Here is a 56,279-nt window from a genome sequence, read left to right on the forward strand (position 1 = left end):
TCAGCTGGGTGTACAGCTGATCCAGAGCCTGCTGGCCTTCTGGCTTCAGGGTGTTTTTGTTGAAGTTGAACAGCACGTCAGACTTCAGAGTGAAACGCTTGGTTTCAACAACTGGAGCTGGAGCTGGTGCTGGAGCAACAACTGGAGCAGCTGCTTCATCCTGACCGAAGCGGTAAGAAACGCCAACGCTCAGCATGGAGTTATCAGGACGCGCACCAACGGTACCTGCGTCACCGATGTTGTTAACCCACTGGTAGTCCAGACGGGTTGCCCAGTTTTTGGTCACTGCGTATTCAACACCAACCGCGGCCAGTGGAGAAACACCGGTGTCGTGGTCGCTGATGCGATCGCCGCCAACAACCTGCTGAGTGGAGTCAGCACGCCATACCATGCCACCCAGACGGGTGTACACGTCCAGATCGTCCATTACTGGGTAGCTTAATTTAGCTGCCAGCTGAACGCCCTGTGCTTTGAATGCGCCGTTAACCCGGTCGCCTTTGTTAGGCATACGGCCTAACCAGTCATAACCCAGCTCGAAGCCCAGGTATGGGTTCGCCTGATAACCCATGAATGCACCAGCACCAAGCTGGCTTTCATGAGATGGGCCGTCGTTATCTTGGTAACCGTTACCGTAGTAACCTTTGTCATGGTACTGAGACCAGCCCAGTTTAGCACCGGTGTACCAGGTGTCATCTTTAGGGGCGGCCTGCGCTACGGTAGCGAAGCCAGCCAGTGCCACTGCAATTGCGATAGCTGTCTTTTTCATTTTTGCGCCTCGTTATCATCCAAATAGGCAATGAGCTTTAAGTTAGCTCTTTGGTTTAATCCTTCGCCGGGTTGTGTAGCTCGATTATGACTCTTCCAAAAAAAGGAGGTTATTGAGCACCCTGGCGAGCTAAAGTCTACAACGTACCAGCAAACTTACAAGTATGATGTGACGGTGCTCAGCAAAAAAACAGGGTTTCATACACATTTTTTAACATTTGAGGGTGAATTCTTTGCTGAAAAAAGGGTCTGTGAACGCAGCTAAACCATTGTCTAGCCGCGTCATAACATAATCAGCGGGTTAAAGCGGGGCAGGGAAAGAAAAAACCTGAGAAAAATCTCAATTTTACTTAATGATACAAACTAGAGTGAATTTTTATTCCATTTAACGGTCTGGATGGAAGATAAGAGGTCTCTTCCGGGCGCATAATCAGTCCGAGAGCTTGTCCAGAATCCGCTGCCTGCTGCAAACGTAGACGATCCGTTTCTGATACTTCCTCTTCCAGCCATCCCAAAACCACGCTGTAATTTCCCGTGCTCAACGCTTTGATCATCGCTTCAACGGTGGTGATGGTGGTGGAGTGAGGGGACTGCATCACTTTATCCAGCGGTAACCCGGAGCGCTGAAGCCAGTCGCGGCTCAGTTTTTGCTGCGGCGTGAGCCACAGCTGCCAGCGCGACTGCGTACCTAACTGTTGCAACAACGGCAGCAGCAGTCGCTGAGTCATACCAGGTTGATTCTCACTGTAAGTCAGTTCGCTGATCAGACCATTACCGCAGGCAGCTGCGGATGAAGGAACGTGCAGGGCACGAGTAACAGATTGAGATTTCAGGGAATGAGTACGCATGGTGTCTTCGCTCACAGGTGACTGTATGGATATACAGTATATCCACAGTGAGCAAAGATCAACCTTAATCTTGCTTGTGCAACAGCGCTTGTCATGATGGAAGCAGCCATCACCCGCATGGGCAAACGCCGTAACCCGCACGAACTGTTTACCCGCGCCAATCCCGCAGAGAGAAGATCTTCCCCGCCCGCCTCACTCTGCGCCTGAACATACACAGGCTGCAGAATACTACTGCGCTAATTTATCTGCTGACATGTTATTAAATTCATCTGCAAGCTGCGGGGTTTAATAAAGCGCAATTATTATTCTGCCTGTTAACGCCTGGCTTGGCCGGTTAGGTAAAAATAAATTTTATTGACACTCTATTCCTGGATATCAAACGTTAGGGGGATTGAGTTAATTGATAATAATTCAATGTTATTGTGCTGCGATCAATAACTGACATGGTGATTTTTATGGAAAGGCTCCTCGCGGCGTTCATCCGGCATCTCCGCCGTGTCTGCTATAGAAACATGGGTATTCAGCAGCTTGTGATGCATAACATCGGCACTGGCCGTTTTGAAATCCCCTCCCTGTGCGATGGCAGTAGCGGAAACCAGCAGGAAAAAACCGGCTACTAAAGGCGCGCTTATTTTCATCTGTTATTCTCCAAAATTTCTCGGAACTTATTCTGGCGCTACTTTGCCTGCTCTTTTGTCATGATTTGTCATAGTAGATTAAATCTTATCCCTGAGCTGTGTGGAATCTATTCGGCTGTCACGGGTGCAGGGCGGCGCAGGCGTGTTTCTACTGCAATACTCCACAACGGGAAACAGCAGGAAATAGTTATGCGAAAATTAAGAGGGTAATTTCTGCTGCCACGCCTTGATCCGGTTTTTTTCACCATCGGCTAATCCCTAAAGCCGGGGGCGATTCTGAAAGCGCGTCGCCCAGCACGGCCATCCCTGGCCGCGTGCCGAGGCCCGCAGGGAGCGTCTTTTGCCGTTCCGGCGTGCTCAGGCCGAGCTCAGACCGGTTTGCGGACGTTTAGCGATGGAAGTCATTTGTGGGGGTACCTCAGGGATTGCCTCCCCGCAGCAAATCGACCTCTCCTGGTTTTTTTATTTTTTCGTTATGTCTCGCAAATCCTTTAGGTAAAACGTGGGAACTGAATTTATTCATTGAACACCTAATTGAGATTGAATACTTTCTAATGCGTTGATTTAAGGACGATAGTTAGAAAAATCTTAAATGTACAGGGAGAGATCATGACTAGCTCAAAACGTAAAATTGAAGAGGCAAAACAGCGTCTGCAGCTGCTGGGGGAAGTTGAATCGCGCACTCAGTTTGGCGGATATTGCCTGACGGTGGAGAAAACCGTTTTTGCGGTCGTCGCTGACGGCGAGCTTTATCTGCGCGCCTGTGAGCAAGTGCGGCCCTATATTGTCGAACGCAAAATGGAGCCGCTAAACCTGAAAAAGCGCGGCGTGCCGGTGGCCCTTCACTATTATCGCGTTGACAGTGATTTATGGTCAGACAGCGATCAGCTGGTGGCGCTTTCCCGCCTTTGCCTGCTGGGGGCCAGGACGCAGCAGTTAGAAAAACAGAAAAAGCGGCGGCTTAAGGACCTGCCCAATTTGGGGGTTCGAATGGAGATGCTGCTACACCAGGTGGGAATTAACAACATCGAGACGCTAAAACAGAAGGGCGCGAAGCGGAGCTGGCTGCTGCTACGCACCTGCAACAGCAACCTCGGTTTAACCGTGCTCTACGCGCTGCAGGGGGCGATTGTTGGTCGCCATTACGAAGCTCTGCCGCAGGAGATGAAAGAAGAGCTGCGCATGTGGTTCCATCGCAATGCGCAGCGGGAAGCGAAAAGAGCGCGCGAACGCAACCAGGGGTTACGCTAGCCGCGCTGCGCGATCTGTTTTTTCAGCCGGGCAATTTCTGGTAAAAGAGCCACCAGCAGGCCAACCTGCTGAAGAACCAGTGGCTCTTTCGTTGTCGTATCGGCTTCACTATGCTGAATACGCTGCGCCAGACTATCCATCATCCGCTGAGCCTTATCCTCTTCCACAACCTCAATGTGCAGCACATCATCGACGTAACAGACGGCGTCATCCATCAGCTGCAGCATCTCGTCACTCTCCAGCTTTTCACGGTGCGCACCGAGCGCTGATATATAGCTGAGGAAAGAGTGATTCAGGCAGAGCAGGCGAAAAGCCGCTTCACGCAGCGTGCGGTCGGCTTTGTTTTCTACCGAAAGATTAGACACCACCGAAGCCAGCTCCGCATCACCATTGTGGGCATCACGACGGGCAACGCGATACTCCAGCCGATTGTCCTTGCCCTGATGGTACTGCACGAGAATCGCATCCAGATATCGGCAGTTGGCATTCAGGGTGCGCTCTGCCACGGCAGGAAGCCGCCGGAAGCGCCAGTCAGGCCAGATAAATGCCACGGCCAGCCAGGCAATGCCACAGCCAATCAGGGTATCGACAATACGCGGGATCGCCACTTCAAACCCTTCACCCAGCAGATTGAAACAGAGCAGAACCAGCAGGGTGATAAACATCGTGGCGTGGGCGTACTGAACGTTGCGGAAGGCAAAGAACAGCACGCCGGTGACCACCATCAGAATCAGCTGCCCCTCAACTGACGGTACCAGCCACAGCAGCGGCAGCCCCAGAACAATGCCCGCAAGGGTGCCGATGATGCGCAGTGCGAGGCGGCGGCGGGTGGCGTTGTAATTGGGCTGGCAGACAAACAGGCTGGTCAGCAAAATCCAGTAGCCGTGTTGTAATCCGGTCAGCTGGATAAAGGCATACCCGGTACACAGCAGCAGGGACAGGCGCACCGCGTGACGAAAAAGCGGAGACTCCGGGCTCATATGGCGGCTAAGCCGCAGGCGGATATCGCTCCAGCCGGTCAGCCCCTCACTGGAGAGCGTCTGGTCATGCTGTGGCCCGCTCTCTGCCAGCGCCTGTTCCGATTCAATGGTCGCCAGCTGCGCATCAATTGCCTTCAGATTGTTCAGCAGATAGTGCATTGCTTTCACCTCTGCGCTGGCGGGCTGCTGTATCTCCAGGCGCTGCAGCGCGCTGTTGAGATTGGTAAACACTCGCTCGAAATGAGCAGCGTGCAGATACTTTTCCCGCAGCAGAATCGCACTGGAAAGTGTCTGACAGGCCTGCGCCTGCAGCGTCAGCAGGCGCTGGAAGCGAAACAGAATATCGCTGGAGCCCCAGGCTTTGCGCAGAGCGTGATACTGCACGTGTGACGAACTGGCCCGCTCGTGAATATCCTGAGCGACAAAATAGTAGTGCAGGGTGCGCCGGGTGCCGCGCTGGCCACGGTCGCCGCGCAGACGTGACTGTATAGAGGCTTTTGCCTGATTCAGCAGCGTCACCAGCTGGCTGTTGGCCATGGCAACGCCGACCAGCGTCTGGCGATCGTCGTCTTCAATATCCGGGTCGAACAGGTTCGCTTTGGCTTCAAGATAGCGCGCCAGCTGGGCATAGCAGCGCGATATACTCTCCTGCAGCGGGCGGATGGGGAACAGCAGATGCCCGGCCAGCGTCAGCAGGTTATACCAAACAGCCCCCAGCAGCAGCAGGGCAGGCTGCAGATACCACTGGGCAAACAGGTTGATCCCCAGCATGGTATAGATGGCGATCAGCAGTGCACCGAAGGCGATGGTGGCATAGCGTGGCCCCAGCGCGCCCAGCAGGATAAAGCCCCAGCTAGATACTGCCAGCCCGACGATAAACAGCCATGGATGAGGAAACAGCAGCTCAACGGAAACCGAGGCGATACAGAAACAGACCAGCGTGATCAGCAGGTTGCGCAGGCGACCGCTCAGGCGATCGTCGAGGTCAGCGAGTGCGGCGGCGACCACGCCCAGCGTAAGCGGAATCGTCCAGGCGATCTGATGCAGCCACCAGGGAACGGCCGCCGTTCCCGCCAGTGCCAGCGTGATGCGGATATTGTAGAGCCAGCTGCTGTTAAAAGCCTGACGCCGCAGGCTGCTGAACAGGGATCTCTTCATCGAAACGGTTATTGAAAGCGTGCGCGCGCATTGGCTTCACGCGCGGCCTGAGCGACTTCCACTGAGACCACCCGGCGCCCGACCGGCCACAGGGAAATGGCGGCAATTTTGAAGTTGGCAATACCGACCGGAATGCCGATCAGCGTAATACACTGGGCGATACCGATGCAGATATGTGAGATACACAGCCACCAGCCGAAAAAGACCAACCAGACCACGTTCAGCAGCGTTCCACCGGTATTCAGTAGCGCATTCTTACCGCCCGGGTTTAACTCATCAACGTGCATCGCCTCATTGCCAAAAGGCACCAGCGACAGTTTGGTGATCTCCCAACATGAGCGGGTCAACGGCAGCGTGAAGATGAAAATAATGCTGACCAGCGTCGCGACCAGCCAGGCGAGGGTAGTAAAGAAACCTCCCAGCACAAAATTCAGGATATTTAATACGGTGCGCATAAACGGGTTTCCCTCTTGCGATAGCAATCATCAACGGACAATTCCTTGATTGTAACGCGTTTTAGCGCTGGAGCGGTACAGCACGGACAGTTAAACTGTCAGATGTAGAAAATAACCGCAGCCAGGGTCACCGGAATGGAACTGAAAGCAACATCGCTGGGCAAACATCTGGCACAACATCCTTATAATCGCGTGCGGCTGCTGAGCGCAGGCGTTGAGGTCAGCGGTGAAAAGCATGAATACCTGATCCCGTTTAACCAGCTACTGTCGATCAAATGCAAACGCGGCCTGGTATGGGGCGAGCTGGAATTCGCGCTGCCGGATAACAAAGTGGTGCGCCTGCACGGCACGGAATGGAGTGAAACCCAGCGCTTTTATCACTATCTCAATCAGGCCTGGCAGCAGTGGAGCAGCGAGATGAGCGAGGTCTGCGCCGAGGTGCTTAGCGCGCAGGAACAGCAGATCCGTCAGGCAGAACAGCAGGATAAATGGCTGAAGCGCAGCGATATCGCCGCGTGGCAGCAGGCGATTCACAAAGCTTTTGCGGCGGTGCCTCTGCCCGTTGAGCGGCTTGACGAGTTTGATAACTGCCGGGAAGCGTATCGCTACTGTCGCCAGTGGCTGAGCGATAACGATGGGCAGCGCGTGCAGCGTAATAATCAGTGGACCGAGCGTATGCTGGTGCAGCATGCTGATTTTTTCAACCAGGTGGAAACCTCTCCGCTCAACCCTTCGCAGGCCCGCTCCGTGGTCAATGGCGAAGATGCAGTGCTGGTACTGGCGGGGGCCGGCAGCGGTAAAACCTCCGTGCTGGTGGCTCGGGCCGGCTGGCTGATGATGCGTAAGCAGGCCAGCGCGGGTCAAATCCTGCTGCTGGCGTTTGGCCGCAAGGCCGCCGAGGAGATGAACGACCGCATTCGCGCACGTCTGCACAGCGAAGAGATTCAGGCGCGCACCTTCCACTCGCTGGCGCTGAATATTATCCAGCAGGGCAGCAACAAAGCGCCGACCATCAGCAAACTGGAAACCGATAATGCCACGCGGCAGTCGCTGTTAATTGACGTCTGGCGTCAGCAGTGCAGCGAAAAAAAAGCCCATGCCAACGGCTGGCGGCAGTGGCTGACCGAAGAGCTGGAGTGGGAGCTGGAAGAGGGCAGTTTCTGGCAGGATGACCGCCTGGCGAAACGGCTGGCAAGCCGCCTTGAACGCTGGCTGGGGCTGATGCGCATGCACGGCGGGGCGCAGGCGGCGATGATCGACAGTGCCCCGGAAGAGGTGCGGGAACTGTTCAGCAAGCGGGTGAAATTAATGGCGCCGCTGATGAAGGCGTGGAAAAGCGCGTTAAAAGAGGAAGGGGCGGTCGATTTCGCCGGGCTGATCCATCAGGCGGTCAATATTCTCGATAAAGGGCGTTTTATCAGCCCGTGGAAGCATATTCTGGTCGACGAATTCCAGGATATCTCCCCCCAGCGGGCGGCACTGCTGGCAGCCCTGCGTCGGCAGAATAAGCAGACCACGCTATTTGCCGTCGGGGATGACTGGCAGGCAATTTATCGTTTCAGCGGGGCGGAGATGACCCTGACCACCGCCTTCCACCACCACTTCGGCGAAGGCGACCGCTGCGTGCTGGATACCACCTACCGCTTTAATGAGCGCATCGGTGAAATCGCCAATGGCTTTATCCAGAGCAACCCGCATCAGCTGAAGAAACCGCTCAACAGCCTGAGCAAAGGCAATAAAAAAGCCGTCTCGCTGCTGCCGCAAACGCAGCTGGAAGCGCTGCTGAACAAAATGAGCGGCTATGCCAAAGCGGATGAGCGCATTCTGGTGCTGGCGCGTTATCACTATTTGCGCCCGGAAGAGCTGGAAAAAGCGCGCACCCGCTGGCCGAAACTCAACATCGATTTTATGACTATTCACGCCAGCAAAGGTCAGCAGGCAGATTATGTCATTCTGCTGGGGCTGGAAGAAGGTAAAGAGGGCTTCCCGGCCGCGGCCAGAGAATCAGTCATGGAAGACGCGCTGCTGCCCGCTGAGGAAGACTTTCCCGATGCGGAGGAGCGCAGGCTGGCCTATGTGGCGATGACGCGGGCAAAACAGCAGGTCTGGCTGCTGTACGATCGGGAAAATCCGTCGGTGTTTGTGGCTGAGCTGAGCCGTCAGGGCGTGCCGTTACTGCGCAAGCCCTGACCAAATAGCCGCGCCGGAGCTATTTCAGGCGCTGCTGCAGGTAACGTTCGTAATCCGGGATCAGGATCTCCACCGGCTGGGCGAAAAGCGGCGAGTGGATAATAAAATCAGCAGTAGCACGGTTAGTGGCGACCGGGATATTCCACACGGTTGCCAGGCGCAGCAGCGCTTTCACATCAGGATCGTGCGGCACCGCATTGAGCGGGTCCCAGAAGAAGATCAATACATCAATCTTCCCTTCAGAAATCAGCGCCCCGACCTGCTGGTCGCCGCCCATCGGGCCGCTCAGCATCGCCGTGACCGGCAGGCCGGTCGCGCGCTGCACCAGATTGCCGGTCGTTCCGGTGGCATACAGCGTGTGGTGCTGCAGCTGCTCTTTGTGGGTATCCACCCACTGCATCAGGGCATTTTTACAGTGGTCATGAGCCACCAGCGCAATATGTTTTTGCGGCTGGAGAGTACGGGTTGTCTGATCCATTCAGGTATCCTGGTCGGGTGGGACGGGCAAAATCGGGTCAACAGAGGGCTGAGTGTAGCGCTGAGATTAATCTGCGATCAACTGGTATGCAGGGCTTTCATCAGCAGCACAAAGCGCTGGCGGGTGGCGGAGTCAACCTGCTGATACCACAGGCGTAGCATGCGCTCGGCCGGATGATGGCTGAAGGCGATATCCGGCATTTGCCCGGTTGCCATGGCAGTCCGGCGCAGCGGCTGGGCAAAGCGCGGAACCGAGGCAATTTTGTCATCGAGGTTATACAGCACCATCGCCTGTTCTAAATCACCCTGCGCCTCACTCTGCAGGCGATCGCGCTTGCTCGCGACCTCGGCGCCATGCTCATCGAGCAGGACAAAGCGCGGGCTTTTATCAAAGTGCCTGCCGTCGCGCAGCGTCTGCAGGGCGGGAAGGGTGATAGTGACCGACTGCGCCTGAGTGGTGAAAGTGACGATCTGAGGAGCAGAAACCCAGTGGGTTGCCATAGGCGTTTGATTTTCCAGCGTGCGCTCAATGCGGAACAGCAACTGATGTTCCCCGCGCTCCAGTTCCAGGCCATCCGCGCCCTTCAGCAGCGAGCCGGAAATCTTATGTCCATCCAGTACCAGCAGATCAATATCCGGCGATAACTTCAGCGTGGTCGCCTGCACATGGGCAGCGAACAGCACTGTTATCAGTCCGATGATGACCCCGCGTAGCTTCATTGTTTCTCCGGCATGGTGAGTGATGGCTGATCGATGAATGTATCAAAGTCTTTCAGTATGACAGTATAGTAACATTTTAACATACTTATTCGTGCTATAACTCATGAAACGCAGCAGACGCTATTTTCCATGCGCTGACCAGGCCACAATTAGCGGCAGGCAGGTTAACCAGGTTAAGGGAGGCAACAATGAGTGATGAGACGATTGCACAAGTGCTGAAAACCACCAAAACTATTGCGCTGGTCGGGGCCAGTGACGATCCCTCGCGCCCCAGCTATGGCGTGATGGGCTATTTACTGGCGCAAGGTTATCAGGTTACGCCGGTCAGCCCGAAGCTGGCAGGGCAGACGCTGCAGGGGCAGAAGGTGTATGCCACGCTGGCAGATATTCCGCATCCGGTGGATATGGTCGATGTGTTTCGCAATGCACAGGCAGCATGGGGCGTGGCGCAGGAGGCGATAGCCATCGGTGCGAAGTCACTGTGGTTGCAGATTGGCGTTATCAACGAGCAGGCGGCCGTGCTGGCGAAAGAGGCGGGTTTGCAGGTGGTAATGGATCGCTGCCCGAAAATAGAGATCCCGCGCCTCGGCCTGACAAAGCAGGCATAAAAAACCCCGCGGCAGCGGGGTTTTATCAGTTTCTCAGGCGGGGAGCGGTCAACTGCTGGCGGATGGATGCCGCAAGCTCGTCCAGCGAGGAGTTATCCGGGTGTTCGCCGGGCAGTTCCCACGACAGCTGCGCTTCAGCCAGATAGGTTTGCACCGTCTGGCCATCATCATCTTCCATCACCACGTGATACCAGGGGGCTGAACGCATAGCATCGCTATCCACGACGTCATCAATGGCGGGTTCTTCCAGTGAATATTCCGGGTCGACATCCACCACTACACCGAGAAAACCGAGCAGCTGATGGCGTACCTGTTGTCCGATACCAAATTTGCTGGCAATCATTATTACCTCCTGAGAAATATTGCTCTTACCTGAAATGGGGGCACGAGCAACGTTTTCAAGTCACAATACGCGGCAGGCAAAACCTTTCAAATACATTCCTTCAGGATAGCTGGTAATCACCGGGTGATCGGCGGCCTGGCGGAATTGCTCAATAAACTGCACGTCACGCCCCGCATCCACGGCAGCATCCGCGATAAGCTTCTGGAACAGATCGGTGGACATCAGGCCGGAGCAGGAGAAGGTCATCAGCATCCCGTTAGGGTTAAGCAGCTGCATGGCCAGCATATTGATATCTTTGTAGCCACGGCACGCGCCCATCAGCTGATTTTTATTCTCAACGAATTTTGGCGGGTCCATGATGATCAGATCAAACTTCTCGCCTTCATCACGGTAGCGACGCAGCAGCTTGAACACGTCATCGCGCAGGAACTGGGCCTTAGAGAGGTCCAGGCCGTTCAGCTCAACGTTCTGACGCGCCACGTCCAGCGCCGCCTGCGACGTATCTACGCTGATCGCTTCAGCGCAGTTACCCATCAGTGCGGACACGGCAAAGCCCCCGGTATATGAGAAGCAGTTCAGCACGCGGCGGCCTTCGGCATAGCGGCGCGTGGCCAGGCGGCTGTCGCGCTGGTCAAGGTAGTAACCGGTTTTGTGCCCGGTCTGGATATCGACCAGCAGCTTCATGCCGTGTTCAGTAATCGGCAGCAGTTCCGGTGGCATCTCCCCCAGCACTAAGCCCTGGGTCAGCTCCAGACCCTCTTTCTTGCGCACGCTGACGTCGGAGCGGTCATAAATGGCGCAGCCCGGGTAGCAGGTCTGCAGCGCAGCGATCAGCGCGGCACGCTGATACTCTGCACCGGCGGACAGTAGCTGCAGCACGAGGAAGTTGCCGAAGCGGTCGATGGTCACCCCTGGCAGTCCATCAGACTCACCGGCGATAATACGGTAGCTGTCGAGATTATCACGCTGTGCCAGCCAGTCGCGCAGCTGCTGAGCGGCTTTCAGGCGGCGCACGAAGAAGTCGATATCAATCGATTCATCCTGCTGCCAGCTCCAGACGCGGGCGCGGATCTGTGATTCAGGCGACCAGGCGGCGCGCGCCAGCCATTTACCGCTGCTGTCGCAGACATCAATCGTTTCACCGGAGGAGGCTTTGCCCTCCATCCGGGCAACCGCGCCAGAGAAAACCCATGGATGGCGGCGAAGTAAGGACTTTTCACGTCCCTTGGCAAGAATTAATCGTACGGTCATGTTTTGCTATGCTTACTTTCAGAGAATCAGGCGATATTGTCCGGTGCCGACCGTCAAAAAGCAATCGGTGATAGGCAGAGGAGGAGAAATGGCAACGATCTGTGTGCGCGTATGGGTTCATGGCAGGGTGCAGGGGGTAGGATTTCGCTACAGCACCCAGCGCGAAGCGAAGCAGCACGGGCTGAGCGGCTATGCTAAAAACCTGAATGACGGCAGTGTAGAGGTGCTGGCGTGCGGTGAACAGTCTGGAGTGGAAGCCCTGTTGGCCTGGTTGAAAGCCGGAGGACCACGCAGCGCCAGGGTGGATAAGGTGCTGACTGAACCTCACCACCCCACGCATTTTCCGCAGGGTTTCAGCACCGCTTAGCTTTACAGACACTTAGCCGGTTTGGGTAAACCGGCAATTTTGGTGGCCTGCTTTGCCGGACCTTTCGGGAACAGGCGGAAGAGATAACGGCTGTTGCCTTTCTCCTCGCCGTACTTCTGCGCCATCGCTTTTACCAGCATGCGCACCGCCGGGGAGGTATTAAACTCCAGATAAAATGCCCGCACGAAGCGCACCACTTCCCAGTGGGCCTCGCTCAGTTCGATGGACTCTTCTGCCGCCAGCGCCAGCGCCAGCGTCTCATTCCAGTCCGCAACTGATTTCAGATAGCCCTGCGCATCGCGCTCAATCTCTTTACCTTCAAACTGCACTCTCTTGCCCCACGCTATTTAACCGGCGCCCAGTTTAGCAAACTTTTAGCGGCAAAAAAAAAGCCCCGCGCTGCGGGGCTTGATGCCAACCGGTCGCGGCTTAGTTATTACGCGACATGCCGAGCAGGCTCAGCAGGCTGACGAAGATGTTATACAGCGACACATACAGGCTCACGGTGGCGCGAATATAGTTGGTTTCGCCGCCGTGAATGATGTTGCTGGTCTCCCACAGGATCGCACCGGCAGAGAACAGAACAAACAGCACGCTGATCGCCAGGTGCAGAGCAGGGATGTTGAGGAACAGGTTGGCGACAACAGCCACCAGCAGCACCACAAAGCCGGCCATCATCATGCCGGAAAGGAATGACATATCCTTGCGCGTGGTCAGCACATAGGCAGAACAGCAGAAGAACACCAGCGCGGTGCCGCCCAGTGCCAGGCCGATCACATCGCCCATGCCGGCAGACAGGAAGCTGTTTAGAATCGGGCCAAGGCTATAACCGAGGAAGCCAGTGAAGGCAAACGCCGCCAGGATGCCGGCCGGGCTGTTAGCCAGACGGTAGGTCAGGAACATCAGGCCGTAAAAACCGACCAGCATCAGGATCAGTCCCGGTGCCGGTAGGGCATATACGGTGCTCAGCGTGGCGGTGAGCGCGGAAAATGCCAGCGTCAGGCCGAGCAGGAAATAGGTGTTGCGCAGAACTTTGTGCGTGCTGAGCAGCGAGCTTTCACGTGTGCTTGAAACGATGCGATCCATAAAACACCTCTTCTGGGTCACTAAAAAATGGCGATGGTAATATAGCAGCGAGAATAAGGAGCACAGCGCAGCGGGGAAAGGCGTTTTACCCTTCTTTACGCGCTAAAACGCTGATTCCGTGAGCAGGCTGGTGATAATCTCAACAAACAGCTGTCGATTGACGTTTTTTCACGCGATTGAAACAAAAGCCACTTTACAAGCTCTACGGGGATGTTTATAGTGCGCCCCATTGTGGAAGCGTGGCCGAGTGGCTGAAGGCACCGGTCTTGAAAACCGGCGACGGGAAACCGTTCTAGAGTTCGAATCTCTACGCTTCCACCACCAAATTCAAACGGGTTAGCGAAAGCTAGCCCGTTTTGCTATGCGCGCAATAAACAGACCGACCCACGCCTCTCTCTGCTGCTTTCTTATCCATTTTGCTACGCGTTGCTGGTTTTTCCGGCAAACGAACACAAATGCTCACAAAATCAACAAAGTAGATAAAAATAGTCTTGGCAAATGCGCAAACACCCCCTATACTGCGCCCCATCAGTTAGCGAGACACGTCTCAACAGCTGGTACGTGTGGAAGCGTGGCCGAGTGGCTGAAGGCACCGGTCTTGAAAACCGGCGACGGGAAACCGTTCTAGAGTTCGAATCTCTACGCTTCCACCATCAAATTCAGAACCCCGGGCTTAACAGTCCGGGGTTTTTTGTTTAGCGCATTCCAGCCAGTCCGTGCTCCACGGTGGCCAGATAGATGCAGAAGTAATCTTTAACCATCTCGATAAACGTTGGTGACAACGTCAGGTCATTGGCACCTTCTTCGATCTTCAGCAAGCCAATCTCTTCAGCGGCCTGCAGGCAGCGCCGGATATGCGAGCGGGAAACGCCGCAGCAGAATGCCGATTTCAAAATATTGAATTTGATGGTCAGGCTCTGCTGCTTAATGGTTTCCAGATAAAGATTAAACATCATCATATGCCCGCCGTCGCGGCTGAGAAACTCAGCGCTGCCGGGCACCATATCGTGGATAAACAGACGGTTAAGCGTGATCTCCGCATAAGTACGGAAAAATTCAGGCACGAAATTTTTGTGCTGCTGATAAAATTCAAGGTCAAAAGAGTCGGTCAGCATCGCGCAGGGGATAATCATGGTGTTGATCATACGCTGCGTTTCTGCCAGCGCCTTCGGCGTTGGCTTATAATTCAGTTTGCGCTTATCTTCACTGTCGCGATAAACCTCCAGTCTTCCTCCAACCCGCAGAAAAAGCAGGAATGAATCCAGAGAGTTACTGCTGAAAAGATCGTTACTGATACAAAAGCGTTTTACATCTTTAAAGGTACTGCTTTTACGAATGTAGTAGATGCCGAGTATTGCCGATCCGACAATAAATCGATTCGCTTTAAATAGCGTTTTGAAGTAAAGCGGATTAGTTAAGTACAGCTTAAGTAAAAGCTCATAATGACACTGGATCGCGTCATTGAGTTCCTCTCGTGCTTTGTACTCTTCAGCTTTGCATTTTAGCTTTTTTTCTAATTCTGGCTTCTTTTTGCTTATAAAAGGCATATATCACTTCCTTAGTTATATTATCTTCCGTGGTGTAAGAATTATCTTATTTTGCTATTTCGACTCTGTCAACCGAAGCGGGGTTTTTTTACTTATTTTAACATGACTAAGTGTTAATAGTAGCCGTAAAACATTTGTATTACATGCACTTAAGTTGCGTAAGATCTTTCTTAATTGCCAATATTTCTGGCTGGGTAATCTTAGGCCTTCGTAACATATTGTTTTTGATCTGATTTAAATTAACAACAAAAATGGACAGTGACTTGGGTAGTGGACTGATTAGTATTGCCTCGCTTTTAAAGGAATACCGGGGATGAGGTGGTCGATTATTGTAATTAATAACCGACGGCACTTTCATGACGAGGCTCATTCTTTCAGTTAAATATCAGTCAAGGACAATTAAATGGAAATCAAAAAAATCACCGCTGTTGCACTGTTCGCTATGGCCACTACTGGCGTCGCTCATGCAGCCGATCAGGGCAACGGTAAAGTCACCTTTTACGGTTCAATCGTCAATGCTCCCTGCTCAATCGCACCAGGTGTGGACGATCAAAAAATTCCATTGGGTCAGGTCTCTAATTCGGACCTGGCGAACGGTGGCGAGCAGAAAGCCGTCGACTTCACCATCGATCTGCAGAACTGTGACGATGCAACCAAGCACACGGTAACCGCGACCTTCACCGGTATGGCGGGCGTTGATGGCCGTCTCGGTATCACCGGGGAAGCGAAAGGCGCCAGTATTTTACTGCGCGACGGCAGCGGTAAGAAAATCGAGCTGGGCACGCCAACCACCGCACAGACGTTAAACGGTAACGCGAACACGCTGCAGTTTACCGCCGCCCTGAAGGGTGATGGCACCAAAGATGCGCCAGTTGAGATTGGCACCGGTGCATTTACGGCAGTGACTAACTTTACACTGGCCTATCAGTAATTCACCTCCGCCAGATAAATAACAGAGCGCCTGCAATAGCAGGCGCTATTTATCGCCCGTTGAGCATCAACCAGTGACGATTTGTGGGACCATGGGAAAAATGACCTTTACAATCAAATCGCCAGCATTCCTGGTTATTTCCATTTTTCTGGCGCTAAGTTCAACTTTGAATAGGGTTCATGCTGAAGATATTCAGTTTAACACCGATCTTTTAGACGTCGACGATCGTAATAATATTGACGTCACTAATTTTGCGCGCAAAGGCTACATTATGCCTGGCCGCTATACCCTTAATGTCCGGCTGAACGGTGACGCACTGGGCGACCGCAGCGTGGATTTTTACACCCCAAAAGAGCATCCCGATGAGAGCCTTCCCTGCCTGACCCCGCAGCTGGTGGATGAACTGGGTCTGAAATCGGCGGCGACCGATGCCCTTAAATGGTGGCACGGCGGCGAATGTCTGGCAACCAGCAGCCTGGCAGGAACGCTGGTGCGCGGCGAGCTGGCTAACTCGACGCTGTCGATCAGTATGCCGCAGGAGTTTTTGCAGTATCAGTCCGCCAACTGGGACCCGCCCTCGCGCTGGGATAACGGCATTCCCGGGCTGCTGTTTGACTACAACCTCAATACCCAGGCGCGCTTTAACGCCCACTCCGGCGACCAGCGCAGCCTGAGCGGCTCCGGTGTCGCGGGTGCCAATGCCGGCCCCTGGCGTTTGCGTGCTGACTGGCAGGGGCGGCGCGACAGCCAGCGTGGTGAAACGCGCAGCAGCTTTGACTGGACGCGCTATTACGCCTACCGCGCGCTGCCGCAGCTGGGGGCCAAGCTGACGCTGGGCGAGGATTATCTGGTCTCCGATATTTTTGACAGCTTTCGCTTTGCTGGCGCCAGCGTGGTAACCGACAGCAATATGCTGCCGCCCAACCTGCGCGGTTATGCACCGGAAGTGACGGGCGTCGCCCGTACCAATGCCCGCGTGGTGGTGATGCATCAGGGCCGCGTGCTCTATCAGTCCCAGGTCGCTGCCGGGCCATTTCGCATTCAGGATATTGATGATTCAGTGATTGGCGAACTGGATGTGCGGGTGGAGGAAGAAGACGGCACGGTGCAGACCTTCACGCTCAATACCGCGACGGTGCCTTATCTGACGCGCCCGGGACAGGTACGCTACAAAATGGCGCTGGGCCGACCGGTAAACTGGCAGCACGCGGCCAACGGACCGGAATTTGCCAGCGCGGAGTTCTCGTGGGGAGTCAACAACGGCTGGTCGCTGTACGGCGGCGCAATTGGCAGCGATAAATACCAGGCGCTGGCCGGCGGTATCGGTCGCGATCTGCTGGCATTTGGCGCGATGTCGTTTGACGTCACACACTCAATGGCGCAGCTGGCGACGGGGGAGTCGCGCGCGGGAAATTCCTATCGCCTGAGCTACTCAAAGCGTTTTGATGATTACGGCAGCCAGGTGACCTTTGCCGGTTATCGCTTCTCTGAAAGCCAGTTCATGACCATGGACGAGTTCCTGGATGCGCAATCGCAGCGGGACCGCACCAGCAACAGCCGCGAGATGTATATGGTAACGCTGGCACAGGATATTCGCCCGCTGGCCGCCAGCGTGCAGCTGAGCTATAACCGGCAAACCTGGTGGGACAAGCCCGATACGGAACGTTTTAGCCTGGCCATGTCACGCTATTTTGATCTGATGGAGTGGCGCAATCTCAGCCTTTCGCTCTCCGCCTGGCGCAACCGGGATAATCAGAGCAGTGACAAAGGGCTCTATTTATCGCTCTCGCTACCTTTTGGCGACAATAAGACCATCAGCTACAGCGGTTCAACCGGGCGTGATAACAACACTCAGCAGGTCAATTATTATCAGCGGCTGAATAATAGCGACAGCTATAGCCTGAGCGCCGGCAGCAGTAATAACAGTGCTGCGATGGCGGGATATTACATTCATGAAGGTAATGCCGGCCAGATGACCGCCAGTGCCAATATTCAGCCGGATAATTATCAGGCGTTTGGCGCCACGATGAAAGGGGGCATAAGTGCCACAACTGAGGGCATGGCGCTACACCGTCAGAATAGTCCTGGCGGCACGCGCTTATTACTGGATACCGACGGCGTGGCGGATATTCCGGTGAAATCAACTTCAGGCACGGCCCGCAGTAATCGCTTTGGCAAAATGGTTATTTCCGACGTCAGCAGCTATTACCGCAACCAGGTAGGCATTGATATTAACCGATTACCTGAAAATGCCGAAGTCACCTCCTCAATGGTGCGGGTAACCCTGACCGAGGGGGCCATCGGCTACCGGCACTTTTCCGTGCTGGCAGGGCAGAAGGCTATGGCGGTTATCCGCCTGGCTGATGGGAGCTTCCCGCCTTTTGGTGCGCAGGTATTTAACGCGCGCCAGCAGGAAGTGGGGCTGGTCGCTGATGGTGGCAGTGTGTACCTCAGCGGGCTGCAGTCCGGGCAACAGATGTCAGTGCACTGGGATGGAAAAACGCAGTGCACGCTGACGCTACCGCAGCTGGATTCAGCATCGCTGGCGAACCTGCTGCTGCCTTGCTTCAAAGCCGTAGCTAAAAACACCGAACTTTCGCAGGCTGCAAAATAAAGGAACAGTAAATGAAATCATTAATCAAGCCGGCTGCGCTAAAAACCATCGCGGCCACCACTCTGTTTATCTCCTCATTCTCATGGGGCGCTATCGCACTGGACCGCACGCGCATTATTATGGATGCCGATAATCCCTCCGTCAGCCTGACTGTCACCAATGAGAGTCAGCGTTTACCCTATCTGGCGCAGGGGTGGCTGGAAAACGAGCATGGAGAGAAAATAACCACGCCCTTAACTGTCTTACCACCGGTTCAGCGCATTGAGCCGGGCGAAAAAAGCCAGGTTAAAATCCAGTCGCTTCCCAGCGCTAATTTACTGGCGCAGGATAAAGAGACACTTTTTTATTTCAATCTGCGCGAGATCCCACCGCGCGCCGATAAGCCGAATACTTTGCAAGTGGCGCTGCAAACCAAAATAAAGCTGTTTTACCGCCCGGCATCGCTGCAGCTGTCACCAGGTGCCTATGCCAATCCGGTACAGCTGCAGGTCAGACTGACGCGCGTTGGCGATGATTACCGTATTGAAAACCCGACGGGATACTACATCACCTTCGTCGGAGCCAGCCGCCATGAGGGGGAAGAGTCGGTCCGCGGGTTTGCGCCGCTGATGGTCGGCCCGCGGCAGAATGTGATGCTGGGCGGCAGCGCGGCAGCGCTGGGAGATGCCCCGGTGCTGCAGTACGTTAATGATTTTGGCGGACGCGTCGCGCTGCACTTCCGTTGTCAGGCGGGCAGCTGCAGGGCGGTGGCTAAATCATGAGGCGGGCACTGGTTCTGCTGCTGGTGCTGCTGCTGCCGCTGCACGCGCTGGCATTTGAGTGTATCGACAAGCGCGATGGCAAACCGTTTGATGCGGTGGGGCAGCGCAACATTGACGTCACCGTCAATCTGTCACCAGAGATTATTATTGGCGACGTGGTGGTGTTTGACCTCTCGGACACTTTCACCTGCCGCAATACTAACCCCAGAGTCTATGTCGACTATATGCGCCTTAACTCGGGGACCTATCAAACTTCGCTGGATCAGTCATTCAGCAGCGGACTGGAGGTTAACGGCACCCGCTATCTTAATCCGATCAACTCGGCGATTACCATATTCGAGCTGCGCGACGGCAACTGGCACGATCTGCAGGTAAAAGCCTTTTACCAGTTAAAGAACAGCCCGGGGCGCGGCGTGTTTATCAAGGCCGGGACGGTGGTCGCCAGCATGCAGATGTACAAATGGAGTACGCCAGCGGGCGGGGTGTTTACCGCCAACTGGCGCATTCTTGCCGCCAACGATGCCTATTACACCGCCGGCACCTGCGAGATCAACAACAGCCAGGACATTAATATCGATTTTGGCTTTGTCGCCCGCAATCAGCTGACGCAAAGCGCCAGTCTCAGTCCGTTCAGGCAGCAGGTGAATATTCCCTATCGGTGTAAAGACACCAGTGACTGGGCGGTGAAGCTGACGCTGTCGGCGGATGCCAGCAGCTTCTCCTCGCAGGCAATCAAAACCACCAACCCCGATTTGGGGGTAGAGCTGTACCACGACGGCCAGCTGATCAAGCCTTTCGACAGCATCAACAGCCGTATCGTAAACGGTATCGGCAGCGACGATTTCACCTTTGCTCTGGTGAGGTCGGGCAATGCTCAGGTGGCGACCGGCGAGTTTAACGCCACCGCGATATTAGTGATGAGCCTGCAGTAGGGGCCGGAACGCTGGAACAAGGATGCACTATGACCGACCGTGCTTATATTACCGTCATGATGTTGGACAGTGACCGCTATTTTCAGGAGGGCGTAGTGCAGGTGCTGAAGAATCAGCTGCCGCACACGGTGGTCAGGCACAGCGCACAACTTCAGGGCAACGTCGATCTGCTGATCGCCGGGTGTGACGCGGTTTCGCTCTGTGCCGCGCAGCATTTCGCCGCAAGCATGTCGCCGCACGGCCAGCTGATCACCATCACCGATACCGCGCAACAGCGCTGGCAGTCGTTACCGCCGCTGCTGCAGGCCTGCCCGCAGTGGCTGTTGCATCGTCGCCAGTCGGAGGCCCAGCTGGCAGCGCTTTTGCGCCGGGTTATGCCGCCCGATACCCGGCTTATCATGATAGTCGACCCGCGTGCGCACAGTGAAGAGAAGCTGACGCCGCGGGAAAAAACGCTGATCGAACTGCTGCGCGTTAATGCGACACCGCACCAGATAGCGAGGTGTATGGCGCTGCATCCGAAAACGGTCAGCACCTATAAACGGTCGGTAATGCACAAGCTGGGGATGCAGAAGAATCTGGAGCTGTATCACTGGTTACTTTATTCATAAGGATGCAAATCATGAGCGGATACAGGCAGTGGCTGTGGGCTATCATGCTGGCGGCGAGCGGCGCCGTGGCGGCGGATAACAGTAATGGGTTCGGTAAAATTAATATGCGCGGGGTGGTGATCGATGCGCCCTGTTCGCTTGCACCGGAGTCGGCCAGCCTGGAAGTGGACTTCGGCCAGCTAAGCAGCGCCGCGTTGCGTAACGGGCGCGAATCTCAATCCGAAGAGTTCGTGCTCATTTTGCAACGCTGTTCCAGCATGCTGAAAAATCAGGTGCGCGTCACTTTTCAGGGGACCGCCTATTCAGACGGCCTGTTTGCAGTCGGCAGCGGCAACGAATCGATCGGACTGGTCCTGCGCGACCGTAATGGGCAATCGGTATTAAATAACCAGCCGGTTGCCTGGCAGCGCATTAATGATGGCGATAATAAGCTGGTTTTTTCTGCGGCAGTGAAAGGGCGCGCGGCCACCATCGATACGGGGACTTTTCAGGCCCAGGTATTATTCCTGATTGAGTACAACTGAAGCTGAATAAAAGCGCTTATCACCGTGCTTAACGTCTTCTGTTTTGCCCGACATCCTGCTATTTTCATGCGAGGTGGTGATGATTAGAGCATTCCTAAAAACATCCTGTTTCTTTTCAATCCCCTGAAGCCACTAAACCGCCGGGGTCAGAGTCTGCTATATTCTCAATATCAATGACTAAACCCAGTCTCTGGCCTTATCTTGAGAGCGGTGGTGGTGAGTCAGCGCAGCGCGCTGCTCTTCTTTCTGCGCTGCAGGTTTTTGCCGGCCGGTAAGTTCACCCTTTGAATCAATGGAATAAATAGATGATCAACAAGTTCAGTCTCTGCGCGTTAGCGGTTTACTCCGCACTCTCCGGTGCTTCTGCCTGGGCTGCCGACGGCGATTATCAGCTGGAACAGGTGCTAATGATGAGCCGCCATAACCTGCGCGCCCCGCTGGCAGATAACGGCAGCGTACTGGCGCAGGCCACTAAAAAAGCCTGGCCGAAATGGGAAGTTCCGGGCGGCCAGCTGACCACCAAGGGTGGGGTGCTCGAAGTTTACATGGGGCGTTATACCCGCGAATGGCTGGCGCAGCAGGGGCTGGTGAAAGAGGGCGAATGCCCATCTTCTGACGACATTTACGCCTATGCCAACAGCCTGCAGCGCACCGTTGCCACCGCGCAGTTCTTTATTACCGGCGCTTTCCCGGGCTGTGATATTCCGGTTTCGCATCAGGATGAGATGGGCAGCATGGACCCGGTATTTAATCCGGTGATCACCAACGACAGTGAAGAGTTCAACAAGCAGGCGCTGGCGGCAATCAATGCCGAAGGCGAAAAGCTGGCCCTGAAGCCGGCCTTCCAGCGTCTGGAAAAAATCATCGATTATAAAAACTCCGCGGCTTGCAACGGTAAGAAGCAGTGCGACCTTTCCAGCACCAATCAGAACCAGTTCAGCGCTGATAATGGCAAAGAGCCAAATGTTTCCGGCCCGCTGAAGGTGGGTAACTCGCTGGTGGATGCCTTCACGCTGCAGTATTACGAAGGTTTCCCAATGGAGCAGGTGGCCTGGGGGCAGATCAAAACGCCTGAGCAGTGGCAGGAGCTGGCCGCGATTAAAAATGGTTATCAGGATGCGCTGTTCACCTCCCCGGCCGTCGCGCACGAAGTCGCCGCGCCGCTGGTGGACTACATTCGCAGCATGCTGGTCGACCAGGATAAAGCCAGCGCGCCTAAAGTGACGCTGATGGTGGGGCACGACTCCAACATTGCTTCACTGCTGACCGCTTTGGATTTCAAACCGTATGACCTGCCGGGCCAGAATGAGCAGACGCCAATCGGTGGCATGGTGCAGTTCCAGCGCTGGCACGACAAGAAAAATGACAAGGAGCTAGTCAAAGTGGAGTACGTCTACCAGACATCCGGCCAGCTGCGTGATGCAGAGCCGCTGTCGCTGGACAATCCACCGAAGCGCGTCACGCTGCAGATGGCCGGTTGCCCGACCGATGCCAACGGCTTCTGCTCGTGGGATAAGTTTACCGAAGTGCTGAACACGGCACTGCAGGGCACGCCGCTGCAGGTTGCTACCCCGGCTGCTGCTGCGCCTGCTGCCGATGCCAAACCGGCCGACGAGAAAGCCGTAGTAAACAAAGCCCTGGCCGATAAAGCGGCCGCGGATAAGGCCGCAGCGGAAAAGGCAGCGCAGGCGAAAGCATCAGCTGAAAAAGCAGCGGCAGACAAAGCCGCTGCGGAAAAGGCCGCGAAAGAGAAGGCCGCAGCCGACAAAGCTGCCGCAGACGCCGGCAAAGCCACTGCCGACAAAGCTGCTGCCGACAAGGCAACGGCGGATAAAGCCGCCAGTGACAAAGCCACGGCAGAGAAAACCTCCCCTGGCGCGGCAGAGACTAAACCCGCCCCGGCGGCGGCCCCTGCGGCCAACTGATGTAGCCGAGAGTGTGACAACAGGCCAGCAGCTAGTGCTGGCCTTTTTTTTTCTCCGCTGGGCAAATGCTGCCGCCAGCGCTTAGGCATTTAACGTCTCTCCTCAGTGTAAGCAGCGATATACCCTGATTTTGTTGTTCATCAGGTGCTATGGCACCCGACTTAACGAATCAGGAGACTCATTCAATGACCCGCTCAACCAGCTATGGTGAGATTCAGCCTGGCGAGCACAAAACGCTTATCCCAGGCGTAACGCTCTCTGACTCTCACTGCTCTTCCCGCTTACTTCTCCTCACCTTCAACGAAGAGATCACCCAGGCTTTTCTACAGGCAGCGCGCACCTTGCCGGTTCAGGCGCTGGAGTACAAATCGATGTTGCGCTTTCACCTTGGCAAGCTGCTGGACGATCTCTGCGGCAATCAGCTGCGGTCGCTGCTGAGTCGCACCCTGCAGTCGCGCGAGCAGGGGGCACTGTTAATCAATGCGCAAGGGTTGATCAGCGTTGACCGGGCAGAGGATATGGTCCGTCTGGCCACGGCGATCGCGCATCTGATTGGCCGCGCAAATTTCGACTCGATGAGCGGACAGTACTACGCACGCTTTGTGGTGAAAAACAGCGACGATTCCGACAGCTACCTGCGTCAGCCGCACAAGCCGCTGGAGCTGCATAATGACGGCACCTACGTGGATGAACCGACGGATTTTGTGCTGATGATGAAAATCGACGAGCAAAATATGCAGGGCGGTGAGTCGATTCTGCTGCACCTTGATGACTGGGCGCAGCTCGACAGCTGGTTCAGCCATCCGCTGGCGCGGCGTACGATGCGCTGGTCGGCACCGCCCAGTAAAAATACGCCGCACAGCGTTTACCACCCGGTATTTGGCGTGGACGAACGCGGCCGGCCGGTGATGCGCTACATTGACCAGTTTGTTCAGCCAAAAGATTTTACCGAGGGCAACTGGCTGACCGCGCTGTCGGACTCGCTGGAAAACAGCGGAGGTAAAATCTACGTTCCGGTGCCGGTGGGCAGCATGCTGTTGATCAACAATCACTTCTGGCTGCACGGGCGCGATAAATTCCTGCCGCATCCGGCGTTACGGCGCGAGCTGCTGCGCCAGCGCGGTTACTTCACACCGGTGCTGTAATCGTCGGGCAGGGAGGGCTGCGCACAATGTATGATTTCGTGATTGTTGGCGGGGGCATTATCGGGATGTCGACGGCTATGCAGCTGATGACCGCCTATCCGGATGCGCGGATAGCGGTGCTGGAGAAGGAGACCGGGCCAGCCCAGCACCAGACCGGTCACAACAGTGGCGTGATCCACGCGGGGGTCTATTACACGCCGGGCAGCCTGAAGGCGCGCTTCTGCCTGGCCGGTAATCAGGCGACCAGGAAATTCTGCTCACGCCATCAAATTCCCTGGCAGGCATGTGGAAAAATAGTTGTCGCCACAACGCCGCTTGAGATGGATCGCATGGCAACCCTGTGGAAGCGTTCGGCGGCAAACGGGCTGCAGCGGGAGTGGCTGAATGCAGAACAGCTGCAAGAGAGGGAGCCAAATATTGTTGGCCTCGGCGGCATTCTGGTGCCCGCCAGCAGTATTGTTGACTACCGCCAGGTCACGGTTACGATGGCTGAGATATTCACCCGCCGGGGCGGTGAAATTATCTATCAGGCTGAGGTCACGGCGCTGCATGAGGAGAGCCAAAGCGTGGCGATCACCACGGCGCGCAGCGAGTTCAGCTCACGCTATCTGATCGCCTGCTCAGGGCTGATGGCCGACCGGCTGGTGGCTATGCTGGGGATCGATGCGGGTTTTATCATCTGTCCGTTCCGCGGCGAATATTTCCGTCTTGCCAGCCAGCACAACCAGATTGTTAACCATCTTATCTATCCGGTGCCCGACCCTGCGGTGCCGTTTCTCGGCGTTCACCTGACGCGGACGATTGAGGGTAGCGTCACCGTCGGCCCCAATGCGGTGCTGGCCATGCAGCGGGAAGGCTATCACAAACTTGATTTCAGCTGGCGCGATGTCCGGCAAATGGCGGCCTATCCGGGAATGCGCAAAATGCTGCGCAGGCACTTTCAGGCGGGCGTGCAGGAGATGAAAAATTCACTCTACAAAAGTGGCTATTTGCGGCTGGTGCAGCGCTATTGCCCCACTCTAAAACAGCAGGACCTGCTGCCGCATCCGGCGGGCGTGCGCGCCCAGGCAGTCACGCGTGAAGGGGAGCTTATCGACGACTTTCTGTTCGTCAGCACTGCCCGCACCCTTCACGTCTGCAACGCGCCGTCGCCTGCTGCCACCTCAGCCCTGCCGATCGGCGAGCATATCGTCAGCCGGATTAAGGCGCTGGTGGGGTAGCCGCAGCATCGCGATCAGTGCGGAGAGCAGCGGCCGTTGTTCAGCGCTGTTCCAGACGCAGAGCGAGGGCAACAGCAGCGAACTCTGCGGCAGCGGGCAATAGCTGACGCCGGCCATCGCGGTAAAACGCAGGCTGGCGGGGACCAGTGCGATACCGCAACCGCGCGCCACCAGCGCCACGACGCCCAGCCAGTGGCGTGCCTCCCAGCGCGTGTCGGGCTCAATATCTGCGGCCAGCAATACTGACTGAATGCGGTCGTAATAACGCGGGGAAAATCGGCGCGCGAAGAGGATAAACGGCTCCTCTTTGAGCTGGTTGAGCGCCAGCTCACCGGCAGCTGCCAGCGGATGCTGCACCGGTAAGCAGAGTGCCAGCCTGTCGTGGGAAAAACGCAGTGAGGAGAGGCCTGCGGGCAGGGGGGAAGTATGAATAAACCCCACGTCCAGGCTGCCGTGAGCCAGCTCGCTTAGCTGGTTGCAGGTATTGAGCTCGCGCATACTCAACTGCATCCCCGCGTGGCGCTGCTGAAACTGCTGCATCAGCTCGGGCAGTCCCTGATAGAGCAGCGCGCCGACATAACCGATACGCAGATGGCCGGTCACCCCGTGCGCCACGTTTTGCACCTCAAGTAGCATGCTTTCCATCCGGTCCAGCAGCGCCTGGGCCGCAGGGATCAGTGCCTTACCTGCGGCAGTCAGCCGCACCTGCTGGTGGCTGCGTTCAAACAATTTTGCCCCGATCGACTCCTCCAGCTGGCGAATGCTGACGCTCAGCGGCGGCTGTGAAATAGCCAGACGCAGGGCGGCACGGCCAAAATGCAGCTCCTCGGCCAGCACCAGAAAATAGTGTAAACGACGAGTATCCATAAGCGGCAGTTCACTCCTCCGGTGGCGACATCATCTGAATACAGTATCAGCCGATACAGCGTCGGTATTGGACAAAGCTGCGCCATTTGCCAACAGTGGTCCTCAGACAACGCAATGGAGGTCACATGTCTCTCTTCAATTCTCAAGCGGAAAACATTCCGGATCGTCACGACGTCAATCTGTTTACCAGCGACACCACGCTTCAGGCTCTCCTGCCGCTTTATCTCTCTGACGCACTGCGCAAACAGCTGCATGCCCGGCTGCAAACGCTGGGGGCACTGGCCGGGGGGCGGCTGAATACACTTGCCGAGAGCGCCGATAAAAATCCACCGCAGCTGAAGATGCGCAGCCGCACCGGCAGCGACCGGCAGAGCATCATCAAGCACCCGGCGTATAGCGAAATGGAACAGCTTGCTTTTGGTGACTTTGCCATGGCGGCGCTCTCACACCGCGCCGATCTTCCCGGCTGGCCGGGGCCCTGCCCGCCGCTGGTGAAATACCTGTTTACCTATCTGTTCGTGCAGGCCGAATTTGGTCTGATGTGCCCGGTTTCGATGACCGACTCGCTGGCGCGCACGCTGAAAAAGTTTGGCTCGCCGATGCTGACGCAGCGTTATCTGCCGCGCCTGACCTCCCTGGATGCCGCAACGCGCCTGCAGGGAGCGATGTTTATGACCGAGCAGGACGCAGGTTCTGATATTGCCGCCACCACCGCGCTGGCGGTGCCAGCGCAAGATCACTATCTGCTGTATGGCGAAAAGTGGTTCTGCTCGAACCCTGACGCCGGGCTGGCGATGGTGCTGGCACGTATTGAGGGCGCTCCCGGGGGGATAAAAGGGGTGTCGCTGTTTCTGCTGCCGCGCACGCTGGAGGGGGGAGCCGCCAACGCCTACCGAATTCTGCGGCTGAAAGATAAGTTGGGCACGCGCTCGATGGCCAGCGGAGAGATCCGGCTGGAAGGTGCCCAGGCCTGGCTGGTGGGTGAGGCAGGTCGTGGCTTTGTACAGATGGCGGATATGATTAACAACTCGCGCCTGTCAAACGGCGTGCGCTCCGCCGGGCTGATGCAGCGGGCGGTCAGCGAAGCGTTCTACATCGCCCGGCAGCGGCGTGCCTTCGGCAAAACGCTGATTGAGCAGCCGCTGATGCGGCGCCAGCTGCTAAAAATTTTACTGCCTTGTGAGCAGGCGCGCAGCATGGTGCTGCAGAGCGCAGAGATACTGCGCCGGGCTGACGGCGGTGATAAACAGGCTTACGCGCTGCTGCGTATTCTGACGCCGCTGATTAAGTTTCGCGCCTGCCGCGATGCGCGTAAGGTCACCGCAGATGCCATGGAGGTGCGCGGCGGCTGCGGTTATATCGAAGAGTGGGGCGACCCACGCCTGTTCAGGGATGCGCAGCTTGGCTCGATCTGGGAAGGGACCAGCAACATTGTGGCGCTGGACGTGCGGCGCGCCATTCTGCGGGAGCAGTCGCTGGAGGCGCTGGCGCCCTGGCTGGCGCACTACCTGTCTGAGGCAAAGCTGGGCAGCGAGCTGCAGCAGCAGTTTGCCGCAGCGCAGGAACAGGTGTGGGCGCTGGCCGCAGCGAGCGCTCAACCCGAGGGCACGGCGCTGGCCCGTGCCGCAGCCAGCGGACTCTATCATTTCATCAGTGCGGTCATCATGGCGTGGGAGAGCCAGCAGGCCGGGCTGCCGGCCAGACGCCAGCTTGCCCAGCTAATCCTTATTCATAAGCTGCTGCCGCATAACCCGCTGGGCCGTGATGCAGCGATGGCGCCTGAGGTTGAAGCGCAGCTGCTGGCCGACGTCGGCGATGCCGGGCGGGAGCAATAGCCATGACGGCGTTAACCACAGGTTCACTGGCGGGGATCCGCGTTATCGATCTCTCGCGCGTGCTGGGGGGGCCCTGGTGCGGCCAGCTGCTGGGCGATCACGGTGCCGACGTGATAAAAGTCGAGCCGCCGCAGGGCGATGAAACCCGCCGCTGGGGGCCGCCTTTCAAACAGGGGGTGGCGGCGTACTACCTGGGTCTTAACCGCAATAAACGCAGCGGTCCGTCTCTGGATTTATCGCAGCAGAGCGGGCGCGAAACGCTGTTTGAGCTGCTGGCCGATGCGGATGTGCTGATTGAAAACTTCAAGGCCGGCACGATGGAGAGGTGGGGAATAGGCTATGAGAGCCTGGCAAGGCGCTTTCCGCGCCTGATCCACTGCCGCGTGTCGGGTTTTGGTGGCGATGGTCCGCTCGGCGGATTAGTCGGCTATGACGCCGCGCTACAGGCGATGAGCGGCATAATGAGCGTCAACGGCGAAGCAGACAGCGGTGGCGTACGCGTCGGGATACCGATAGTCGACCAGTCTGCCGGGATGAATGCGGCCATCGGTATTCTGCTGGCGCTGTTTGAGCGCACCCGCAGCGGGCTGGGGCAGTTTATTGAAGCCAGCCTGTATGATACCGCGCTCTCGATGCTGCATCCCTATTCGACTAACTGGCTCACCAGCCAGCAGCCGCCGCAGCGCAGCGGCAATGCCCATATCAGCGTCTATCCCTATGACGTTTTCCCAACGGGTGGCGTGGCGGTATTTATTGGCGCAGGCAACGATAGACAGTTTCACACGCTGTGTGAATGCCTGCAGGCGCCCGAACTGGCAGACGATGAGCGCTTTGCTACCCCTGCCGCGCGCTCGGTAAACCGGCGGCAGCTGCGCACTTTACTGATTGCGCAGCTGGCTGGCTATGACGGAGCCGAATTTTCAGAGCAGCTGCTAAGGGCGGGGGTGCCCAGCGCGCCGCTGCTCACGGTTGATGCCGCCCTGTCACATCCGCACACCCTCCACCGTAAGATGATCATCCGTATCGGTGACGGCTATTGTGGCGTCGCCTCGCCGATTAAGCTCAGCCGCACCCCGGCCAGCTATCGCCTGGCGCCGCCGATAAAGGCGTAAGCTAATGATAACGGGAGGTAAGCGACCATGAAAAACAACCGTCAGCAGCCACGCGGGCATATGGGAATAGCGCTGGCGCGTCAGGGGACGATTTTGATCGCCACCCTAGATAATCCACCGGTCAACGCCATCAGCGCAGCGGTGCGCACTGCGCTTCAGGCGCTACTGCTGCAGCTGAGTCACGATGATGAGATTGCGGCACTGCTGCTGCTGGGTCGCGGTGGCCACTTTTCGGCAGGAGCCGACATTCGGGAATTTGGTCAGGCCCGCCCGCCGCCCGCACTGCGCGATCTCTGCGACCAGCTGGAAGCCAGCGATAAGCTGGTGGTGGCGGCAATTTCCGGCAACGCACTTGGCGGCGGGCTGGAGCTGGCGATGGCGGCCCACTATCGGCTGGCACTGCCCGACGCGCGTCTGGGGCTGCCGGAAATCAGGCTCGGCCTGCTGCCCGGCGCCGGGGGCAGCCAGCGCAGCGTGCGGCTGACAGGCGTCAAGGCGGCGCTCGACATGATGCTCGGCGGTGATCTGCTCTCGGGTGAACAGGCGCTGGCGATCGGGCTGGTAGATCGCCTGGGGCACAATGCGCGTGAAGATGGCCTGACATGGACCCGCGAACTGCTGGCGGCAGGCGGGGAAGTGCGCCGTAGCGCGACGACAAGCGCCAGAGCAGAGAGCCGCGAGTCGGTGCAGGCAGCGCTCAGCGCCGCGCGTGCGAAGCTGGCGCTACAGTTCAGGGGGCTGTTCTCTCCCGCGCTGATTATTGACTGCGTGGAGGCGGCCAGCCGCAGTACATTTGCCGCGGGCTGTCGCTTCGAAGCGGCACAGTTTCAGCGCTGCCTCTTCAGCCCTCAGCACCGCGCGCTGGTGCACATTTTTCTGGCGGAGAAAAGAGCAGCAAAGTTTCCTCTGCCGCCGGGGGTTACGCCAGCAAGCTTCAGCGCTGCGGGGGTAATTGGCGGGGGAACGATGGGGGCGGGTATCGCGGTGGTGATGCTGAACGCCGGTCTGCAGGTCACTCTGGTTGAGCGTGACGCGCTGAGCCTGGAGGGCGGGCTGGCACGCATCAGGGGCTATTTCCAGCGCCAGATCGCGAAAATGCGGCTGACGCCAGGCGAAGTGCAGAGCCGGCTGGCGCGACTACAGGGGACGCTTGAGCTGAGCGCGTTGCAACCTGCCGATCTGGTTGTCGAAGCGGTGACGGAAGATCTGGCCGTTAAACAGGCGCTGTTTCGCCAGTTAGCCGTTCACTGCCGCGCCGATGCGCTGCTGGCCAGCAATAGCTCCTACCTCTCTATTACCCAGATAGCCGCGGGAACCGCCTGCGCCAGCCACAGCCTGGGGCTGCACTTCTTTTCTCCGGCGCCGGTCATGCGGCTGCTGGAGGTGATCGCCCCGGAGAGCGTCCCACAGCGTATTGTTGCCAGTGCGTTCAGTCTGGCACGGCGGCTGGGCAAAATAGCGGTGCGCAGCGGCATCTGCGATGGCTTTATCGGCAACCGTATTATGTCTGTGACTCGCCGGGCTGCCGAGGCCATGCTGGTGGAGGGGGCCTCACCGTATGAGATTGACAGCGCGCTGCGCGGCTTTGGCTTTGCTATGGGGCCGTTTGAAACCAGCGATCTGGCCGGTGGTGACATCGGCTGGGCCACGCGCAGGCGGCGCGCGGCGACCCGCGATGCGCGCGAGCGCTATGTCAGCATTGCCGACCGCCTGTGCGAACAGGGATGGCTGGGGCAAAAAACCGGGCGTGGATGGTATCGCTACGCTGCGGGCGAGAAAAACGGGCTACCGGACCCTGAGGTGCTGGCCGTGGTTGAAGCCGAGCGCTGCCAGGCAAATATTGTGCCGCGCAGCTTCAGCCCGCCTGAGATTGTTCGACGCTACCTGCTGGCAATGATCAATGAGGGGGCAAAAGTGGTGGAAGAGGGCATCGCCCGCTGTCCGGGAGATGTGGATGTGGTCATGGTCGCGGGCTTTGGCTTCCCCCGCTATCGGGGCGGCCCGCTGTTTTACGCCGACACCCTTGGGCTGGACCGGGTAGTGCGTGATTTAACCCGATTTGCGGAGGAAGATCCCCACTTCTGGCGTCCCGCAGCACTGCTGTTGCAGCGGGCCAAACAGGGCCGGCCCATTTCTCAGGCCTGACCGGGGTAAAAAAAAAGCCGACATTATGTCGGCTTGACGTTTACTGGTGAGGAGAGGTTATTCGTCGTTACTGACCACCACCAGTTTCTGATTCACAAACTCTTTAATGCCAAGGTCGGAGAGCTCGCGGCCATAGCCGGAACGCTTAACGCCACCAAATGGCAGCTCGGCTGCAGTGTTACTAGCCGAGTTGATATAAACCATGCCGGTCTCGATGCGCGAGGCCAGCGCCTTGGCACGCGGGATATCGCGGCTGAATACCGCACCGCCCAGACCGTAGTGGGAGTCATTGGCCAGCTTCACCACTTCATCGTCATCTTTCACCACGTAGACCTGCGCCACCGGGCCAAAGAACTCTTCGAAGTAGGCCGGATTGTCACGCGTAATGCCGGTCAGAATGGTCGGCTGGTAGAAGCAGCCTTCACCCGCTACCGGTGCGCCACCCAGCAGCACCGTGGCACCTTTAGCTTTCGCCTGTTCAACCTGCTTCTGCAGGCGATCGCGGGCATCGGCTGATGAGAGCGGGCCGAGGGTGGTGCTGGCGTCAAGCGGATCGCCGATTTTTACATCCTTAAACGCCGCGCTTAGCTTCTCGATAAAGCTATCGGCCACTTTTTCATGCACCAGGAAGCGTTTAGCAGCGGTACAGACCTGGCCACAGTTGCTGAGACGCGCGCCAACCCCGGCCTTCACCGCTTTGTCCAGATCGCAGTCGTCAAGCACCACGAAGACGTCGTTACCGCCCAGTTCAAGGGTGGTTTTCTTCAGATATTTACCGGCCTGCTGCGCCACGGCGCTACCGGCACGTTCAGAACCGGTCAGCGCGGCACCCTGCACGCGATCGTCGGCAATCAGCGTGGCAATCTGATCGTTGCTGGCAAACAGGTTGGTCCAGGCCCCGGCAGGCGCGCCGGCTTCTGTTACCAGCTCCTCAAACAGCGTGGCGCAGTGCGGCACGTTAGGGGCATGCTTCGCCAGCACCGGGTTACCCGCTGCCAGGTTAGGCGCCAGTACGCGCATCAGCTGGTAGAACGGGAAGTTCCACGGCTCAACCGCCACCAGAACACCGATCGGATGATTTTCTACCCAGGCTTCACCCAGTTCACTCGGGTAGCGGGTGGGGGCGAGAAAGCGCTCGGCATTCTCGGCATAATAACGGGCGATCTGCGCGCAGAGTTCGACTTCGCCTTTGCTCTGGGCGATCAGTTTGCCCATTTCAATGCTGGCGGTCTTAGCCAGTTCGTCGACGCGGCTGTCGATCAGGTCAGCCAGCTTTTTTAGCACCTGCAAACGCGGCTGGATCGGACCTTTTGACCATGCTGAATGATAGAGCTGGTCCGCAGTCGCCAGCGCTTTTTCGACGTCGCTGTCGCTGTGGGAAGGCCAGGATTTAATGAGCTCATTACTTGCAGGATTGATTGTCTGATAGGACATAGAAACTTTCCTCTGTCAGTAAGCAGCCGGATTCTGGCTGTCAGTGAAACGTGGGATCAAGCGTAGTAGAGAAAACAGGGGATGTTCAGTTATCGGATGAGTCCTACGCGTGAAAGGGCGGGTAAGACCCGCCCTGATATCGTTAAACGTTCCTGCGCTCAACCACTTTGCTGTCCCAGGTCAGAACGTCCTGATCCGTTTTTTCGAAGGCGCGAATAAGGACTTCGTCGCTACCCTGCTGCTCCCAGATCTGCTCAGCGAGCTTTTCATCGTAATTTGCCACTTCGAAAATAGCCTCAGCAATCTCCTTAGAGGTATTACGGACGGATGCAAATTCCCCGACGTGATGTTCTTTCGATTTCTGCGTTAGCATATTGCTCTCCTGTGGTTGAGATTATCCGTTTAGTTTTACCGCTAGCCCGGCAACGTACTCACCCTGATAGCGGGCAATGTTCAGCTCTTCGGCACTGGGTTGACGTGAACCATCGCCTCCGGCAATGGTGGTAGCACCGTAGGGCGTTCCTCCGCGCACCTGCGAAATATCAAACAGCTCTTTGGTGCCGTATCCGATGGGGACAATCACCATGCCGTGGTGGGCAAGGGTCGTCCAGGTTGAAGTGATGGTCTGTTCCTGACCGCCGCCGGTGCCGGTGGAGGCAAACACGCTGGCAAGCTTGCCGTACAGCGCGCCCGATGCCCACAGCCCGCCGGTTCGGTCAAGGAAGCTGCGCATCTGCCCGGCCATATTGCCGAAGCGGGTAGGCGTGCCAAGCAGAATGGCATCATACTGCGCCAGTTCATCCGGGGTGGCTTCCTCGGCAGCCTGCCCGGTTTTGCCGCCCACCTCGGCGAAGCGGGTGGCATCCATGGTCTCCGGTACGCGCTTGATAGTGACTTCGGCGCCGGAAACGCGTTTTGCGCCTTCGGCGACGGCCTGCGCCATGGTCTCAATGTGGCCGTACATTGAGTAATAGAGCACTAAAATCTTTGCCATTTTGCGACTCCCTGATTAACGCTGAGAAGCGATCGTTTGTCCGATTTGTCAGTATAGAAGATGCCCTGTCTTATGCCCGCCGTCTGAACAATATTTGCTCACCCACCGCCCGTTTAGCTTATTATTTCGCATTATTCATTAATGAAAATTGAAGGGTAAATCAGGCTGTTCGCGGCAATCGGGGCGTCATCAGAACCGCGTTTGTCACGACATTCCGCTTAATACACTATGCTTAACAGCGCGGCGGGCATCGTGGCCTGTACGCGAAACAGCCGGCGGCAGCATCAGCGGTCGGTGCAATTCAGTATGATGTCTTAACTATTCGGAGGTAAGAAATGGCCGAACATCGTGGTGGATCTGGAAATTTCGCTGAGAACCGTGAAAGAGCATCAGAAGCAGGGCGGAAGGGCGGAAAAGTGAGCGGGGGCAACTTCAAAAATGACCCGCAGCGTGCCTCCCTTGCAGGGGAAAAAGGTGGCCGCAACAGCCGCGGCAGCAGAAGCAAAACGGAAGAGCACTGATCTATCCCACCCGCAGCCCGCCGCCGGGCTCGCCCGGCGGCTCATCCTTACGTTGACAATAACGGCACTTGATTCCGTAAAGCGAACCCCGCACACTGACGCCAAATTTTCAGCTAGGCGCACCATGTCTGCTTTTCTCTCTCGTTATAAATTCGCCGTCAACCCGCAGGAAGGGGTGCTGATCCTCATTACCATGATTTGGGGCGGGACCTTTCTTGCCGTGCATCATGCAATGACCGTCAGCGGGCCGTTCTTTTTTATTGGCGTACGCTTTGCAACGGCCGCGCTGCTGCTGGGGGCGATCTGCTGGCGCGTGCTGCGCGGGGTGACCTGGTATGAGATCAAAGCCGGTGCGCTGATAGGCCTGGCGATTGGCTGCGGCTACGGCCTGCAAACCTACGGCATGCAGACCATCTCCAGCAGTAAATCGGCGTTTATTACCGCGCTGTATGTGCCGCTGGTTCCGCTACTGCAGTGGATGTTTCTCGGCAGAATGCCGGGGCTGATGTCGTGGGTGGGCATCGTCCTGGCGTTTAGCGGCCTGCTGCTGCTGGCCGGGCCGGACGGCGGCGAACTGGCGTTTAATGTGGGGGAGATTGCCACGCTGCTCAGCACGCTGGCCATCGCCGCCGAAATCATTTTGATCAGCGCCAGTGCCGGCAAGGTGAACGTCCAGCGCGTCACGGTGATCCAGCTGGCTGCCGCGTCGCTGTTTGGCTTTCTGATGATGGTGCCCAACGGAGAGTCGCTGCCACCGTTCAGCCCGTACCTGCTGTACAGCGCGGTCGGTTTGGGGGTCGCCAGCGCGTTGATTCAGGTCACGATGAACTGGGCGCAGCGCAGCGTATCGCCAACGCGTGCCACGGTGATTTATGCCGGTGAACCGGTGTGGGCAGGGATTGTTGGGCGTATTGCCGGGGAGCGCCTGCCCGCCGTTGCGCTGCTGGGCGGGGCGCTGATTGTGTTGGGCGTATTAATCAGCGAGTTGAAGCTGAAAAAACGCAATAAATCGGCGCATAAGAAGCCCGCGTAACAGCGGGCGAGGCATGCCTCGCCCCTACGAAATCGCAGCGGTCGGGTATGTGTCGCCCCCCAAAAAATCGCAGCGGTCGGGTATGTGTCGCCCCCCAAAAATCGCAGCGGTCGGGTATGTGTCGCCCCCAAAAAATCGCAGCGGTCGGGCATGTCTCGTCCCCCCAAAACATCGTAGGGGTCGGGCATGCCCGACCCGCAGCCAACGACGCTAAAGGTCCTGACGTACCACGCTGCTGCCGCTTAAGGCCGCAGCGCGCTTATGGCTCAGAATGGCGTTCAGCAGGATAGCGCCAAAGGTTGCCGTACCGATCCCACCCAGCGTGAAGCTGCCAATTTTCAACGCGAAATCCCCGGCGCCCAGCACCAGCGTCACCGCCACCATAATCAGGTTACCATTCTGGCTCAGATCGACCCTGTTCTGCACCCAGATACGTGCCCCCGCCACGGCAATCAGACCAAATACCACAATCGATGCTCCGCCGATCACCGGGCCGGGAATGGTATGGATCAGCGCGCCGAATTTCGGCGAGAAGCCAAGCACCATCGCAATCATCGCCGCCGCAACAAATACCAGCGTCGAATAGACTTTGGTCACCGCCATCACCCCGATATTCTCTGCGTAGGTCGTTACGCCGCTGCCGCCGACGCCGCCGGACAGCATGGTCGCCAGACCGTCGCCGACAAAGGCACGCCCCATATACGGGTCAAGATTGCGCCCGGTCATGCCCGCCACGGCTTTAAGGTGTCCGAGGTTTTCCGCCACCAAAATTACCGCCACGGGTGCAATCATCACCATCGCATGGCTGCTGAAGGTGGGAGAGGTGACCAGCGGCAGGCCGAACCACGGTGCGTGGGCCAGCAGGCTGAAGTCGACCGGTTTGCCAAAGCCAAAGCCGTTGGTCAGCACCGCATATATCGCCCAGGCAACGATAAGCCCAACGAGGATCAGCAGGCGCTGCACCATGCCGCGGGTAAATACCGCCACCACGCCGATACACAGCACCGTCATCACCGCCATCCAGCTGTCAAACATCGAGGCCGACACGCCGCGCACGGCAATCGGCGCCAGGTTGAGGCCAATCGCCATCACCACTGCGCCAGTGACCACCGGCGGCATCATCTTCTCAATCCAGCGCGTGCCGGCTTTCATCACCACGACCCCAATCAGGGTGTAGAGCAGGCCGCAGGCGATAATCCCGCCCAGCGCAACGCTGAGATTGGGGTTCAGCCCCTGGCCATTGAATCCGGTAACGGCAATCACCACCCCCACAAAAGCGGCGCTGGAGCCGAGATAGCTCGGCACGCGGCCGCCCGTTACCAGGAAGAACAGCAGCGTACCTACCCCGGACATCAGAATAGACAGGTTGGGATCCAGCCCCATCAGCAGCGGCATCAATACCGTCGCACCAAACATCGCCACCGCGTGCTGCAGACCCATAATCACCGTCTGCCCTAAGGGCAGGGCTTCATCCGGCGCAACGATACCCGTGGAGGATGCCGTTATTTTCGACCATTTGGGAAACCAGGAAGCTGCCATCGTTATCTCCAGAGTGTGAGCACTGCGTGAAAAATCAGAAACTGCGTGGGGGTAGTGGGTGATAGCCGCGATCGAACCAGATCAGGCCATGGCTGCTGTCGTTGATGACCAGCGCCTGCGCCTCGCATACCAGAATGTCATGGGTGCCAACGCTCATCGTCTGCGTGACGAGGCAGTCAAACGAGATCAGCGCGCCGCTGAGGATCGGCGATCCGGTGACGCCCGTCGTCCAGTCGGCGGCAACAAAGCGCTCGGCCATTGGCGTTTTACCGCCGAACAGGTTGGACAACGCCTCATGCCCGGCGGCCAGCGTATTGACGCACAGCTGGCGGTTCTGGCGGAAAGCGTCATACACCGAGGCGGAACGGTTCAGGCATACCAGCAGGGTTGGCGGCGAATCGGTGACGCTGCACACCGCCGAAGCGGTAAACCCGGCACGGCCGCCAGCCCCGTCGGTGGTGATAATATTGACCGCCGCGCCGAGGCGGGCCATCGCATTGCGAAACTGCTGTTTGTCCACCAGCGTATCGGGGACGGGAATTTTCAGGGCTTCAGACATAACGGCTCCATTTCGGCGGTATTGGCGGCCAGGCTCTTATCTTGCAGCCAGCTCATCAGCAGGTGATTAAACGTTGTACTGTCGGTGACGCTCATGGCATGGCCACCCCAGCTCATGCGCTGCAGCGTGGCGTCAGGTAGCGCGGCCAGCAGCTGTTCGGAGCAGGTCCAGGGCACCAGCAGATCGTCACGCGCGCACAGCAGCAGCACCGGCTGGTGGATACGCTGCGCCTGCGCGCTGTAATCACAGGCCATCAGCGCATGCAGACGTTTCAGCAGGTTCTCACGCCCCTGAAAATGCGCCGCGTGCAGCGTGTCTTCAGCTTCAATGCGCTCCTGATGCTGCGACAGCCAGTCAGCCGGATAGAGGAACAGCGGCTGAGCCCGCACCCAGGCTTCAACGCCCACGTTGAGCAGCAGATCCTGACGCACGCGGAAGCAGCGACGGGTGTGGGCATCCAGCTGTAGCCAGCCGTTAACCAGCACCAGGCGCTGCACGCGTTCGGGGTAGTCGAGCGCCAGCTGCAGCGCCACCATGCCACCCAGCGCGTGACCGATGATGTCAAAGCGCTCGATGCCCTGCGCGCTGAGCGCCTGCGCCAGTTCACTGGCCATATCCTGCATGCTGTAGCCCTCAGGCAGGGTATCCGGGCTGCGGCCGGTGCCGCGCTGGTCATACACCACCACGCGATACGCGGCACGCAGCGCATTCATCTGCGGTAGCCAGAAACTGCCCAGCCCGCCCAGCCCGGCGGAAAGTACCACGGTCGCGGCGCCGGCATCGTCGCGGCCTGAAAGCTCAATATGCATGCGTCACTCCTTATTGACCGATGTGCGCGACGCTGGCGATCTCAATCAGCGCATCGGGTTTCACCAGCCCGCACTGAATGCAGAAGCGCGCCGGTTTTTCGCCGGGGAAGAACTCGGCATACACCGCGTTAACCGCCGCGTAGTTGCTCCAGTCGGTGATAAAGATCGAGTTAAAGGTCACGTCGTCCATCGTGCCGCCCGCCGTCTCAATCACGCTTTTGATCGTTTCCAGCACGTGACGCGTCTGCGCGGCAGCATCACCGACATGCACCACGTTGTTGTCCTTATCGAATGGCAATGTCCCGGAGACATACACCACGCCGTCGGCCAGCGTTCCCGGCACAAAAGGCGCAATCGGCACGCTGGTGCCCGGTGGGGTGATAATCGTTTTTGGCATGCTCTTGACTCCGTCTCAGTAATGCAGTTTTTATGCCGTTTGTTGTGCGGCGGTAGGTTCATGCTGTAATGCGCGACAGAAGCTGCCGACGTCAGAGACCCAGCCAAAGAAGGTTTCGATATTGAAAATCGCCGCCTGCTGGGCAAACAGCGGCCCGGCCTGATAGGTCGCGTCTTCCAGCACGATGCCAAAGTATTCAAGGAAGAAGCCGTCGCGCAGCGTCGACTCCACGCAGACGTTGGTCGCAATGCCGGTAAACACCAGGTGGCGAATTCCGCGGCTGCGCAGCATGCTGTCGAGCGCAGTGTTGAAGAAGCCGCTGTAGCGCGGTTTTGGCAGCACAATATCGCCCGGCTGCGGCGTCAGTTCGTCGACCAGCTCATAATCCCAGCCGCCCTTCGCCAGCAGAGTGCCCTGCAGCTCCGGCTTCTGGCGCATGGTTTTCAGCGCGTTGGATTTGTGCCAGTTCGGTGAGCCGGGGCCACCCGCTTCCACGTACTGATCGTCCCAGCCGTTCTGGAACCAGATAATCTGGATCCCGGCGTCGCGCGCCGCTTTAACCGCCACGTTGATCTGGTCGATCACCGGGCGGGTGGCGGAAACATCAAAGCCGGCGAGATCGAGATAGCCGCCGGTGGTGGCGTAGGCATTCTGCATATCTACCACGATCAGCGCGGTCTGCTCCGGCGGAAAGACAATCGCTTCCGGGCGAGCGGGCAGGGTAATGGCATTCTGGCTTGAGGCGGTGGTACAGACCACGGCGGGTTTGCTTTTCATTACGCGACCTCCTGAGTAGCATCAATCACATCAAGGCGGCACTGCATCAGCGGCTGGATGCGCTCGCCGAAGTTCTCAATGCCCTGTAGGAAATCATCAAAGGTCAGCAGCACGCCGTGGGTGCCTTCAACCGTTGCTACCTCATCCAGCATGCGCGCGACGCTGGCGTAAGAGCCGACCAACGTGCCCATATTGATATTCACCGCGGAAGTCGGGTCAGCCATCTGGCGCACGTTGGTATCGCTGCCGGATTTCTTATCCTGCTGGCTCTGCGTGGTCAGCCACGCCAGCGCTTGTTCGTCTGCCCCCTCTTTGTAATGCTCCCATTTCGCCCGCGCCGCCTCGTCGGTTTCATCGGCGATGATCATAAACAGCACATAGGAGCCGACATCGCGCCCTGCGGCATCGGCCGCCGTTTTCATCCGCGCAGCGGTCGGGGCGAAAGCGGTCGGCGTATTCACCCCTTTACCGAAGCAGAAGTTGTAATCGGCGTGCTTCGCGGAGAAGGCCATGCCCGCATCGCTCTGTCCGGCGCAGATCACCTTCATCGGCTTCTGCGGCTGCGGGCTGAGGCGGCAGTCGTTCATGGTAAAGAACTCACCTTTGAGATCTGACTTACCCGTGCCCCACAGATCGCGCAGCACGCTGACGTATTCGGTCAGATAGTCGTAGCGGCGCGAGAAGTACTCATCGCCCGGCCACAGGCCCATCTGGTCATATTCCGGCTTCTGCCAGCCGGTCACCAGGTTAACGCCGAAGCGTCCGCCGGAAATTGAGTCAATCGTTGAGGCCATGCGCGCCACGATCGCCGGAGGCAGCGTCAGAGTGGCGGCGGTGGCGTATATTTCAATGCGTGAGGTGACGGCGGCCAGCCCGGCCATTAGCGTAAAGGACTCCAGATTGTGGTCCCAGAATTCGGTCTGGCCACCGAAGCCGCGCAGCTTGATCATCGACAGGGCGAAATCAAAGTGATAGTGCTCGGCTTTCTGCACAATGGCTTTGTTCAGTTCGAACGTGGGCATGTACTGCGGCGCGTTGTTGGAGATCAGCCAGCCGTTGTTACCGATAGGGATAAAGACACCAATTTTCATGTGAAATCCTCTGATTAAGCGAAAGATTGACTGCGATACGCTGTGCAGGAATATTGCAAAGGCTGTGCCATAATCAGAAAAGTCATTAAAAACAGCGTGTTGCTTAAAGGTTGTGAAATTGTACTGGAGTGGATGGTCCAAATCAGACCATTTGGTCAAAACTATCTGCACAAAAAGCAGGCAGGCGTGGTCAATATAAGTGCATCCCTCTGATTAGGTATGCTTCGGGCGATTTGATATTATCCCCGCAACCCACATGGATCATGGAGTCACGGTGAATTCGACTGATAAGCCTGCGGCAAAAGCCTCAACCCGCCGTTCCCGCGCGGTAGCCGCCAAGCGCAACGCTATTCTGGCGGCAGCGCTGGAGTTTTTTTCCCAGTTTGGCATCCACGGCACCAGCCTGGATAAAGTGGCTGAACGCGCTGACGTTTCCAAAACCAATCTGCTTTACTATTTCCCGTCGAAAGAAGAGCTGTATATCGCGGTGCTGAAAGATCTGCTGGACGTGTGGCTGGCGCCGCTGCGTGCCCTGCGTGCCGATCAGCATCCGCTGGAGGCGATACGCGACTACATCCGCCTTAAGCTGGAAGTGTCACGCGATCATCCGCAGGCCTCACGTCTGTTCTGTCTGGAGATGCTGCAGGGGGCGCCGCTGCTGAAGGCCGAACTGGCGGGCGATCTCCGTCACCTGGTGGAAGATAAAGCGGCGGTGATTGAGGCATGGGTGGTGCAGGGCAAGCTGGCGGCGGTCCAGCCGCACCATCTGATCTTTATGCTGTGGGCCACCACGCAGCACTATGCCGATTTCTCCACGCAGGTAGAGGCGATAACCGGGCAAACGCTGCAGGATGAGCAGTTCTTTAACCAGACGGTAGAGAACGTGCAGCGCATGGTGATTGAGGGTATTCGCGTACGCTAACCGCAGGCTGAACAGGACAGGTTTATGGATTCCGTTTCACAATTTGTGTTGGGCGCTGCGGTAGCCGTTGCCGTGATGGGGCGCAAAGCACCGGTATGGCAGGCTGCTGCCGTGGGCGCGGCGTGCGGCACGCTGCCGGACCTTGATGTATTTATCGACCACGGCGATGCTATCCGCAATATGACCCTTCACCGTACTGAAAGCCATGCGCTGCTGTGGTTGACCCTGGTTTCGCCGCTGCTGGCCGCGCTGTTTGCCCGCCTTTGCCGCCAGCAGCAGCACTTCGCCCGCTGGTGGGTGGCGGTGTGGCTGGCGCTGATCACTCACCCGCTGCTGGATTTGACCACGGTCTACGGCACCCAGCTGGCGCTGCCATTTACCGATCGGCCGTTTGCCATCGGCAGCATGTTTATTGTCGATCCGCTCTATACGCTGCCGCTGCTGGTGGGAATGGTTGCCGCGCTGGCGTGGCGCGGGGAGCGCGGGCGACGCTGGAATCGCATCGGGCTGAGCCTCAGCTGTGTTTATCTGCTGTGGAGCATGGTCGCGCAGGCGTGGGTGACGCATGAGGTGAAGCAGCAGCTGGCGGCAGACCGCGATGACGTTGAGCAACTGCTGATTACGCCGACAGCCTTAAATACCCTGCAGTGGCGCGTGGTGGTCATGAGGGAGGGCAGCTATCAGGAGGGGTTCTATTCACTGCTCAGCCCGCACAAACCGCTGGTGTTAACCACCCACGATCGCGGTACGGCGCTGTATCAGCAGCTGGCGTCGAACTGGTACGTGCAGCGCGTGGCCTGGTTTAGCCGCGGGTTCTTTGCCATGAAGCAGGTCAATGGCTATATCACCATCACCGATTTGCGGATGGGGGAGGAGCCGGACTACACCTTTACCTTTGATCTCGGTCCGCTGCCGCTTAAAGAGGGGCCTTATAAGCCATCGCGTCTGGCGGTACAGCGCCCACCGCTCGGCCAGGCACTGCATAAACTGTGGTCACGCTTCTAAACCTACCGTGCCGGGCATGATGCCCGGCACGGGCGACAGAGTTACCCCGCCTTACGCTTGCGCAGGAACCAACCCACCGCCAGCATCAGGAACCACAGCGGCGTTACCATCAGCGCCTGGCGCGTATCGGTTTCCAGCGTCAGCAGCACAATGACGAAAGCGAAGAAGGCAATGCAGATCCAGCACATGAATTTGCCCAGCGGCATCTTGTAGCTCGATTCAGCGTGCCGCTGCGGGTACTTCTTACGGTACGCCAGGTATGAGCACAGAATAATGGTCCAGACAAACATAAACAGAATCGCGGATACCGTGGTGACCAGGGTAAACACCGTCATCACGTTCGGGATCAGATAAATCAGCGCAACCCCGCCCAGCAGGCACAGGCAGGAGAAGAACAGCCCGGTGGTCGGCACGGCGCGGCTTGACAGCATGCCGAAACGACGATGGGCCACGCCCTGTTGCGCCAGACCGTACAGCATGCGGCTGGTCGAGAAGATACCGCTGTTCGCCGAGGAGGCTGCCGAGGTCAGTACCACAAAGTTAACGATGCTTGCCGCTGCCGGCAGGCCGATCAGCACAAACATCTCCACGAACGGGCTGCGGTCCGCGACCACCTGATCCCACGGTGTTACCGCCATAATCACCATCAGCGCCAGCACGTAGAACATAATGATACGCAGCGGAATGGCGTTAATTGCACGCGGCAGCACGGTTTTTGGATCGTGCGTTTCAGCGGCAGCGGTGCCGACCAGCTCAATACCCACAAAGGCAAAGACCGCGATCTGGAACCCGGCAAAGAAGCCGCTCAGCCCTTTCGGGAACATTCCGCCGTGATCCCAGATATTGCTCAGGGAAGCGGTGCCGCCGCCCGGAGAAGGGTAGTGCATGGCGACCAGCACGATACCGGTGGCGATCAGCGCAACGATGGCGACGATTTTAATAATCGCAAACCAGAACTCCATTTCGCCAAACAGTTTTACCGTGGCGATATTCAGCGTTAAAAATATCGCGATGCACAGCAGGGCGCTCATCCAGACCGAGAAGTCGGGGAACCACAGCTGGAAGTAGGAGGCAATAGCCACCACATCGGCAATGCCGGTTACCACCCAGCAGAACCAGTAGGTCCAGCCGGTAAAATACCCCGCCCAGGGACCGAGCAGGTCGGCGGCGAAATCGCTAAAGGATTTGTACTCCAGATTGGAGAGCAGCAGCTCGCCCATGGCGCGCATGACAAAGAACAGCATAAAGCCGATGATCATATAGACGAAGATGATTGACGGCCCGGCCAGGCTGATAGTTTTACCCGACCCCATAAACAGACCGGTACCGATCGCACCGCCGATAGCAATCAGCTGAATATGACGATTATGCAGGTTACGCCGGAGTGTATCCGGTCCTTCCTCCGAGACGATTGCCTCTTTTGATTGATCAACCATATTGGGTTTCCTGTCCTGTGGTGATGATGTTTAAGCTCTGATGGCTTTTAATAAATCGATGATGTCGAGGTTAGTGCGGTCAAGAGCTTAACGCAAAAGACCGGAGGATAAAGCAGAAATTGCGGCTAAACTGCGAGAAGCACGCATCGCCTGCTTAAAAATCCGGCGTTGATCTCACCCACACAATAAAAGGGGAGGGAAATGAAGCAATTAATCGCATTTGCACTACTGGCTTTGCTTGGCTGGCTGGCGCTGCCCACCCTGCTAAAAAAACTGCCCGCCGAATGGAATCCCACTACCCCGCTGGCGGTGACCGACCCGCCCACGCTGGTGACGCGCTACAAGCTGAAGCGGCTGGCGAGTGACGGCGCTGGCTGCCTGGCGGTACTGCAGCAGGCCGAGAGTGCGGGCTATATCAGCTATACGCGCCCCGGCAACCTGCAGGGGCAATGCCCGCTGGTCGACCCGGTGCGTATCACAGGCTTTGGCGAGGTTAAACTCAGCTCAAGCTTTCTCGCCAGCTGCGCGCTGGCGGTGAGCAGCACGATGCTGGTGACCCAGGCCCTGAAACCGCTGGCGCAGAGTGAGTTAGGCTCGCCTCTGGCGCGGATTGACCACCTTGGCAGTTATGCCTGCCGCAATATTTATCATCGTGCGCAAGGGCGGCTGAGCGAGCACGCCAGCGCCGAAGCGTGGGACCTCAGCGCATTTCGCTTGCAAAATGGTCAGCGTATTAGCGTGCTGAATCACTGGCAGGCGAATGATGCCCGCAGTCGCTGGCTGCATCAGGTGTTTGCGCAAAGCTGCGGCCTGTTCGGCAACTCGCTGGGGCCGGAATATAACGCCGCTCACGCTAACCATTTTCATCTGGGCATGCGCGGGTTTAGCCTCTGTCGCTGAGGGCTACCCTGCGAATTTCATCTTTTAACCCGTATGATTGACAGGGTGGGTAAGCGTAAGGCCTTAGTATAAATGTGGATATATCTGATGTTTTTGCCCGCAGGTTAATCTATTGTGTAAAGCCAAATTGGTTAAGGTTAAGGATAATTAACAATGATATCAGTGTGTTTAACTAGTAACCCACAGGAAGTTACTGTTTTTTAACCAAAATACCCGAACTGATCGTGTAAAACTTTTATATGTAAACGGCAGGGAAAAGGGGGCAAATTTATTGAATATTTATAGGAAAAATCCTATTCTAACGCTATATGGTGAGGGCGGGGATAAATCTCGCTATCCCGCTTGCAGATCATTTGGTGCTGGCATGCCTGCTTTTTTAACGGCTGCAGAACGCCTTTTCGGGATAATTTCCCCGATGATTTTTAATGCCCCCAGTCATGAATAATGCTGCATTAAGCACGGCTTTAACGCCTGGCGGAACACGCGGGATAGTTAGCTTTACTCGACGACATTCATTTTTTGCGACCAGTTAGACAATGACAATTATAATTAGGGTATGGAGTTTTACCACTGTCCCGCTGAGGCGTTATGACACCTGAGAACTATTTCAGTTGGCGAACCGAAATGCAATTTGCCTTTAGTCAGGTTGTCAGCAAGGCTGATATTACCCGTACGATTGAACAGCAGATGTCTCATCTGGGATTCGATTTTTATGCATTTTTTATTCGGCACCCCGTTCCTTTTACCCGGCCGAAAACCTTTTTTTTTACTAATTATCCACAGAATTGGGTCGAGTATTATTTGCAGGAGGACTTTGCACAGCTCGATCCGGTTTTGAAAATTTGTCGTGCTCCTGGCAACGTCTGGCCGTGGGACGAAATGGCCGATGCAGCAGGCAGAAAAGTGTTCCGGGCTGCCCGTAAACACGGCATCTATCACGGTATTTCATGTTCGATGATGGCGAAGAATCGATCTATGGGTATCTTGTCGATGTCCTATGCTTGTGAAAGTAAGACTATTCAGTTAACAACTGGACTGGAGCTTCAACTTCAGAACCTAACCGAACTGAGCCTTGCTGCGCTGATCGAGATGGATGATATCTCGATGACGGCCGCTAAACTGGAATTAAGTGAACGAGAATTGGAGATACTAAAATGGACAGCAGAGGGAAAAACTTCTGCAGAAATATCCTTAATACTCTCAATTTCAAAAAATACGGTGAACTTTCACCAAAAAAACATGCAAAAACGATTTAATGCACCAAACAAAACGCAAATCGCCTCTTACGCTGCAGCAATCGGTTTAATCTGAAAGAGGATGCAACTACTAATTTTGGTAGTTTCGTATTGCTAACCGGTTGTCTACCCTGCGCCCAGGGTGACAACCCTGCCCGTGCCGTCAGGAGCGGCGCTCACGAGGGAATGCGACAGGGGATTATATGAAGATTATCCAGACCAGATTGAAGGACATGCCATCGTCGTTGCTGGCAGAATTAGGAAGTTATCGGTATAGCGTTTTTGCCCGCGGTGAGGGCTGGTCAATTCCTTCACGCCTGAGCACTCCGGGACAGGAGTACGACCGCTATGACCGATCTGATGTGATCTGGTTGATCGCCTGGAAAGCGCAGCATGGTATTTGCGGCTGCGTACGCCTGATGGCGTGGCACAACCCCGATAATAATTCGTCGGAGATGATCGGTGAGAGTGAGTCTGACGACAGCGAAATTGTCTGGGAAATGTCGCGCTTTTCCGCCCGGCTTGAGATTGACGCCGAACTGCCACTCAATATTTTATGGCATGCGGTACAGCTGGCGGCGCAGTCCGGCGTGAAATACCTTTACAGCGCGGCAACGCCAATGCTGGAACAGATGTTTGAACAGCATCAGGTGAATTATGAACCCCTCACGCCGGGGATTATCCAGTCAGAGGATAATCTGTTTGCGGTGAAAATCCCGGTGCAGCAGCCTAATCTGGCGGAAAAATTCCACGGGGCGCGGCGTTTTCGTCCTGAGGAAGTGCTGCCCACGCTGGGCGTTTCGGTTAGCTGGGGAGCCCGCGGGCGTTAGTCGCTCAGTGACCCTGCCACTTTGACCACAGCGTGATTAATAACCACGCTGCCGCACACCAGCACACTACGGCTGCCAGTAGCGCCCACGGCAGCCGCATCAAATTGATCAAATACCATAGCGATAGCAGATAGACAAAATAGGGAATGATCGCCCACATCCCGAAAAGTAGGGTGGTGCGCAGTGCTTCAACACCGCGTTCACTGGCAACAATATAGTGAGCCAGCAGGGCGAATGTGGGAAACAGCGGGATCAGACCGGCAAGATAGTAATTGCGGGTTTTGGACAGAATGCCAATTAACACCACAACGAAAGCGCCGAGTAATGCTTTGAAAAGTAAGGCCATTGCTTTATTCAGTCAGCGAAAACCTTAAGATGTGACAAAATCACTGAAAAAGCAATGGACCTTTTATGAGCCAGCGTGCGCCAGCGCAAGGGGATTACTGGCGGAACGCGAACTTAATTTGCTTAACGGTGTTGCTAAATACTTCCGCCTGCTGCCGATCTTCGAGATCGGCGATGTAGCGTTCCATCTTGATAATCACTTTCCCGGCATCGGCCTGACCCATTCCCTTCAGCATCAGCGTAACCAGTGCCTTCATACAGGTCACTTCGTTGGCGAGTGCCTGCACTTCTTCGCTGGTTGTAAAGTCAATCTGACTCATGATCTCTCCCAATAGTCATTGAAAACAGCGCACCTGGCAGGTAGACCAGGCACTAAAAGTTGTTAAAAGTATATCACATAATGGTATGAAGGAATCCCCTGCCCGGGGCGCTTAAGATTAAACTGAACTCATCACTCAGACAGCGGTGATTAACATTGATGGCAGAATAGGATGGCGAATCGGCTGCCGCATAAAAAGAGTGAGCTATTATTTTTTCAAAATTTAAACTATTGCCGGGTAAATCTATCTATTTGTAATATATGTGATAATTTACTATGATTTGAATCTGTTATTGATGGCGCGAGTTATCTGGCCCTGATAGTTGTGCTAATACAGTGGCAATGTTGTTGGATTTTCACGCGAATAAAATGCGCTGGATAATTATTTTTTCTGCGCTATGTATCATTATTTCTGTTCTAACACTGCTGGAAAAGTAGTAACATAACGGCCCTGCCAATGTCTCTACTGTCACCCGCCTCAGCCATCTAGGGAGTCTCTTTTGATAAGCGTATTTCTTGTTGATGACCACGAACTGGTACGTGCAGGTATTCGTCGCATCCTGGAAGATATCAAAGGTATCCAGGTCGTCGGCGAAGCCAACTGCGGTGAGGATGCGGTAAAGTGGTGCCGTAGCAACAGTGCCGACGTGGTGCTGATGGATATGAACATGCCCGGCATTGGCGGCCTTGAGGCCACGCGTAAGATTGTGCGCTACGCCCCGGACAGCAAAATCATCATGCTGACCATCTATACGGAGAACCCGCTGCCGGCGAAAGTCATGCAGGCTGGGGCTTCCGGCTACCTGAGCAAAGGTGCCGCGCCGCAGGAAGTGGTTAGCGCGATACGCTCCGTGAACGCCGGGCAGCGCTATATTGCTTCAGATATTGCTCAACAGATGGCGTTAAGCCAGCTTGAACCGCAAAAAGCGGAATCACCCTTCAGCTGTTTGTCGGAACGCGAATTGCAGATTATGCTGATGATTACCAAAGGCCAGAAAGTGACGGAAATTTCCGAACAGCTTAACCTGAGCCCGAAAACCGTTAACAGCTATCGCTACCGCATGTTCAGCAAACTTAACATTAGTGGTGACGTAGAGTTAACGCACCTGGCCATTCGTCATGGCCTGTACAATGCGGAGCCGTTAATCAGTAGTGAGTGATCTGTTTGATGCTAAATCTTTCCTGAAAACCGTCACCAGTCAGCCTGGTGTCTACCGGATGTATGATGCCGGCGGCACAGTCATCTATGTCGGTAAAGCGAAGGATCTTAAAAAGCGCCTGACCAGCTATTTTCGCGGCAATCTTGCCAGCCGGAAAACCGAAGCGCTGGTGGCACAAATTCAGCAAATTGATGTGACGGTAACGCACACCGAAACCGAAGCGTTACTGCTTGAGCACAACTACATCAAGCTCTACCAGCCGCGCTATAACGTGCTGCTGCGTGACGATAAATCCTATCCTTATATCTTCCTGAGTGCGGATACCCATCCACGCCTTGCCAGCCACCGCGGCGCCAAGCATGCGAAAGGGGAGTACTTTGGTCCTTTTCCCAATGGTTATGCGGTGCGCGAAACGCTGTCGCTGTTGCAAAAAGTCTTTCCGGTACGCCAGTGCGAAAACAGCGTTTACCGCAATCGCACGCGTCCCTGCCTGCAGTATCAGATTGGTCGCTGCCTCGGGCCATGCGTCGCAGGACTGGTTTCGGAAGAGGAATACGCGCAGCAAATTGATTACGTCCGGCTGTTCCTGTCCGGTAAAGATGATCAGGTGCTCAACCAGCTGGTGGGACGGATGGAAAACGCCAGCCGCGATCTGCGTTTTGAAGAAGCGGCCAGGCTGCGCGATCAAATTCAGGCCGTGCGCCGGGTAACCGAGAAGCAGTTTGTCTCTAACCAGGGCGACGACCTTGATGTGATTGGCGTGGCGTTTGACTCGGGCATGGCCTGCCTGCATGTGCTGTTTATCCGCCAGGGGAAAGTGCTGGGCAGCCGCAGCTATTTCCCGAAAGTGCCGGGCGGCACCGATCTGTCAGAAGTGGTGCAAACCTTTGTCGGTCAGTTTTACCTGCAGGGGAGCCAGGCGCGCACGCTGCCAGGGGATATTCTGCTGGACTTTACGCTGCCGGAAAAAGATCTGCTGGCGGAGTCGCTGACCGAACTGGCAGGGCGGCGCGTGTCGATTCAGAGCAAACCGCGCGGCGATCGCGCCCGCTACCTGAAGCTGGCCCGCACCAATGCGGCCACTGCGCTGGTGACGCGTCTGGCGCAGCACTCCACCATCCATCAACGGCTGGCTGCGCTGGCGCAGACCCTGGAGCTGCCGCCAATCCGTCGTATGGAGTGTTTCGATATCAGCCATACCATGGGCGAGCAGACCGTTGCTTCCTGTGTGGTGTTCGATGCTAACGGGCCGTTGCGCAGTGAGTATCGTCGTTACAATATTACGGGAATTACCCCGGGTGATGACTACGCGGCAATGAATCAGGTGCTGCGCCGCCGCTATGGCAAAGCGATTGAAGAGAGCAAAATCCCGGATGTGATCCTGATCGATGGCGGGAAAGGCCAGCTGGCGCAGGCGAAAACAGTGTTTGCCGAGCTGGATGTTCCCTGGGATAAAAATCGCCCGCTGCTGCTCGGCGTCGCGAAAGGGAGCGATCGTCGGGCAGGGCTGGAAACGCTGTTCCTCGAGCCGGAAGGTGAGGGCTTTGCTCTGCCGGCGGACTCCCCGGCGCTGCATGTTATCCAGCATATTCGTGATGACTCTCACAATCACGCAATTACGGGGCATCGTAATAAACGGGCAAAAGTGAAGAACACCAGCGCACTGGAAACCATCGAAGGCATCGGCCCGAAACGGCGCCAGTCGCTGCTTAAGTACATGGGGGGCCTGCAACCGCTGATTAATGCCTCGGTTGAGGAGATCGCCAGCGTCCCGGGAATATCGCACGCGCTGGCGGAAAAAATCTTCCATGCGCTGAAACACTAAGCATTGCAACACCCGGGGCAATGTAGCAACATAGGGACAAATTCTACTCTGTCCAGACAGTTAGCGTAATTATGCCATTTAATATTCCGACCTTACTTACCCTGTTTCGTGTAGTGTTAATCCCATTCTTTGTGCTGGCGTTTTATCTGCCATTTCAATGGGCTCCGCTCGCCTGTGCGCTGATTTTCATTTTCGCTGCGGTGACTGACTGGTTCGACGGTTATCTGGCGCGCCGCTGGAAACAGACCACGCAGTTCGGCGCCTTCCTCGACCCGGTAGCGGATAAAGTGATGGTGGCAATGGCGCTGGTGCTGGTGGCGGAATATTTCCATGCCTGGTGGATTACGCTGCCTGCCGCCACTATGATTGCCCGCGAGATTATCATTTCTGCTCTGCGCGAGTGGATGGCTGAAATCGGTAAACGCAATAGCGTGGCCGTATCCTGGATCGGTAAAGTGAAAACCACGGCGCAGATGCTGGCGCTGTTTGCTCTGTTATGGCATCCAAATGATGTGATTGAAGGCGTCGGCGTCGCCGCTTTATATATCGCAGCGGTGCTCACTTTCTGGTCAATGTTCCAGTATCTCAGTGCGGCGCGCGGCGATCTGCTCGAACGGTGATCGAAGCGGTTCAAAAAGCAGCAAACAGATGCTTTGTGAGGATAATTTTATTGACTCGCCTGGTGAGAACAGTAGAATGCAACGCATCGAAAGGCAGCATGGTCTGCCAGAAGATAAAGTAAGTCAGAGAGTTAACTTAACTTTCTGATTGCTAAGCGGGAATAGCTCAGTTGGTAGAGCACGACCTTGCCAAGGTCGGGGTCGCGAGTTCGAGTCTCGTTTCCCGCTCCAAATTTAGTCAGCAGAGATGAAGCTCTGATGACAGAAAAGAATAAAAGGCGCGTTGGCAGAGTGGCCATGCTACGGATTGCAAATCCGTCTACCTCGGTTCGACTCCGGGACGCGCCTCCACTTTACACCCAAGCCCGGGTGGTGAAATCGGTAGACACAAGGGATTTAAAATCCCTCGGCTTATGGCTGTGTGGGTTCAAGTCCCACCCCGGGCACCATCTTCGAACTACCGATTAAAACGAATAAAAACAAGCTGTAAGCAATGTCGTAACCGCCCCTGAAAGGCGGTTTTTTTATGCCTGAAATTCCTCTTCCCCACTATTTCTGCTTTGCACACGTTAATAACGGGCGACTGGCGCAGTGGCTAAGAATTATCTAAACTCTCTGGCAGTAGCTTCCATTCTTTATCTGAGCGTGCTTATAATTGCCGGATAATTTTAGTTAGACCTCTAATCATCAGGCATCGATACATTGAACTCCCAGGAACTAAACTTTTCCCGTTTACTGCATCTGACGGCTCACGCCTGGCGTCAGGCGATCGACCGTCGTATGAAAGACAACGGGTTGAGCATGAGTAGCTGGATGGCCGTTGCCACCATTGCCATTCAGGATCAACCCATGAGTCAGAAAGAGCTGGCGCAGGCGCTGGGGCTGGAAGATGCCAGCGTAGTCCCGCTGATCGATCGGCTGGTGAAGCAGCAGCTGGTTGAGCGCGTTCAGCCTGCGGAAGATCGGCGTAAGCGGCTGCTGCACGTCACCCCGAAAGGGGAGCTGCTCTATCAGCGTTTAAAAACACAAGCCGACGCGCTGCGTAATGAACTGCTGTCAGGGGTTAATCCCGCCGAGCTGGCGGTCACCCAGCGCGTACTGCAACAACTGCTGGCGGCAACTGAGGTGAAGTAGGGTGCGTCGCAATAAATCCAATCCTTATGCACCGGTTGAGTGGGCGCCCGGTGAAAAACCGATGCTGCCTGGCTCCCCCTCCACGCCAGTTCATCCCACGCATAAACGTATTGCTTTTGGTATTGTTGGCCTGCTGATCTGTATCACCGGGGCGTTGAGTAATGCGCTGGTGACGGCGAATCTGACCAATTTACAGGGCGTATTCGGTGCTTATAACAACGAAATTGCCTGGCTTCCCGCCGTCTATGTGATGGGCAATATCTCGATCAACCTGCTACTGGTCAAGTTTCGCCAGCAGTTCGGCCTGCGCGTGTTTACCGAAGCCTTCCTTGTCCTGTATGTGCTGGTGGCGTTTTTCCATCTGCTGGTCAACGATCTCAGCTCGGCCATTATTGTGCGTGCCGCGCACGGCATGGTGGGCGCGGCGCTCAGCTCGCTGGGAATTTACTATCAGGTGCAGGCATGGCCCGCAAAGCACCGGCTGAAAGCGCTGGCGATTGGCCTTGGGGCATCCCAACTGGCGATCCCCCTGGCGCGCCTGTTCTCCACCGAGCTGCTGCAGCTTGACGAGTGGCGCGGACTCTACCTGTTTGAGCTTGGCCTGGCACTGATGGCGCTGGGCGCGGTATTAATCCTTAAGCTACCGCCCGGTGAGCGGACCAAAGTTTTTGAGAAAAAAGATTTTCTCACCTTCTTCCTGATGGCACCCGGTATGGCACTGTTCTGCGGCGTGCTGTCGCTCGGGCGTATCGAATGGTGGACCAGCACGCCGTGGCTGGGGATCTGTCTGGCGCTGGGGCTGGTGCTGGTCACCGCCGCAGTGCTGGTGGAGCACAACCGCAGCAACCCGCTTATTAATACGCGCTGGCTGGGCAGCGGGGCGATATTCCGTCTCGGCATTGTGATGATCCTGCTGCGTATCATGCTGGCTGAACAGAACACCGGGGCGATTGGCTATCTGCAGCAGCTGGGGATCCAGAATGATCAGATGCAGGGGCTGGCGCTGGCGATCCTCGCCGGTGTCGCCGCCGGGATCGTCTGCAGCGCGCTGACCATCAATCCGCAGCATCTTAGCTGGCCGATTGTCATGTCGCTGATTATTGTGATGGTCGCCTCGTTGATGGATGCGCAGTCCAGCCCGCTGACCCGTGCCAATAATATGTACTTCAGCCAGTTTCTGCTGGGTTTTAGCACCTCATTCTTTATTGCTCCGGCCATGCTGCTGGGCGTGGGTAGCGTGGTGACGCAGCCGAAAAATTTGGTCAGTTTTGTGGTGCTGTTCGGCATGAGCCAGAACCTGGGGGGCCTGATGGGTTCCGCGCTGTTAGGGACCTTCCAGACGTGGCGTGAGAAATATCACTCCAGCCTGCTGGGCGATCAGCTCTCCCTGCTCGACCCGAATGTCACCGATCGGCTGGCGCAGTACAGCAATCTGTTCACCAGCCTGCTGGGCGACAGTACGCTGCGCGGCGCAGAAGGCACCTTGCAGCTGCAAACCGTTGCCACCCTGCAGGCCAATGTGCTGGCGTATAACGATGTTTACATTCTGACCGCTGTGATGGCAGGGGTCACTTTACTCTGGGTGTTATGGCGGCTGTCGCGCCTGCGCTACCTCAACTGGCAGCAGGCGAAACGCGAAGCGGAAGCGGAACAGCGAGCTATGCAAAATACTAATATTGCGAACGTAGGTAACTAATGAGTCAACAGGACCAGCAGCTCCAGGAGCGCCAACGAAATAACAAGCTGCGTATTGTCTCCATTGCCCTTGGCTCCGGCATCGCGCTGGTCGGGGTGCTGGTAATCCTTTATGCCTGGCAATTGCCGCCTTTCACCAGTGAGACGCAGTCAACGGAAAACGCCTACGTGCGCGGCCAGGTGACCTTTATCAGTCCGCAGGTGAGCGGCTATATCACCTCGGTGGACGTGCTGGACTTCCAGCCGGTACATCGCGGTGACGTGCTGATGACCATTGATGACCGCATCTATAAGCAGCATGTGCATCAGTCTCTCGCCCAGCTGGAGATGAAAAAGGCCGCGCTGGCCAACAACCTGCAGCAGCGTCGCAGCGCTGAAGCGGTGATTAAACGCAATGAAGCGGCACTGATCAATGCCAAAGCTCAGGCGGTGAAAGGCGGGCTGGATCTTAAGCGGGTAGAGAACCTGGTGGCGGATGGATCGCTGTCGCTGCGCGAGCGAGATGCATCGCGCGCCAGCAACAGCCAGACGCTGGCCGACGTGCAGCAGGCGCAGGCCACGCTGGAAGTGTCGAAGCAGGATCTGCAAACGGTGATTGTTAACCGCGCCTCGCTGGAGGCGGACGTCGCCAGCGCCCAGGCGGCGCTGGAACTGGCGCAGATCGACCTGGACAACACCAAAATTATTGCCCCACGCGACGGGCAGCTGGGGCAGATTGCCGTGCGCGAGGGCGCATATGTCTCCGCCGGGACGCGCCTGACGTCGCTGGTTCCGCAGCAGATGTGGGTGATCGCCAATATGAAAGAGACGCAGATGGCGCGGGTTAAACCGGGCCTGCCGGTGGTGTTTACCGTTGATGCTCTCGATGGCGAGCGCTTCAGCGGCGAGGTTGAGTTTATCTCACCGGCGGCAGGTTCCGAATTCAGCGCGATCTCACCGGATAACGCTACCGGTAACTTTGTCAAAATCGCCCAGCGTATTCCGGTGCGTATCAAAATCACCAGCGATAACGCGACCCACCTGCGACCGGGTATGTCGGTGGAGGTGAATATCGATACCGCAGCCAAACCACGCGACGGGGAGCAGCAATGATGGCGGCCAGACAAACGCTGCTGGCGATCATGATGACGGCAGCTCTGGCCGGGTGCACCACCCAGGTGGAAAAAGCGCCTTCCTCGTTGCCCATTCCCGCGCAGTGGCGCAGCCAGGTCGGGCCGGGTGCAGCGGTGGAAGCCAGCTGGTGGCGGGCGTTTAACGATCCGTCTCTCAATCAGCTGGTTGAGCAGGCGCTGCGCAACAACCCGGATATTCTCACCGCCCGCTCGCGTGTCGATCAGTACCGCGCCCAGCTGCGCGGAGCAGAGGGGGATGACTTCCCGACGCTGGATGCTGGCGTGGCGGCGACGCGCGCGCGCGCTATCTCAGCGGTGACCGGTCAGCCTTATCAATATTCGGTATTCCAGGGGCTGCTGCAGGCTAACTACAATGTCGATTTGTGGGGTGAGCGCAGCAGCAGCGTCGATGCGGCGAAAGCCTCGCTGGCGGCACAGCAGGCAGCGGCCAGCGCCGCAGAGCTGACGATTGCCAGCTCGGTGGCATCCGGCTATATGACGCTGGTGTCGCTGGATGAGCAGCTGCGCGTGACCGAGGCGACGCTGGCCACGCGTGCCAACTCGCTGAAGCTGGCGCAGCGCCAGTATGAAACCGGCTATACCTCTAAACTGGAGTGGGTGCAGTCGCAGTCTGAATACCAGACGGCGAAAGCGCAGATCCCGCTACTGCAGCATCAGATCGCCCAGCAGGAGAATGCGCTCAGCATCCTCGTTGGCATGAACCCGCGCCAGATCGCGCGGCAGAACCACTTCGAGCACCTGGCGCCGCAGACGCTGCCGTCGGTGATGCCATCGCAGCTGCTGCAGCGCCGCCCGGATATTGTGCAGGCCGAGCGCCAGCTGCTGGCCGCCGATGCCTCACTGCAATCCTCGCGCGCCGCGCTGCTGCCATCGCTTAACCTGACGGCGAGCGGCACCCTGCAGAGTTCTATCCTGCACGATCTGGTCAGCGATCCGTTCCGCCTGTGGAGTATTGGCGGCAGCGTGCTGGCCCCGATACTCAATCGCGAAGCGCTGACGGCGCAGGTCGATGTTTCGATGGCAACGCGCAATCAGGCGCTGTACAGCTATGAGAAAGTGGTGCGTAGCGCGTTTAGCGAAGTGAATGACGATCTGGATGCCATCGCCCGTTACCGCGAGCAGCTTGGCGAACTGCAGGCGCAGGAGAAGGTGGTGCAGGAAGCACTGCGCATTGCCAGCAACCGCTACCAGAATGGTTACGCTTCCTATCTTGATGAGCTGGACGCACAGCGCACGCTGTTCAGTACCCAGCTCAGCGTG

The 56,279-nt window shown here is 56.8% G+C and carries 54 protein-coding genes, 5 tRNA genes and 1 pseudogene (2 of these 60 running past the window's edge); 35 read left to right on the plus strand and 25 right to left on the minus strand.

Annotated elements, in window-relative coordinates; genetic code table 11:
* The 3 genes from ompA to QLG07_RS00495 all read right to left on the minus strand — a co-directional run.
* Window positions 1-766 carry the 5' portion of a porin OmpA gene (gene ompA, locus QLG07_RS00485; RefSeq protein WP_282468209.1) on the minus strand. 305 nt of this gene lie to the left of the window's left edge, so only the first 766 of its 1,071 coding nucleotides appear in the window; its start codon is at window positions 764-766; its stop codon lies off the left edge, out of view.
* 349 nt (window positions 767-1,115) lie between these two features.
* The gene (sulA, locus tag QLG07_RS00490; protein WP_133624010.1) at window positions 1,116-1,613 is read right to left on the minus strand and encodes an SOS-induced cell division inhibitor SulA; all 498 of its coding nucleotides are present in this window, start codon (window positions 1,611-1,613) and stop codon (window positions 1,116-1,118) included.
* A 431-nt stretch (window positions 1,614-2,044) separates the two neighbouring features.
* On the minus strand, window positions 2,045-2,251 hold the full coding sequence (locus QLG07_RS00495) for a hypothetical protein (RefSeq protein ID WP_224750355.1): 207 nt from the start codon (window positions 2,249-2,251) through the stop codon (window positions 2,045-2,047).
* Window positions 2,252-2,860: 609 nt separating this feature from the next.
* On the opposite strand from QLG07_RS00495, the gene QLG07_RS00500 reads away from it, so the two are divergent.
* Entirely contained in the window at window positions 2,861-3,502 is a 642-nt protein-coding gene (locus QLG07_RS00500) for a TfoX/Sxy family DNA transformation protein (RefSeq protein WP_048916490.1), read from the plus strand.
* Here QLG07_RS00500 and yccS read toward each other — a convergent pair.
* Both yccS and QLG07_RS00510 read right to left on the minus strand, forming a co-directional pair.
* Window positions 3,499-5,640 (minus strand): YccS family putative transporter, encoded by a 2,142-nt coding sequence (gene yccS / locus QLG07_RS00505; protein WP_187498132.1) that lies wholly within the window; start codon window positions 5,638-5,640, stop codon window positions 3,499-3,501. The genes QLG07_RS00500 and yccS overlap by 4 nt on opposite strands.
* 8 nt (window positions 5,641-5,648) lie before the next feature.
* Window positions 5,649-6,095: a YccF domain-containing protein gene (locus QLG07_RS00510; protein WP_282468210.1), complete on the minus strand. Its 447-nt coding sequence runs from the start codon at window positions 6,093-6,095 to the stop codon at window positions 5,649-5,651.
* Window positions 6,096-6,230: 135 nt separating this feature from the next.
* On the opposite strand from QLG07_RS00510, the gene helD reads away from it, so the two are divergent.
* Window positions 6,231-8,285: a DNA helicase IV gene (gene helD / locus QLG07_RS00515; protein WP_282468211.1), complete on the plus strand. Its 2,055-nt coding sequence runs from the start codon at window positions 6,231-6,233 to the stop codon at window positions 8,283-8,285.
* A 19-nt stretch (window positions 8,286-8,304) separates the two neighbouring features.
* Here helD and QLG07_RS00520 read toward each other — a convergent pair whose 3' ends face one another.
* Window positions 8,305-8,763, minus strand: coding sequence for a methylglyoxal synthase (locus tag QLG07_RS00520; RefSeq protein WP_048916486.1), 459 nt, complete (start codon window positions 8,761-8,763; stop codon window positions 8,305-8,307).
* A gap of 77 nt (window positions 8,764-8,840) precedes the next feature.
* Window positions 8,841-9,482 (minus strand): DUF2057 family protein, encoded by a 642-nt coding sequence (locus QLG07_RS00525; protein ID WP_282468212.1) that lies wholly within the window; start codon window positions 9,480-9,482, stop codon window positions 8,841-8,843.
* A 188-nt stretch (window positions 9,483-9,670) separates the two neighbouring features.
* Between QLG07_RS00525 and QLG07_RS00530 the strand changes: the two genes are divergently transcribed.
* Window positions 9,671-10,090, plus strand: a complete 420-nt coding sequence (locus tag QLG07_RS00530; RefSeq protein ID WP_048916484.1) for a CoA-binding protein — start codon at window positions 9,671-9,673, stop codon at window positions 10,088-10,090.
* Between the two features lie 25 nt (window positions 10,091-10,115).
* On the opposite strand, the gene hspQ is transcribed toward QLG07_RS00530, so the two are convergent.
* Together hspQ and rlmI are read right to left on the minus strand one after the other, a co-directional pair.
* On the minus strand, window positions 10,116-10,433 hold the full coding sequence (hspQ, locus tag QLG07_RS00535; RefSeq protein WP_048916483.1) for a heat shock protein HspQ: 318 nt from the start codon (window positions 10,431-10,433) through the stop codon (window positions 10,116-10,118).
* 60 nt (window positions 10,434-10,493) lie between these two features.
* The gene (rlmI, locus tag QLG07_RS00540) at window positions 10,494-11,684 is read right to left on the minus strand and encodes a 23S rRNA (cytosine(1962)-C(5))-methyltransferase RlmI (RefSeq protein ID WP_133624003.1); all 1,191 of its coding nucleotides are present in this window, start codon (window positions 11,682-11,684) and stop codon (window positions 10,494-10,496) included.
* 88 nt (window positions 11,685-11,772) lie between these two features.
* Between rlmI and yccX the strand changes: the two genes are divergently transcribed.
* Window positions 11,773-12,051, plus strand: coding sequence for an acylphosphatase (gene yccX, locus QLG07_RS00545; protein ID WP_282468213.1), 279 nt, complete (start codon window positions 11,773-11,775; stop codon window positions 12,049-12,051).
* Between the two features lie 2 nt (window positions 12,052-12,053).
* On the opposite strand, the gene tusE is transcribed toward yccX, so the two are convergent.
* Together tusE and yccA are read right to left on the minus strand one after the other, a co-directional pair.
* Complete coding sequence (gene tusE, locus QLG07_RS00550) at window positions 12,054-12,380, minus strand: sulfurtransferase TusE (protein WP_048916480.1); 327 nt, start codon at window positions 12,378-12,380, stop codon at window positions 12,054-12,056.
* Window positions 12,381-12,480: 100 nt separating this feature from the next.
* Entirely contained in the window at window positions 12,481-13,137 is a 657-nt protein-coding gene (yccA, locus tag QLG07_RS00555) for an FtsH protease modulator YccA (protein ID WP_048916479.1), read from the minus strand.
* 233 nt (window positions 13,138-13,370) lie between these two features.
* On the opposite strand from yccA, the gene QLG07_RS00560 reads away from it, so the two are divergent.
* Window positions 13,371-13,458: transfer RNA gene (locus QLG07_RS00560), tRNA-Ser, on the plus strand.
* A 244-nt stretch (window positions 13,459-13,702) separates the two neighbouring features.
* A tRNA-Ser gene (locus QLG07_RS00565) sits at window positions 13,703-13,790 on the plus strand.
* Between the two features lie 42 nt (window positions 13,791-13,832).
* Here the strand turns inward: QLG07_RS00565 and QLG07_RS00570 are convergent.
* Window positions 13,833-14,684, minus strand: coding sequence for a hypothetical protein (locus QLG07_RS00570; protein ID WP_282468214.1), 852 nt, complete (start codon window positions 14,682-14,684; stop codon window positions 13,833-13,835).
* A gap of 403 nt (window positions 14,685-15,087) precedes the next feature.
* Here QLG07_RS00570 and QLG07_RS00575 point away from each other — a divergent pair, with 403 nt between their 5' ends.
* The 9 genes and pseudogenes from QLG07_RS00575 to lhgO all read left to right on the plus strand — a co-directional run.
* Entirely contained in the window at window positions 15,088-15,615 is a 528-nt protein-coding gene (locus tag QLG07_RS00575) for a fimbrial protein (protein WP_282468215.1), read from the plus strand.
* Window positions 15,616-15,715: 100 nt separating this feature from the next.
* Window positions 15,716-18,229 carry an outer membrane usher protein gene (locus QLG07_RS00580; RefSeq protein WP_282468216.1) on the plus strand — a complete coding sequence of 838 codons (2,514 nt, stop codon included), beginning with the start codon at window positions 15,716-15,718 and terminating at the stop codon, window positions 18,227-18,229.
* An 11-nt stretch (window positions 18,230-18,240) separates the two neighbouring features.
* Window positions 18,241-18,990 carry a fimbria/pilus periplasmic chaperone gene (locus QLG07_RS00585; RefSeq protein ID WP_048916475.1) on the plus strand — a complete coding sequence of 250 codons (750 nt, stop codon included), beginning with the start codon at window positions 18,241-18,243 and terminating at the stop codon, window positions 18,988-18,990.
* Window positions 18,987-19,922 carry a fimbrial protein gene (locus tag QLG07_RS00590; protein ID WP_282468217.1) on the plus strand — a complete coding sequence of 312 codons (936 nt, stop codon included), beginning with the start codon at window positions 18,987-18,989 and terminating at the stop codon, window positions 19,920-19,922. The genes QLG07_RS00585 and QLG07_RS00590 overlap by 4 nt, the downstream gene beginning before the upstream one ends.
* Window positions 19,923-19,951: 29 nt before the next feature.
* Entirely contained in the window at window positions 19,952-20,533 is a 582-nt protein-coding gene (locus QLG07_RS00595) for a LuxR C-terminal-related transcriptional regulator (protein ID WP_048916473.1), read from the plus strand.
* Between the two features lie 11 nt (window positions 20,534-20,544).
* Window positions 20,545-21,057 (plus strand): fimbrial protein, encoded by a 513-nt coding sequence (locus QLG07_RS00600; protein ID WP_187498405.1) that lies wholly within the window; start codon window positions 20,545-20,547, stop codon window positions 21,055-21,057.
* Window positions 21,058-21,362: 305 nt separating this feature from the next.
* Window positions 21,363-22,982 (plus strand): bifunctional glucose-1-phosphatase/inositol phosphatase, encoded by a 1,620-nt coding sequence (gene agp / locus QLG07_RS00605; protein ID WP_282468218.1) that lies wholly within the window; start codon window positions 21,363-21,365, stop codon window positions 22,980-22,982.
* Window positions 22,983-23,167: 185 nt separating this feature from the next.
* Window positions 23,168-24,127 (plus strand): glutarate dioxygenase GlaH, encoded by a 960-nt coding sequence (gene glaH, locus QLG07_RS00610; protein WP_282468219.1) that lies wholly within the window; start codon window positions 23,168-23,170, stop codon window positions 24,125-24,127.
* 26 nt (window positions 24,128-24,153) lie between these two features.
* Window positions 24,154-25,341, plus strand: a pseudogene (lhgO, locus tag QLG07_RS00615) (L-2-hydroxyglutarate oxidase); the annotation flags it as partial.
* On the opposite strand, the gene QLG07_RS00620 reads toward lhgO, so the two are convergent.
* The gene (locus QLG07_RS00620) at window positions 25,291-26,214 is read right to left on the minus strand and encodes a LysR family transcriptional regulator (protein ID WP_053110435.1); all 924 of its coding nucleotides are present in this window, start codon (window positions 26,212-26,214) and stop codon (window positions 25,291-25,293) included. The pseudogene lhgO and the gene QLG07_RS00620 overlap by 51 nt on opposite strands.
* Window positions 26,215-26,339: 125 nt before the next feature.
* Here QLG07_RS00620 and QLG07_RS00625 point away from each other — a divergent pair, with 125 nt between their 5' ends.
* From QLG07_RS00625 to QLG07_RS00635, 3 genes are read left to right on the plus strand one after another with little or no spacing between them, the layout of a single operon-like run.
* Window positions 26,340-28,049 (plus strand): acyl-CoA dehydrogenase family protein, encoded by a 1,710-nt coding sequence (locus QLG07_RS00625; protein ID WP_282468220.1) that lies wholly within the window; start codon window positions 26,340-26,342, stop codon window positions 28,047-28,049.
* A gap of 2 nt (window positions 28,050-28,051) precedes the next feature.
* Complete coding sequence (locus QLG07_RS00630) at window positions 28,052-29,161, plus strand: CoA transferase (RefSeq protein ID WP_282468221.1); 1,110 nt, start codon at window positions 28,052-28,054, stop codon at window positions 29,159-29,161.
* A gap of 27 nt (window positions 29,162-29,188) precedes the next feature.
* Window positions 29,189-31,306: a 3-hydroxyacyl-CoA dehydrogenase NAD-binding domain-containing protein gene (locus QLG07_RS00635; RefSeq protein ID WP_282468222.1), complete on the plus strand. Its 2,118-nt coding sequence runs from the start codon at window positions 29,189-29,191 to the stop codon at window positions 31,304-31,306.
* Window positions 31,307-31,363: 57 nt separating this feature from the next.
* Here the strand turns inward: QLG07_RS00635 and QLG07_RS00640 are convergent, their stop codons facing one another.
* From QLG07_RS00640 to wrbA, 3 genes are all read right to left on the minus strand, one after another.
* Window positions 31,364-32,740 carry an NAD-dependent succinate-semialdehyde dehydrogenase gene (locus QLG07_RS00640; protein ID WP_048916466.1) on the minus strand — a complete coding sequence of 459 codons (1,377 nt, stop codon included), beginning with the start codon at window positions 32,738-32,740 and terminating at the stop codon, window positions 31,364-31,366.
* A gap of 142 nt (window positions 32,741-32,882) precedes the next feature.
* Window positions 32,883-33,113 carry a YccJ family protein gene (locus QLG07_RS00645; protein ID WP_048916465.1) on the minus strand — a complete coding sequence of 77 codons (231 nt, stop codon included), beginning with the start codon at window positions 33,111-33,113 and terminating at the stop codon, window positions 32,883-32,885.
* A 21-nt stretch (window positions 33,114-33,134) separates the two neighbouring features.
* Window positions 33,135-33,734, minus strand: coding sequence for an NAD(P)H:quinone oxidoreductase (gene wrbA / locus QLG07_RS00650; protein WP_048916464.1), 600 nt, complete (start codon window positions 33,732-33,734; stop codon window positions 33,135-33,137).
* A gap of 335 nt (window positions 33,735-34,069) precedes the next feature.
* Between wrbA and QLG07_RS00655 the strand changes: the two genes are divergently transcribed.
* Together QLG07_RS00655 and QLG07_RS00660 are read left to right on the plus strand one after the other, a co-directional pair.
* Window positions 34,070-34,255 carry a general stress protein gene (locus QLG07_RS00655; RefSeq protein WP_048916463.1) on the plus strand — a complete coding sequence of 62 codons (186 nt, stop codon included), beginning with the start codon at window positions 34,070-34,072 and terminating at the stop codon, window positions 34,253-34,255.
* 124 nt (window positions 34,256-34,379) lie between these two features.
* Complete coding sequence (locus QLG07_RS00660) at window positions 34,380-35,288, plus strand: DMT family transporter (protein WP_282468223.1); 909 nt, start codon at window positions 34,380-34,382, stop codon at window positions 35,286-35,288.
* Between the two features lie 210 nt (window positions 35,289-35,498).
* On the opposite strand, the gene rutG is transcribed toward QLG07_RS00660, so the two are convergent.
* From rutG to rutA, 6 genes are read right to left on the minus strand one after another with little or no spacing between them, the layout of a single operon-like run.
* Window positions 35,499-36,827 (minus strand): pyrimidine utilization transport protein G, encoded by a 1,329-nt coding sequence (gene rutG, locus QLG07_RS00665; RefSeq protein WP_282468224.1) that lies wholly within the window; start codon window positions 36,825-36,827, stop codon window positions 35,499-35,501.
* Between the two features lie 34 nt (window positions 36,828-36,861).
* A complete protein-coding gene (gene rutF, locus QLG07_RS00670; RefSeq protein WP_048916460.1) occupies window positions 36,862-37,386 on the minus strand; it encodes an NADH-dependent FMN reductase RutF in 525 nt (174 codons plus the stop codon).
* On the minus strand, window positions 37,371-38,195 hold the full coding sequence (gene rutD / locus QLG07_RS00675; protein ID WP_282468225.1) for a pyrimidine utilization protein D: 825 nt from the start codon (window positions 38,193-38,195) through the stop codon (window positions 37,371-37,373). Before rutD ends, rutF begins: the two co-directional genes overlap by 16 nt.
* Before the next feature lie 10 nt (window positions 38,196-38,205).
* Window positions 38,206-38,592, minus strand: coding sequence for a pyrimidine utilization protein C (rutC, locus tag QLG07_RS00680; protein ID WP_187497876.1), 387 nt, complete (start codon window positions 38,590-38,592; stop codon window positions 38,206-38,208).
* 30 nt (window positions 38,593-38,622) lie between these two features.
* Entirely contained in the window at window positions 38,623-39,369 is a 747-nt protein-coding gene (gene rutB, locus QLG07_RS00685; RefSeq protein ID WP_048916457.1) for a pyrimidine utilization protein B, read from the minus strand.
* The gene (gene rutA, locus QLG07_RS00690; protein ID WP_133623981.1) at window positions 39,369-40,460 is read right to left on the minus strand and encodes a pyrimidine utilization protein A; all 1,092 of its coding nucleotides are present in this window, start codon (window positions 40,458-40,460) and stop codon (window positions 39,369-39,371) included. The genes rutB and rutA overlap by 1 nt, the downstream gene beginning before the upstream one ends.
* Before the next feature lie 256 nt (window positions 40,461-40,716).
* On the opposite strand from rutA, the gene rutR reads away from it, so the two are divergent.
* Both rutR and QLG07_RS00700 read left to right on the plus strand, forming a co-directional pair.
* Window positions 40,717-41,382: an HTH-type transcriptional regulator RutR gene (rutR, locus tag QLG07_RS00695; protein ID WP_048916455.1), complete on the plus strand. Its 666-nt coding sequence runs from the start codon at window positions 40,717-40,719 to the stop codon at window positions 41,380-41,382.
* Window positions 41,383-41,406: 24 nt separating this feature from the next.
* On the plus strand, window positions 41,407-42,387 hold the full coding sequence (locus QLG07_RS00700; protein WP_282468226.1) for a metal-dependent hydrolase: 981 nt from the start codon (window positions 41,407-41,409) through the stop codon (window positions 42,385-42,387).
* A 41-nt stretch (window positions 42,388-42,428) separates the two neighbouring features.
* On the opposite strand, the gene cycA is transcribed toward QLG07_RS00700, so the two are convergent.
* Entirely contained in the window at window positions 42,429-43,823 is a 1,395-nt protein-coding gene (gene cycA, locus QLG07_RS00705) for a D-serine/D-alanine/glycine transporter (protein WP_048916453.1), read from the minus strand.
* A gap of 201 nt (window positions 43,824-44,024) precedes the next feature.
* Between cycA and QLG07_RS00710 the strand changes: the two genes are divergently transcribed.
* From QLG07_RS00710 to QLG07_RS00720, 3 genes are all read left to right on the plus strand, one after another.
* The gene (locus tag QLG07_RS00710) at window positions 44,025-44,723 is read left to right on the plus strand and encodes an extensin family protein (protein WP_282468227.1); all 699 of its coding nucleotides are present in this window, start codon (window positions 44,025-44,027) and stop codon (window positions 44,721-44,723) included.
* Window positions 44,724-45,311: 588 nt separating this feature from the next.
* The gene (gene sdiA / locus QLG07_RS00715; protein ID WP_282468228.1) at window positions 45,312-46,034 is read left to right on the plus strand and encodes a transcriptional regulator SdiA; all 723 of its coding nucleotides are present in this window, start codon (window positions 45,312-45,314) and stop codon (window positions 46,032-46,034) included.
* 127 nt (window positions 46,035-46,161) lie between these two features.
* Complete coding sequence (locus tag QLG07_RS00720) at window positions 46,162-46,788, plus strand: acyl-homoserine-lactone synthase (protein ID WP_133623976.1); 627 nt, start codon at window positions 46,162-46,164, stop codon at window positions 46,786-46,788.
* Between the two features lie 4 nt (window positions 46,789-46,792).
* Here the strand turns inward: QLG07_RS00720 and QLG07_RS00725 are convergent, their stop codons facing one another.
* Complete coding sequence (locus QLG07_RS00725) at window positions 46,793-47,134, minus strand: GlpM family protein (RefSeq protein ID WP_282468229.1); 342 nt, start codon at window positions 47,132-47,134, stop codon at window positions 46,793-46,795.
* Window positions 47,135-47,228: 94 nt separating this feature from the next.
* Window positions 47,229-47,453: a DUF2594 family protein gene (locus QLG07_RS00730; RefSeq protein ID WP_048916449.1), complete on the minus strand. Its 225-nt coding sequence runs from the start codon at window positions 47,451-47,453 to the stop codon at window positions 47,229-47,231.
* 499 nt (window positions 47,454-47,952) lie between these two features.
* Here QLG07_RS00730 and uvrY point away from each other — a divergent pair, with 499 nt between their 5' ends.
* The 10 genes from uvrY to QLG07_RS00780 all read left to right on the plus strand — a co-directional run.
* Window positions 47,953-48,612 carry a UvrY/SirA/GacA family response regulator transcription factor gene (gene uvrY / locus QLG07_RS00735; RefSeq protein ID WP_048916447.1) on the plus strand — a complete coding sequence of 220 codons (660 nt, stop codon included), beginning with the start codon at window positions 47,953-47,955 and terminating at the stop codon, window positions 48,610-48,612.
* Window positions 48,605-50,437 carry an excinuclease ABC subunit UvrC gene (gene uvrC, locus QLG07_RS00740; RefSeq protein ID WP_048916446.1) on the plus strand — a complete coding sequence of 611 codons (1,833 nt, stop codon included), beginning with the start codon at window positions 48,605-48,607 and terminating at the stop codon, window positions 50,435-50,437. Before uvrY ends, uvrC begins: the two co-directional genes overlap by 8 nt.
* 71 nt (window positions 50,438-50,508) lie before the next feature.
* Window positions 50,509-51,057, plus strand: a complete 549-nt coding sequence (gene pgsA, locus QLG07_RS00745) for a CDP-diacylglycerol--glycerol-3-phosphate 3-phosphatidyltransferase (RefSeq protein WP_048916445.1) — start codon at window positions 50,509-50,511, stop codon at window positions 51,055-51,057.
* Between the two features lie 155 nt (window positions 51,058-51,212).
* Window positions 51,213-51,288: transfer RNA gene (locus QLG07_RS00750), tRNA-Gly, on the plus strand.
* Window positions 51,289-51,334: 46 nt separating this feature from the next.
* A tRNA-Cys gene (locus QLG07_RS00755) sits at window positions 51,335-51,408 on the plus strand.
* Window positions 51,409-51,420: 12 nt separating this feature from the next.
* Window positions 51,421-51,506, plus strand: a tRNA-Leu gene (locus tag QLG07_RS00760).
* A gap of 253 nt (window positions 51,507-51,759) precedes the next feature.
* Complete coding sequence (locus QLG07_RS00765) at window positions 51,760-52,191, plus strand: MarR family transcriptional regulator (protein WP_133623974.1); 432 nt, start codon at window positions 51,760-51,762, stop codon at window positions 52,189-52,191.
* Window positions 52,192-52,252: 61 nt separating this feature from the next.
* Window positions 52,253-53,887 (plus strand): MFS transporter, encoded by a 1,635-nt coding sequence (locus tag QLG07_RS00770; protein ID WP_048916448.1) that lies wholly within the window; start codon window positions 52,253-52,255, stop codon window positions 53,885-53,887.
* Window positions 53,887-54,978 carry an HlyD family secretion protein gene (locus QLG07_RS00775; RefSeq protein WP_099753384.1) on the plus strand — a complete coding sequence of 364 codons (1,092 nt, stop codon included), beginning with the start codon at window positions 53,887-53,889 and terminating at the stop codon, window positions 54,976-54,978. Before QLG07_RS00770 ends, QLG07_RS00775 begins: the two co-directional genes overlap by 1 nt.
* Window positions 54,975-56,279, plus strand: the 5' portion of a protein-coding gene (locus tag QLG07_RS00780; RefSeq protein WP_282468230.1) for an efflux transporter outer membrane subunit. Its footprint extends 78 nt past the window's final position; 1,305 of the gene's 1,383 nt are visible here — the first part of the coding sequence; it begins with the start codon at window positions 54,975-54,977; its stop codon lies off the right edge, out of view. Before QLG07_RS00775 ends, QLG07_RS00780 begins: the two co-directional genes overlap by 4 nt.

The organism is Erwinia sp. V90_4, assembly GCF_029967685.1.
Classification (GTDB): domain Bacteria; phylum Pseudomonadota; class Gammaproteobacteria; order Enterobacterales; family Enterobacteriaceae; genus Erwinia; species Erwinia aphidicola.

Bases quoted from the DNA above. Each gene is read 5' to 3' on its own strand.
- rutF (WP_048916460.1), bottom strand. From the start codon at position 37,386: ATGTCTGAAGCCCTGAAAATTCCCGTCCCCGATACGCTGGTGGACAAA.
- QLG07_RS00725 (WP_282468229.1), bottom strand. From the start codon at position 47,134: ATGGCCTTACTTTTCAAAGCATTACTCGGCGCTTTCGTTGTGGTGTTA.
- yccX (WP_282468213.1), top strand. From the start codon at position 11,773: ATGGCAACGATCTGTGTGCGCGTATGGGTTCATGGCAGGGTGCAGGGG.
- QLG07_RS00530 (WP_048916484.1), top strand. From the start codon at position 9,671: ATGAGTGATGAGACGATTGCACAAGTGCTGAAAACCACCAAAACTATT.
- rutG (WP_282468224.1), bottom strand. From the start codon at position 36,827: ATGGCAGCTTCCTGGTTTCCCAAATGGTCGAAAATAACGGCATCCTCC.
- QLG07_RS00620 (WP_053110435.1), bottom strand. From the start codon at position 26,214: ATGGATACTCGTCGTTTACACTATTTTCTGGTGCTGGCCGAGGAGCTG.
- glaH (WP_282468219.1), top strand. From the start codon at position 23,168: ATGACCCGCTCAACCAGCTATGGTGAGATTCAGCCTGGCGAGCACAAA.
- QLG07_RS00730 (WP_048916449.1), bottom strand. From the start codon at position 47,453: ATGAGTCAGATTGACTTTACAACCAGCGAAGAAGTGCAGGCACTCGCC.
- QLG07_RS00720 (WP_133623976.1), top strand. From the start codon at position 46,162: ATGAAGATTATCCAGACCAGATTGAAGGACATGCCATCGTCGTTGCTG.
- wrbA (WP_048916464.1), bottom strand. From the start codon at position 33,734: ATGGCAAAGATTTTAGTGCTCTATTACTCAATGTACGGCCACATTGAG.
- QLG07_RS00630 (WP_282468221.1), top strand. From the start codon at position 28,052: ATGACGGCGTTAACCACAGGTTCACTGGCGGGGATCCGCGTTATCGAT.
- QLG07_RS00595 (WP_048916473.1), top strand. From the start codon at position 19,952: ATGACCGACCGTGCTTATATTACCGTCATGATGTTGGACAGTGACCGC.
- rutR (WP_048916455.1), top strand. From the start codon at position 40,717: ATGGATCATGGAGTCACGGTGAATTCGACTGATAAGCCTGCGGCAAAA.
- rutC (WP_187497876.1), bottom strand. From the start codon at position 38,592: ATGCCAAAAACGATTATCACCCCACCGGGCACCAGCGTGCCGATTGCG.
- yccA (WP_048916479.1), bottom strand. From the start codon at position 13,137: ATGGATCGCATCGTTTCAAGCACACGTGAAAGCTCGCTGCTCAGCACG.
- QLG07_RS00640 (WP_048916466.1), bottom strand. From the start codon at position 32,740: ATGTCCTATCAGACAATCAATCCTGCAAGTAATGAGCTCATTAAATCC.
- QLG07_RS00775 (WP_099753384.1), top strand. From the start codon at position 53,887: ATGAGTCAACAGGACCAGCAGCTCCAGGAGCGCCAACGAAATAACAAG.
- helD (WP_282468211.1), top strand. From the start codon at position 6,231: ATGGAACTGAAAGCAACATCGCTGGGCAAACATCTGGCACAACATCCT.
- QLG07_RS00500 (WP_048916490.1), top strand. From the start codon at position 2,861: ATGACTAGCTCAAAACGTAAAATTGAAGAGGCAAAACAGCGTCTGCAG.
- rutD (WP_282468225.1), bottom strand. From the start codon at position 38,195: ATGCATATTGAGCTTTCAGGCCGCGACGATGCCGGCGCCGCGACCGTG.
- pgsA (WP_048916445.1), top strand. From the start codon at position 50,509: ATGCCATTTAATATTCCGACCTTACTTACCCTGTTTCGTGTAGTGTTA.
- rlmI (WP_133624003.1), bottom strand. From the start codon at position 11,684: ATGACCGTACGATTAATTCTTGCCAAGGGACGTGAAAAGTCCTTACTT.
- QLG07_RS00590 (WP_282468217.1), top strand. From the start codon at position 18,987: ATGAGGCGGGCACTGGTTCTGCTGCTGGTGCTGCTGCTGCCGCTGCAC.
- QLG07_RS00625 (WP_282468220.1), top strand. From the start codon at position 26,340: ATGTCTCTCTTCAATTCTCAAGCGGAAAACATTCCGGATCGTCACGAC.
- QLG07_RS00700 (WP_282468226.1), top strand. From the start codon at position 41,407: ATGGATTCCGTTTCACAATTTGTGTTGGGCGCTGCGGTAGCCGTTGCC.
- QLG07_RS00525 (WP_282468212.1), bottom strand. From the start codon at position 9,482: ATGAAGCTACGCGGGGTCATCATCGGACTGATAACAGTGCTGTTCGCT.
- QLG07_RS00770 (WP_048916448.1), top strand. From the start codon at position 52,253: ATGCTGCCTGGCTCCCCCTCCACGCCAGTTCATCCCACGCATAAACGT.
- rutB (WP_048916457.1), bottom strand. From the start codon at position 39,369: ATGAAAAGCAAACCCGCCGTGGTCTGTACCACCGCCTCAAGCCAGAAT.
- QLG07_RS00655 (WP_048916463.1), top strand. From the start codon at position 34,070: ATGGCCGAACATCGTGGTGGATCTGGAAATTTCGCTGAGAACCGTGAA.
- rutA (WP_133623981.1), bottom strand. From the start codon at position 40,460: ATGAAAATTGGTGTCTTTATCCCTATCGGTAACAACGGCTGGCTGATC.
- QLG07_RS00600 (WP_187498405.1), top strand. From the start codon at position 20,545: ATGAGCGGATACAGGCAGTGGCTGTGGGCTATCATGCTGGCGGCGAGC.
- sdiA (WP_282468228.1), top strand. From the start codon at position 45,312: ATGACACCTGAGAACTATTTCAGTTGGCGAACCGAAATGCAATTTGCC.
- QLG07_RS00585 (WP_048916475.1), top strand. From the start codon at position 18,241: ATGAAATCATTAATCAAGCCGGCTGCGCTAAAAACCATCGCGGCCACC.
- QLG07_RS00645 (WP_048916465.1), bottom strand. From the start codon at position 33,113: ATGCTAACGCAGAAATCGAAAGAACATCACGTCGGGGAATTTGCATCC.
- QLG07_RS00580 (WP_282468216.1), top strand. From the start codon at position 15,716: ATGACCTTTACAATCAAATCGCCAGCATTCCTGGTTATTTCCATTTTT.
- QLG07_RS00570 (WP_282468214.1), bottom strand. From the start codon at position 14,684: ATGCCTTTTATAAGCAAAAAGAAGCCAGAATTAGAAAAAAAGCTAAAA.
- agp (WP_282468218.1), top strand. From the start codon at position 21,363: ATGATCAACAAGTTCAGTCTCTGCGCGTTAGCGGTTTACTCCGCACTC.
- QLG07_RS00510 (WP_282468210.1), bottom strand. From the start codon at position 6,095: ATGCGCACCGTATTAAATATCCTGAATTTTGTGCTGGGAGGTTTCTTT.
- QLG07_RS00575 (WP_282468215.1), top strand. From the start codon at position 15,088: ATGGAAATCAAAAAAATCACCGCTGTTGCACTGTTCGCTATGGCCACT.
- QLG07_RS00495 (WP_224750355.1), bottom strand. From the start codon at position 2,251: ATGAAAATAAGCGCGCCTTTAGTAGCCGGTTTTTTCCTGCTGGTTTCC.
- QLG07_RS00635 (WP_282468222.1), top strand. From the start codon at position 29,189: ATGAAAAACAACCGTCAGCAGCCACGCGGGCATATGGGAATAGCGCTG.
- QLG07_RS00520 (WP_048916486.1), bottom strand. From the start codon at position 8,763: ATGGATCAGACAACCCGTACTCTCCAGCCGCAAAAACATATTGCGCTG.
- QLG07_RS00660 (WP_282468223.1), top strand. From the start codon at position 34,380: ATGTCTGCTTTTCTCTCTCGTTATAAATTCGCCGTCAACCCGCAGGAA.
- cycA (WP_048916453.1), bottom strand. From the start codon at position 43,823: ATGGTTGATCAATCAAAAGAGGCAATCGTCTCGGAGGAAGGACCGGAT.
- hspQ (WP_048916483.1), bottom strand. From the start codon at position 10,433: ATGATTGCCAGCAAATTTGGTATCGGACAACAGGTACGCCATCAGCTG.
- QLG07_RS00710 (WP_282468227.1), top strand. From the start codon at position 44,025: ATGAAGCAATTAATCGCATTTGCACTACTGGCTTTGCTTGGCTGGCTG.
- yccS (WP_187498132.1), bottom strand. From the start codon at position 5,640: ATGAAGAGATCCCTGTTCAGCAGCCTGCGGCGTCAGGCTTTTAACAGC.
- sulA (WP_133624010.1), bottom strand. From the start codon at position 1,613: ATGCGTACTCATTCCCTGAAATCTCAATCTGTTACTCGTGCCCTGCAC.